Raw genomic sequence first — 54404 nt, forward strand, 5'->3', positions numbered from 1 at the left:
CGATCTGCTGCGCCGGCCGTTTGATTTTCCTGACAGCAAAGAGGGACAGATCAACGCGCGTCTGACCTTCAGCAACGATGAGCTCTCCGGTATTAAAAATCTCGATACCGGGCGCGACTTCGGTTTCTTCCGTCTCGATCCGCGCCTGATCACCATGCTGCAGTCGCCTAACGGCGAACAGCGTCTGTTTGTGCCGCGTGCCGGCTTCCCGGATCTGCTGGTCGATACGCTGATCGCGACCGAAGATCGTCACTTCTATGAGCATGACGGGATCAGCCCTTACTCGATCGGCCGTGCATTTCTGGCCAACATCACCGCCGGAAAAGCGGTACAGGGCGGCAGTACGCTGACGCAGCAGCTGGTTAAAAACCTGTTCCTGACCAATGAGCGCTCACTATGGCGTAAAGCGCGTGAAGCCTATATGGCGGTGATCATGGATGCGCGTTACAGCAAAGATCGCATCCTTGAGCTCTACCTCAATGAGGTCTATCTCGGTCAGGCCGGTAACGATCAGATCCGCGGCTTCCCGCTGGCCAGCCTCTACTATTTCGGGCGTCCGGTTGATGAGCTCAGCCTCGATCAGCAGGCGATGCTGGTCGGAATGGTAAAAGGCGCCTCGCTCTACAACCCGTGGCGGAATCCAAAGCTGGCGCTGGAGCGACGTAATCTGGTGCTGCGTCTGCTGCAGCAGCAGCAGGTGATTGACCAGGAGCTGTATGACATGCTCTCGGCGCGTCCGCTGGGCGTACAGCCTAAAGGCGGCGTGATCACCCCGCAGCCCGCCTTTATGCAGATGGTGCGTAATGAGCTGCAGGCGAAGCTGGGCGACAAGGTAAAAGATCTCTCGGGCGTGAAAATTTTCACCACGCTCGATCCGGTTTCACAGGACGCGGCTGAAAAGGCGGTAGAAGAGGGGATCCCCACGCTGAAAAAACAGCGCGGGCTGAAAGATCTGGAAACCGCCATGGTGGTGGTAGACCGCTTCAGCGGTGAAGTGCGTGCTATGGTGGGCGGTTCCGATCCGCAGTTTGCCGGCTATAACCGCGCGCTGCAGGCGCGCCGCTCTATCGGCTCGCTGGCGAAACCGGCTACCTATCTGACCGCGCTGAGCCAGCCCAACAGCTACCGGCTGAACAGCTGGATCGCGGATGAACCGATTGCGCTGAAGCAGCCCAACGGCAGCGTCTGGAAGCCAATGAACGACGATCGTCGCTTCAGCGGCAAGGTGATGCTGGTGGATGCGCTGACTAACTCCATGAACGTGCCAACGGTTAATCTGGGCATGACGCTGGGGCTGGATGCGGTAGTGGATACCTGGAATAAACTGGGCGTGTCGAAAGATCAGCTACATCCGGTGCCGGCGATGCTGCTGGGCGCGCTGAACCTGACGCCGGTGGAAGTGGCGCAGGCGTTCCAGTCGATCGCCAGCGGCGGCAACCGTGCTGACCTGTCGGCGGTGCGTTCGGTCATCGCTGAAGATGGCTCGGTTCTGTTCCAGAGCTTTCCGCAGGCGCAGCGCGTGGAGCCTGCTCAGGCGGCCTATCTGACGCTCTATACCATGCAGCAGGTGGCGGAACGCGGTACCGCCCATGCTCTGGGCGCACGCTATCCGAAAGCGCACCTGGCGGGCAAAACCGGGACCACCAACGATCTGATCGACAGCTGGTTTGCCGGTGTTGACGGTAAAGAAGTGGCGATTACCTGGGTCGGACGTGATAACAACCAGACGTCGAAACTCTATGGCTCCAGCGGTGCGATGCAGATTTACCGTCGCTATCTCGATAATCAGGCGCCGATGCCGCTGGTCCTGACGCCGCCGGAGGATATCACGCAGATGAACGTTGATTCTGCGGGTAATTTCGTCTGCGGATCTGGCAGCAGTACCTGGCGTTCACTGCCGGTCTGGACGCTGGATCCGGCCGCACTCTGCCAGCAGCAGATGGAGCAGCAGCAGGTGTTCCAGCAGCAACAGCAGCAGCAGCCTGAGCAGCAACAGCAACAGCAACAGCAACAGCAGCAACAGTCGCAGAATGAGCAAAAGGATTCTGACGGCGTGGCGGGCTGGATCAAAGATATGTTCGGCAGTAAATAAGTCATCCCTTCATACAGGGCGCTCCGGCGCCCTTTTTTTTGCCTCCGGTTTTTTATCCGCGATCAATCGATGCTGCAATCGGGCAGTAATTGCGGCAATCGCGCAGATTACATCTTGCAGATCGCGCGCAGCTTCGCCTAGAATCTTTGCGTCTGATAATCATTATCGTTTTCATTCGCCCGCATTGTTCATCTGTTGAGAGACTCCTTCATGAGTGCGCGAACTACTTTTTTCCGGCCGGAGCTGACGCCTCGTCGCCCGCTGGCTTTATTCATTGCGTTAACACTGGGTACGCTGAGCGCGCAGGCGCTGGCAGAAGAGACTGTTGTTGTCACCGCTGCCGATACCGGCACGGTGGCACAGGAGAGCGCCTGGGGCCCGGCCCCGACCATTGCGGCGAAGCAGAGCGCCACCGGCACCAAAACCGATACGCCGATTGAAAAAAACCCGCAGTCGGTTTCGGTGGTGACGCAGGAAGAGATGGCGATGCATGCCGTCACCAGCGTTAAAGGGGCATTCAACTATACCCCTGGCGTACTGACCGGTAACCGCGGCAGTTCGGACGTGATTGATGCACTCTCGATTCGCGGCTTCAGCGAAACCAACACCAATCAGTATCTGGATGGCCTGAAACTGCAGGGCGACAACTACTCAGAATTCGCCCTCGATCCCTGGTTCCTGGAGCGTGCGGAGCTGCTGCGCGGCCCGGTATCGGTGCTCTATGGAAAAAGTAATCCGGGCGGCGTAGTGGCGCTGGTCAGCAAGCGCCCCACGCAGGAGACGCTGCGTGAAGTGCAGTTCCAGATGGGCAATGACAATCTGTTCTCAACCGGTTTCGATTTCGGCGGCGCGCTCGATGACGCAGGCGTCTACAGCTATCGTCTGACCGGCCTCGCGCGCAGCGCTGATGCGCAGCAGGCGATGAACAAAGAGAAGCGCTACACCATTGCGCCTTCATTCAGCTGGCGTCCGGACGAAAATACGCGTTTTGACCTGCTGACTTACTTCCAGAATGAACCGGAAACCGGCTATTACGGCTGGCTGCCGCGCGAAGGCACGGTGGTGGGCATCACCCGCCCGGACGGCAGCAGTTACAAACTGCCGACCCATTTTGATGAAGGCGAAGAGAGCAACAAGATTTCGCGCAACACCAAAATGGTCGGGTACAGCGTTGAGCATAGCTTCAGCGATACCTGGACGGTGCGGCAGAACCTGCGCTATGCCGAACTGCGTACGGATTACCGCAGCATTTATGGCTTCGGTTATAACCCTGATAATCAACGTATTACCCGTAATGCGGCATTCTCGAAAGAGAAACTCAACCAGTTCGCGGTTGATACGCAGGCCCAGGCTAACTTTGCTACCGGTGATTTAGCTCATACCTTGCTGCTGGGCGTTGATTTCCAGCGCACCCGTAACGACATTGATGGTCAGTTTGGTGTCGCCAGTGGTCTTAGCCCATTCAATCCGCAATATGGTGATGACAGCTATACCCCTTATACCAATCCTTATCAGCATTTAAATCAGCAGCGCCAGACTGGCCTGTATGCGCAGGATCAAATGGAATGGAACCGCTGGGTGTTAACACTCGGTGGCCGCTACGATTACGCGATGAACTCCGTTACCGATCGGGTGGAAAATTCCGTAGACCGTCAGAATGATCAGGCATTTACCTGGCGCGGCGGGGTTAACTACGTATTCGATAATGGTATTGCACCTTACTTCAGCTATAGCGAAGCGTTCATCCCGAATGCTGGTGCGACAGGGAACGGTCAGGCGTTCGATCCTTCACGCGCTAAGCAGTATGAGGCAGGCGTAAAATATGTGCCGAAAGATCGTCCGATTGTTATGACGGCCGCTGTGTATCAGCTCACCAAAACCAAAAACCTGACGGCCGATCCTGATAATCCGCAGTTTAGCGTGCAGAGCGGCGAAATCCGTTCACGCGGCGTGGAGCTGGAAGCGAAAGCCGCGGTGAACGCCAGCATCAACCTGACGGCGGCTTACTCTTATACCGATGCGGAATACACCGAAGATAACTTGCTGAAAGGCCGCACGCCGGTGCAGGTGCCGAAGCACATGGCATCGCTGTGGGGCGACTACACCTTCCATGACACGGCGCTATCGGGCGTAACTATCGGTGCCGGTGTGCGTTACGTCGGTGAAAGCAAAGGATTGTATGCCAGCGGTAGCAACGTGAACCAGAACTTCGATGTCGCCGCTTACACCACGGTAGACGCCGCGCTGAAGTACGACCTGGGTCGCTTCGGCCTGCCGGGTTCGACTGTGGGCGTCAACGTCAACAATCTGTTCAATCGTGACTACGTCGCCAGCTGCTACCGCGACTACGCCTGCTACTGGGGCGCTGAGCGCCGTATCGTGGGTACCGCTACCTTCCGTTTCTGAGACTGATATCCGGGCGCGCTGCGCCCGTTAGCCAGGGAGTACCATGCTGCATTCGCACTACGCCGAAACCACTTTTGCGCTGGATAGTGCCAGCTTTCACGTGCCGGGGCGCACGCTGCTGCATCCGCTGTCGCTTACGTTTACACCGGGAAAAGTGACCGCACTGATTGGCCATAACGGCTCGGGAAAATCGACCCTGCTGAAAATGCTGGGGCGCCATCATGCTGCGACGGCAGGAGAAGTGCTACTGAACGGCGAACCGGTGGCGCACTGGAACAGCAAAGCGTTTGCACGTCAGGTGGCCTATCTGCCTCAGCAGCTGCCTGCGGCAGAAGGCATGACGGTGCGCGAACTGACGGCGATGGGGCGCTATCCGTGGCACGGTGCGCTGGGACGTTACGGCGCGGAAGATCGCAACCGGGTTGAGGAGGCGATTGCGCTGGTGGGACTGAAACCCTTTGCCGGCCGTCTGGTGGATAGCCTCTCCGGCGGCGAGCGTCAGCGCGCCTGGCTGGCGATGCTGGTGGCGCAAAATAGCCGCTGCCTGCTGCTGGATGAGCCAACGTCGGCGCTGGATATTGCGCATCAGGTTGAGGTGCTGGCGCTGATCCAGCGGCTGAGCCGCGAGCGCGGACTCACCGTGATTGCCGTGCTGCACGATATCAACATGGCGGCGCGCTACTGCGACAGGCTGGTGGCGCTGCGTCAGGGCGAGGTTATCGCCGAAGGGGAACCGGCGGCGATCATGCAGGCTGACGTGCTGGGCACGATCTACGGTATTCCGATGGGCATACTGCCGCACCCGCAGGGCGGCGCGCCCGTCAGTTTTGTTCGCTGAGGAGCAGGGATGATCTCACTGACCCGTCGTCGTCTGCTGACGGCGCTGGCGCTCTCGCCGCTTATGCAGTGCGCGCCGCTGCGTGCTGCCGTGCCGGACAATTCACGCATTCTGGCGCTGGAGTGGCTCTCAGCTGAACTGCTGATGGCGCTGGGCGTGGCACCGCTCGGCGTGGCGGATGTACACAACTACAATATCTGGGTTGGCGAGCCGCCGCTGCCCGCCAGTACCGTCGATCTTGGCCTGCGTGGTGAACCTAATCTGGAGCTGATGACGCAGCTGGATCCCTCACTGATCCTGTATTACAGCGGCTTTGGTCCGTCAGCAGAAACGCTGCAGCATATCGCCCCGACGCTGGGTTTTTCGCTTCACAGCGGCGACGGCAAGCCGTTCAGCGCCGCGCAACACTCGCTGCGGCAGCTGGGCGCGCACATTGGACGCGAGGCGCAGGCGGAGCAGCATCTGCAGGAGACCGGACAGCAGCTGGCGGCGGCACGGGTGCGCCTGCAGGGATGGGCCGGACGACCAATCCTGCTGATGTCGCTGCTCGACAGCCGGCACGCCATTGTTTTCGGGCAGAACAGCCTGTTTCTGGATGTCATGCAGCGGCTCGGTCTTACCAGTGCCTGGCAGGGTGAAACCAGCTACTGGGGCAGCGCGGTCATCGGCCTGGAGCGGCTGGCTGAAGTGGGTAACGTTGAGGTGCTCTGTTTTGACCACGATAATCAGCGCGATATGCAGCAGGTGACCCGCACCGCGCTGTGGCAGGCATTGCCGTTTGTGCGTGCTGGCCGCTTCCGGCGCGTGCCGGCCGTATGGTATTACGGTGCCACGCTGGCAGCCCTGCGATTTGTACGCGTGCTGGAAAGCGCGCTGGAGCCCCGTTAATGCGTATCTCTCTTTTTCCCGCCGCGCTGCTGAGCGCAATATTTGCTATCGCTCTGCTGCTGACCTTTATCAACCTGCAGCACGCGCTGCCGCTGGCACAGTGGCCGCAGGCGTTTTTCACGCCCGATATCGATGCGATTCGCCAGATGGTCTTTCACTACAGTCTGCTGCCGCGTCTGGCACTGGCGCTGCTGCTCGGCGCCGGACTGGGACTGGCGGGCCTGCTGTTTCAGCAGGTGCTGCGTAATCCGCTGGCAGAGCCTGCCACGCTGGGTATCTCCTCCGGCGCTCAGCTGGGCATTACCGTTGCCACGCTGTGGCAGCTGCCGGGTGGTGAGCTTACGCAGCAGTTTGCGGCGACAGGCGGTGCGCTGCTGGTCGGCGTGCTGGTGTTTGGCGTGGCGTGGGGCAGACGGCTTTCACCGGTGACGCTGATCCTCGCCGGACTGGTTCTGAGCCTGTATGCCGGCGCGGTCAATCAGGTCTTTGCCATCTTTAATCACGATCAGCTGCAGAATATGTTCCTCTGGAGCACCGGGGCGCTTAATCAGCTCGACGGGCACAACGTGGCGCTGCTCTGGCCCCGGCTGCTGCTGGCGTTTGTGCTGACGCTGGCGCTGCTGCGTCCGCTGACGCTGATGGGACTGGATGATGGCGTGGCAAAAAATCTTGGCCTGTCGCTTTCCATCGCACGCGTTGCCGCGCTGGCGCTGGCAATTCTGCTCAGCGCGCAGCTGGTGAACATTGCCGGCATTATCGGTTTTATTGGGCTATTTGCGCCGCTGCTGGCAAAAATGCTGGGTGCGCGGCGGCTGCTCAGCCGCATTCTGCTGGCTCCGCTGATTGGTGCACTGCTGCTGTGGCTGGCCGATCAGTCGGTGCAGTTGCTCACGGTGTACTGGCGTGAGATTTCGACCGGCACGGCGACGGCGCTGACCGGGGTGCTGCTGCTGCTGTGGCTGCTGCCGCGGCTGCGTGCCGGCTCTCAGCCGCCGGAGATGAACGCCGGGGATCGGGTGCCGGCCGAGCGTCAGCGTGTGCTGCGCTGGGTGCTGACGGGGCTGGCGGTGCTGCTGCTGCTGACCGTTGCGGGTATCAGTTTTGGCCGTAACGCTACGGGCTGGGCATGGGTAAGCGGTGACATGCTGCAGCAGCTGCTGCCGTGGCGCGCACCGCGCGTGCTGGCGGCGCTGGCGGTGGGAATGATGCTGGGCGTGGCGGGTACGCTGATCCAGCGTCTGACCGGCAACCCGATGGCCAGCCCGGAAGTGCTGGGTATCAGTTCCGGGGCGGCGTGCGGCGTGGTGCTGATGCTGTTTTTTGTGCCGGGCGATGCGCTGGCGTGGCTGCTGCCGGCAGGGATAGCCGGAGGAGCGTTAACGCTCGGCGTCATTATGCTGGTTGCCAGCCGGGGGGGCTTTTCACCGCAGCGTATGCTGCTGGCAGGAATGGCGCTGAACAGCGCGTTTGCCACGCTGCTGATGCTACTGCTGGCGAGCGGCGATCCGCGCATGGAGGGGCTGCTGAGCTGGATCTCCGGCTCCACCTATAGCATCTCGCTGCCGCAGGCGCTGCAGAGTGCGGTCATCGCGCTGATACTGGTCGCCCTGGCACCGCTGGCAAGCCGCTGGCTGACGCTGCTGCCGCTTGGCAGCGCCACCGCCCGCTCCGCGGGGATGTCACTGACTGCCTCACGATTGCTGCTGCTGCTGCTGGCCGCCGCGCTGACCGCCGCCGCGACGCTGACGGTCGGACCGCTGAGCTTTATCGGGCTGATGGCACCGCATATTGTGCGTATGCTCGGCTTCCGGCGCGCGCTGCCGCAGATGATGATGGCTGGCGTAACCGGCGCCGGGCTGATGCTGGTGGCTGACTGGTGCGGCCGGATGCTGGCGTTTCCGGATCAGATCCCGGCAGGGCTGATGGCAACCTTCTTTGGCGCCCCCTATTTCATCTGGCTGCTGCGCCGCGCGTAACAGAAAAAAGGTGCGCCGTGGCGCACCTTTTTGTTATGGCCTGCCAGGGCAGGGCGGGTCGCTCCTCAGAGCAGTCCGGCGTTACAGCTGGGCAAAGCAGCGACGCGCTGCGGCAACGGTACGCTCAATATCTTCCGGCGTGTGCGCCAGCGACATAAAGCCCGCCTCGTAGGCGGAGGGGGCCAGGTAGATCCCCTCGCTCAGCATCAGATGGAAGAAGCGCTTAAAACGCTCTGTGTCACAGCGGGTGACATCTGCATAGCAGGTCACGCTTTCAGCATCGGTGAAGAACAGACCAAACATGCCGCCCACGTGGTTTACCACCAGCGGGATATTTTCCGCCTGCGCGGCAGCCAGCAGGCCCTCAGCCAGCTGCGTGGTTAGCGCGGTCAGCGTGGCGTGCGTGCCTGGCTGAGCAATCTGCGTCAGGCAGGCAAAACCGGCTGCCATCGCAATCGGGTTACCCGACAGCGTGCCCGCCTGGTAGACCGGACCTGTAGGTGCCAGCGCTTCCATCACGTCGTGACGGCCACCAAATGCGCCGACCGGCATGCCGCCGCCGATGATTTTACCGAGGCAGGTAAGGTCAGGCATCACGTTGTAGTAGGTCTGCGCGCCGCCCAGCGCCACGCGGAAACCGGTCATCACCTCATCGATAATCAGCAGGGCACCAAACTCGTCGCACAGCGCGCGCAGGCCTGGCAGGAAGTCAGGCTGCGGCGGGATACAGTTCATGTTGCCGGCAACCGGTTCCACGATGATACAGGCGATATCGTCCGGATACTCTTCAAACGCCGTGCGGACAGAGGCGAGATCGTTATAGGTGCAGGTCAGCGTATGGCGGGCAAAGTCAGCCGGCACGCCAGGGGAGTTCGGCTGACCCAGCGTCAGTGCACCGGAACCCGCTTTGACCAGCAGGCAGTCGGCATGACCATGGTAGCAGCCCTCAAACTTGATAATTTTATCTCGATGGGTAAAGCCGCGCGCCAGGCGGATGGCGCTCATGGTCGCTTCCGTACCGGAGTTCACCATACGCACCATATCCATACCCGGCATCAGCTCGCACACCAGCTCCGCCATTTTCACTTCCATCTCAGTCGGCGCACCAAAGCTCAGGCCGCGCGCGGCAGCCTCAATGACCGCGTTGCGGATGGTCGCGTTATTGTGGCCCAGTACCATCGGGCCCCAGGAGCCGACATAGTCGATATAGACTTTACCATCTGCGTCATACAAAAAGGCGCCATCGGCGCGTTCAATAAACAGCGGTACGCCGCCGACACCGGTAAACGCGCGCACCGGGGAGTTCACGCCGCCCGGGATCAGACGTTGTGCTTCGGTGTATAGATTTTCTGACTTACTCATGGTTTGGCTCCGGCTGTCTGGAAAAATTCATCCCGTCATTCTACGGGAAGATGCCGCGACGGTGAACCGCCGCGCGGCGCGCAGCAGGGGCCTCGCGCACGCAGGGTTTAAACTGTAGTTCATTTCAGGGGCACACAGTGTCAAGGGTGCTACTTGATTGCACCGGGCGGCTGGCAGATAATAGCGTGATTAAGGTTGTTTTCTGACCTGGACGTTTACGCGGAGTAAAACATGAGTGATGACGTAGCAGCGCTGCCTTTGCAGTTTACCGATGCAGCAGCCAATAAAGTAAAAAATCTGATTGCGGATGAAGAGAATCCGGCGCTGAAACTGCGCGTCTATATCACCGGCGGCGGTTGCAGCGGCTTCCAGTATGGTTTTACCTTTGATGACCAGATGAACGATGGCGATATGACCATCGAAAAGCAGGGCGTATCGCTGGTAGTGGATCCAATGAGCCTGCAGTATCTGGTGGGCGGATCGGTGGACTACACCGAAGGTCTGGAAGGTTCGCGCTTTATTGTTACCAACCCCAATGCTAAAACCACCTGCGGCTGTGGTTCCTCTTTCAGTATCTGATGCCAGTCTGGCTGCCGTTCCGGCAGCCAGTTCTACCACTCAATAGTGACTAATTGTGTTGTGTCGTGCCGGCGCGCATCGCCCGTGAGCGTCTGCCGGGAAATACGTGGCTGAGCGCCGCTACCGCCCGCGCAGTCAGCGGCGGGCAGCCCCGGTGCACTGGCGGATGAGACAGTGCAGCGTGACACGATAGTCAGCGACACCGCAATCGAGCCGCTGGTGCCAGCCGCCATGGCGGACGCCGCGCCCGCCAGCATAATGGCCAGCAGTACAGCTCGGGTCATGATTAATTCCTGGTGTAGTCAAAAGCGCGTTGCGCTAAAAGGGCACGGAGCTTACGTGGCTGCCGTGCCTGCTCTCTTCATTGTCGACATATGCGGGCTAAACTTTATGCGCGGGCGCTTATTTTTTTAGCGGATGCAGCGCAGCGCAGAGCTGCTGCGCGGCCAGCAGCAGGCGCGGACCGGGGCGGCTCAGCCAGTCGGGGTTAATGGCAATCACCGGTACGCTGAGCTGTGAGCGCCAGAACCGGGTGATGCTGGCGGCCTGTGCGGTATCGCCGCTGATGACAATCGCTTGCGGCTGCCGTATCAGCACCTGCTCCCGGCTGACCTGCGGCCAGCTAACCCGGCTGTCGGCAAAAATATTCTGCCCGCCGCACAGCGTGACGATCTCATTTTGCAGCGTGTTACGCGAAGCGGTAAACAGCGGCTGCTGTCCGAACTGCAGAAACAGCGCCACCGGAGCAGCGTGCCGGTAGCGCTGGCGCAATGCAGCTTCCTGCGCCCGCAGCGCCTGCGCAGCTGAAACAGCCTGTTCAGGCCGCGGGCTCCAGCGCGCCAGCGACTGCACGGTATCTATCATCTCATCCAGGCTTTGCGGATCGATCCAGACCACCCTGACGCCAGCGTGCTGCAGCTGTTCAATCTGACGCGCCGGGTTACCGCCACGCCACGCCAGTACCACGTCTGGTTTCAGTTGCAGCACCTGCTCAACGCCGATGCCCTGCCAGTTCGCTACCTGCGGCAGCGTCCGGGCAGCGGGTGGATAGTCGGACCAGGCGCTGACCGCCACCGGTGTGATACCGGCGGCAAAGGCCATCTCTGTAAGATGCGGGGCGAGGGTAATGACGCGCGGAGCCGCTAACACCAGGCCGCTGCAGAGCAGCAGCAGCCCGGCGAGCAGCCACTTAGCCATGCGTCAGACGGGCAAGCAGGCGCTCTGTCATCAGAGAGGATTGTCTGGCCGCCACGCTGAGAAACTCATCAAAACTCAGGTGGGAGGTTTTATCGGCGACGTCAGAGATGGCGCGTACCACGACAAACGGCACGTTAAACTGGTGACAAACATGACCAATGGCGGTGGCTTCCATTTCTACGGCAATCGCCTGCGGAAACTGTGAGCGGATGCGTGCCAGCGGCTCTGCACCGTTGATAAACGCGTCGCCGCTGACCACCAGGCCGCGCACGGCGTTCAGCTGCAGCTCGCTAATTGTCTGCTCAGCGGCCGTCACCAGCTGGCTGTCGGCCACAAACGCTTCCGGGCAACCTGCCATCTGACCCGGCACATAGCCAAAAGCGGTGACGTCGGCGTCGTGATAGCGTACTTCATCAGATACCACGATATCCCCGACCTGCAGCGTCGGCGCAAGGCCACCCGCAGAGCCGGTGTTGATCACCAGATCGGGTTTGCAGAGCTGCAGCAGCAGGGTGGTGCCCAGCGCGGCGGCCGTTTTCCCGATTCCTGATTTCAGCAGGGCAACCTCAACGCCATTCAGGGTACCGGTATAGATTTCACATCCGGCCAGCTTCAGCGTCTGACGGTTTTCAATTTTGTCACGCAGCAGGGTAACTTCCTGCTCCATCGCGCCAATAATGCCTGCTTTCATAAAGAATCTCGCTGTGTTTATAGATGTTTAAGAGGAAACTGAGGCATAGTCTATCATGGCTTCAGAGCGATGAATTCACCAAAAAGAGGGCCCGCTATGGTGGCGATTAATTTCAGGAAGAAGATCGGTTTCACGCGCCCTTATACCAGCCGTAAAGCGCCGGAAGGCGAATACGCGATCACCCGCCATTTTGAGAGCGATCGGGGCCGGATCATTAACTCCGCCGCTATCCGCCGGCTGCAGCAAAAAACCCAGGTATTCCCGCTGGAGCGCAACGCAGCCGTACGCTCGCGGCTGACTCATTCGCTGGAGGTCCAGCAGACCGGCCGCTACATTACCAAGGAGATTCTCCATACCCTGAAAACCCAGGGCGGCGGGCTGGAGCAGTATGGCCTGGACGGTTTTGAAGGGGCTACAGAGACGCTGGTCGAGATGGCCTGTCTGCTGCATGACGTCGGCAACCCGCCGTTTGGACATTTTGGCGAAGCAGCGATTAATGACTGGTTCGAAGATAATCTGCCGGCAGAGCTGGTGGATCCGCTGGTCGCCGGCGTGGCCAGCGACGAACAGCAGGCTGACTTTAACGAACTGAATGCAATGATTCGTCAGGATCTGTGCAATTTTGAGGGGAATGCACAGGCGATTCGGCTGGTCCATACGCTGCTGCAGCTTAACCTTAGCTATGCCCAGGTCGCCTGCATTCTGAAATATACTGCCCCCGCCTGGTGGCAGGGTGAGAAGCCGGCTGAATTCAGCGTCCTGATGAAAAAACCCGGCTTTTATCTCTCTGAACGGGAATATATTGCGGAGCTGCGCGTCGCCACCGATCTGGCGGAACATCATCGCTATCCGCTGACCTGGATAATGGAGGCGGCGGATGATATTTCATACTGTATTGCCGACCTGGATGATGCCGTTGAAAAAGCGATATTTACCGTGGATACGCTCTATCACGCGCTGGTTAAAGCCTGGGGGCCGCTGATTCCCGGTGATGCATTTAGCCGCACCATTGGTGAGGCCTGGAAAGAGGCGAATCAGAAAAAACGGCGCAGCATCAGCGATCAGTTTTTTATGTCGCTGCGCGTAAACGTGCAGAATCTGCTGGTAGGCCATGCGGTGCGGCGCTTTGTCGATAACCTGCCGGCCATTTTCTCCGGCAATTTTAATCACGCCCTGCTGGAAGATGATGGTGATGAAGGGCGGCTGCTGAAGCTGTTTAAAACCGTGGCGCGTCAGCAGGTATTTAATCATCCTGAAGTAGAGCAGCTGGAGCTGCAGGGCTACCGGGTAATTAAAGGCCTGCTGGAGATCTATCAGTCGCTGATGCAGCTCAATTATGAGCAATTTACCACCTTAATGAATGATGATTATCTGGCGGGCCATCCTATTGAGACGCGCCTGTTCCATAAGCTCTCCGGTAAACATCGTAAGGCGTACCAGCAGCAGATGCGCGCGCGCGTCGTTGAGCATAAATATCAGCGGCTGTTATGGGAGCGCTATTATCGCTTCCGCCTTATTCAGGATTATATCAGCGGCATGACGGATAATTATGCGTGGGACGAATATCGCCGGATGATGGCGGTAGAATAGGGCCAGTTTTGTAAAGACGACGCATAAATATTTACCTTTAGGCAAAACTTTATCGCCTTTTTTGCGTATAAAATTTATCTCCGTTATGACGGCCACAGCAATGGTCAGGCTGCAACTTTCAGAGAGAAAAAACGAATGAAAAAAAACAGATTGATGCTGAGTGCGCTGGCACTGAGTCTGAGTATGGCGTGCGCGCCTGCTGCAGTATTTGCCGCTGAAACGGCGTCCTCCTCCAGCCAGCAGCTGCCCAGTCTGGCACCCATGCTGGAAAAAGTGATGCCTTCCGTGGTGAGCATCAACGTTGAAGGCAGCACTGCGGTAAAAACGCCGCGCATGCCGCAGCAGTTTCAGCAGTTCTTTGGCAATAATTCGCCTTTCTGTCAGGATGGATCGCCTTTTCAGGGATCGCCGCTCTGTCAGGGTGGCGGTGGCGCAGATGATGGCGCACCGGGCAATGCACAAAAACAGCCGTTCCGCGCACTCGGTTCCGGCGTCATTATTAACGCAGAGAAAGGCTATGTGGTTACCAACAACCACGTAGTGGACAACGCCACAAAAATTCAGGTTCAGCTCAGCGACGGCCGCCGCTATGAGGCCAAAATCATCGGTAAAGATCCGCAGTCTGATATTGCCCTGATCCAGCTGCAGGATGCGAAAAACCTCACGGCGATTAAAATGGCCGATTCCGATACGCTGCGGGTAGGTGACTATACCGTTGCGATCGGCAACCCTTACGGGCTGGGTGAAACCGTGACCTCCGGCATCGTCTCTGCGCTGGGCCGCAGCGGCCTGAATGTGGAGAATTACGAGAACTTTATCCAGACTGACGCCGCCATCAACCGCGGCAACTCGGGCGGTGCGCTGGTCAATCTGAACGGCGAGCTGATCGGGATTAACACGGCTATTCTGGCACCGGATGGCGGTAACATCGGCATCGGCTTTGCTATTCCCAGCTCGATGGTGAAAAACCTGACGGCGCAGATGGTGGAGTTTGGTCAGGTTAAACGCGGTGAGCTGGGGATCCTCGGCACCGAGCTGAACTCAGAGCTGGCGAAAGCGATGAAGGTTGATGCCCAGCGCGGCGCCTTTGTCAGCCAGGTTCTGCCTGGTTCTGCGGCGGCAAAAGCGGGCGTGAAAGCCGGCGACGTCGTGGTTTCACTGAATGGCAAGCCGCTGAGCAGCTTTGCTGCCCTGCGTGCTGAAGTGGGCTCGCTGCCGACGGGCACCAAACTTCAGCTGGGTCTGCTGCGCGAGGGTAAATCCCAGAGCGTGACGGTAGAGCTGCAGCAGAGCACCAAAGATAAAGTGCAGTCGGCGACCATTTACACCGGTATTGAAGGCGCCGATCTCAGCAACGTGGAGAGCAATGGCCACAAAGGGGTGCGCGTTGACAGCGTGAAAGCAGGCAGCGCGGCCGCGCGTATCGGCCTGAAGAAAGGTGACATCATCCTCGGGGTTAACCAGCAGGCGATCGATAACCTGGGTGAACTGCGTAAAATTCTCGACACGAAACCGCCGGTACTGGCGCTCAACATTCTGCGCGGTGATGCGTCGCTTTATCTGCTGATGCAGTAATTCTCCCTGCATAAACCGGGCGGGCTGCGGCTCGCCTTTTTTCTTTTGTGCACCCGGTAACATTTTCCGCAATCTCTCCGCCACTATGTGCAATTGCACAATGTCAGCCGTCAGCAGGATGCGTATTCTGTCGGTTTGCCCCTTGCTCAGGAAGTGAACCATGGCAACCTCTCATCTTGATGCGCGTCTGGCGCAGGATATCGTTGCGCGCACCATGAAAATTATCGACAGCAACGTCAACGTGATGGATGCGCGCGGGCGCATTATCGGCAGCGGCGATCGTGAACGTATCGGCGAGCTGCACGAGGGCGCGCTGCTGGTACTGTCGCAGGGCAGGGTGGTAGATATTGATGAAGCGGTAGCAAAGCATCTGCACGGCGTGCGGCCTGGCATCAATCTGCCGCTGCGCATTGAAGGCAGCATCGTGGGAGTCATCGGGCTGACCGGAGAACCTGCTGCCCTGCGGCATTACGGCGAACTGGTCTGTATGACGGCGGAGATGATGCTGGAACAGGCGCGGCTGCTGCATCTGCTGGCGCAGGATAGCCGCCTGCGCGAAGAGCTGGTGCTTAACCTGATCCGCAGCGACACACTCTCGCCGACGCTGAACGAATGGGCGCAGCGGCTGGGCATCGATCTTAACCAGCCGCGTGTGGTGGCGGTAGTGGAAGTGGATAGCGGCCAGCTGGGCGTAGACAGCGCAATGTCAGAGCTGCAGCAGCTGCAGACGCTGCTGACCACGCCGGATCGCGATAACCTCATTGCCATCGTATCGCTGACGGAGATGGTGGTGCTGAAACCCGCGCTGAACGCTCACGGCCGTTACGATCACGACGATCACCGCCGGCGCGTTGACCAGCTGCTGCAGCGTATGAAAGAGAGCGGTCAGGTGCGTATGCGGATTGCGCTGGGCAATTATTTCCCCGGACCGGGCGGCATTGCGCGCTCGTGGCGTACTGCCCGCACAACTATGTCAGTGGGCAAGCAGCGTATGCCGGAGCAGCGCAGTTTTTTTTATCAGGATCTGGTGCTGCCGGTACTGCTCGACAGCCTGCGTGGCGGCTGGCAGGCCAGCGAGCTGGCGCGTCCGCTGGAAAAACTCAGAAGCATCGATACCAACGGTTTATTACGGCGTACGCTGCTCGCCTGGTTCAGCCATAACGTGCAGCCTGGCGCCACGGCACGCGCGCTGTTTATTCATCGTAATACGCTGGAGTATCGTCTGAACCGGATTTCAGAACTGACCGGACTGGATCTCGGCAATTTCGACGACCGGCTGCTGCTGTATGTGGCGCTGCAGCTGGATGAACGGGCGTAAAAAAGGCCAGCAGCGCTGGCCTGAGTGCGATGTGTAAACGGATCAGCGGCTGTTACGGGTCAACTGATCGAGATCGGCTTCAATCTCAGCGATCTTATTAGAGACCACGCTCTCCAGATGGCGCAGATCGTCGAGGATCTTGCGCTTCAGATCCACCTCAACCCGATCGCGCTGGCAAATCTGATCCAGCTCATCGATAACGTAACGCAGGTTGGGGCTGATCTCCTGAATTTCACGGAAGCCCTGACCGTTATGTTCGGCCACCACGGTTTTGCGCTGGCGCGGATATTTGAATTTCACGCTCTTGGCAAAAAATTCGCCTTTATCTTTGCGGAAATAGATTTTCAGGATGTCGTTGTTCGCTTCCTGACGCAGACTGTAACGATCGATGTCTTCAGGATTGCTGATACCTAAGCTTTTCAGGTTGTCATACATGGCGTTTAAATTCCCTCTGAGAGTGAGTGAGCGCGCAGACATGTCATCAATCGTTCCAGGTCGGATCCGGAACGCTTACGGCATACTTATAAACTTTAGACGAAAAACCGGGTCAGACAGTGCGCGTCCGGAGTTAACTGGCGCGGATTATGAACTGTTTGAAAAGTAAACGCACCAGTTAATTTGCGGCGCAAAACAGGTTGTATCAGGCGGGGTGTAAAGAAAAAATGACGGCACCGTTGCCAGTGCCGTCATGCGTAAGAAAAGCGCTCAGAGAAGTTAATCGATAGTACGCAGCAGTTCGTTGATACCCGTTTTGCTCAGCGTCTTAGCGTCAACTTTTTTCACGATTACCGCGCAGTAGAGGCTGTAGCTGCCATCTTTCGACGGCAGATTACCTGAGACCACTACTGAACCAGCCGGGACGCGGCCGTAGTGAACTTCACCGGTTTCGCGATCGTAAATTTTGGTGCTCTGGCCGATATAAACGCCCATTGAGATCACCGAACCCTCCTCGACAATCACGCCCTCAACGATTTCGGAACGTGCGCCGATAAAGCAGTTATCTTCGATGATGGTTGGATTAGCCTGCAGCGGCTCCAGTACGCCGCCAATGCCCACGCCGCCGGAGAGATGCACGTTTTTGCCAATCTGCGCACAGGAGCCCACGGTGGCCCAGGTATCAACCATGGTACCTTCATCGACAAAAGCCCCGATGTTGACGTAAGAAGGCATCAGCACGGTGTTACGCGCAATAAAAGCGCCCTGGCGTACGGCCGCTGGTGGCACCACGCGGAAACCTGCCGCTTTAAAGCGCGCGTCGTCCCAGCCGGCAAACTTCATCGGCACCTTGTCATAAAAGCGGGTTTCAGCCCCTTCCATAACCTGATTGTCATTGATGCGAAACGACAGCAGCACCGCTTTTTTCAGCCACTGATGCGTTACCCATTCGCCATCGATTTTTTCAGAGACGCGCAGTTCGCCGCTGTCCAGCAGACCAATCACCTGATTGATCGCTTCACGGGTGGCACTGTCGACGCTGGCGGGCGTGATGTCAGCACGGCGCTCAAAGGCGGATTCAATAACGCTCTGTAACTGTTGCATAGCTATTTCCTGAGTCTGTCATACGGATGCCCGGACGTGTCCGGACAGGATTCAATTTATCTGTGCAGTGTGATTCAGGACACTTTATCGTTTGGATTAAGGGCCTCTGTCAACCGTTGTTGTAACACATCGCGCATTTCTGCATTCAGCGCGCGCCGTTCGCTGTTGGCGAGGATAAAGAGATCCTCAACCCGTTCGCCGATGGTGCTGATGCGCGCACCGTGCAGCGACACGCCGAGATCGGCAAAGACTTCACCTACCCGGGCAAGCAATCCTGGCTGATCGAGCGCGATCAGCTCCAGATAGCTGCGCCGGTCGGTGTGGGTCGGCAAAAATTTCACGTCAGTGTCCACGCTGAAATGTTTCAGGCGCGCGGACTGGCGACGGGTACGCGGCGGCACCCACTCCTGCTGCGTAATGGCCTGCTGTAATGCCTGAATAATCAGCGGGTGGCGATCGGGTGAAAGCGGACTGCCATCGGGTTCGAGGACGATAAAGGTATCCATTGCCATGCCGTCACGGCTGGTAAAGATTTGCGCGTCGTGCACGCTGAGATTACGGCGGTCGAGTTCACCCGCTACGGCGGCAAACAGATAGGGGCGATCCGGGCTCCAGATAAAAATCTCCGTGCCGCCGCGCGTCGCCTGCGGGCTGACCAGCACCAGCGGCTGGCTGAGGTCGTGGTCAATCAGATGACGGGCGTGCCACGCCAGCTGATTAGGCGTATGGCGCAGAAAATAGTCGGCGCGGCAGCGGCTCCAGATATGGTGCAGCCGCTCTTCATTGAGGTTCTCCATGCGCAGCAGCGCCAGCGCCTGCAGACGATGGTGGCGCACCCGCTCGCGCAGATCCGGGCTATTTTCCATGCCGCGTCGCAGCTGCTTCTCGGTAGCAAAAAACAGCTCGCGCAGCAGGCTCTGCTTCCAGCTGTTCCACAGGCTCTCATTGGTGGCGCAGATATCGGAGACGGTGAGGCAGACCAGATAGCGCAGGCGATTCTCATTCTGCATTACCTCGGCGAACTGCTGGATCACCGTAGGGTCCTGAATATCGCGACGCTGGGCGGTGACCGACATCAGCAGATGATGACGCACCAGCCAGGCCACCAGCTGGGTCTCCCGGGAGTTGAGGTTGTGCAGCTCAGCAAACTCCAGCGCATCCTGCGCGCCCAGTATTGAGTGATCGCCGTTGCGGCCTTTGGCAATATCATGGAGCAGCGCTGCCATCAGCAGCAGCTCCGGCTGGGGCAGGCGCGGCCAGAGTTCCACACACAGCGGATGCTTTGGCCGCGTGCTCTCATCGGCGAAGCTCTCCAGCTTCTGCAACACGCGAATGGTGTGCTCATCCACCGTGTAGGCGTGAAACAGATCAAACTGCATCTGGCCGACCACGTTGCCCCAGAGCGGCGTATAGGCGGAGAGTACGCTATGGCGATGCATCGGCAGCAGCGCGCGTTTTACCGCGCCGGGATGACGCAGAATCGCCATAAAAGTGCGGCGCGCCTCAGCAATCTGGCACAGCGGCTGCCGCAGATGGCGGCGCGCATGACGCAGCTGGCGCAGGGTAGTGGAGTAGATCCCGGTAATTGAGGCGTTGCGTACCATGACATAAAACATGCGCAGAATGGCCTGCGGCTCGCGCTGAAACAGATCCGGGTCGCGCAGGTCAATCAGGTCGCCGCGTAGCTGAAAATCATCATCCAGCGCACGCGGCTTTTCGGTCGCTGGCAGGGCGAGGATCGCTTCATCAAACAGCTGCAGCAGCATCTGGTTCAGCTCGCTAATGCGGCGCGTTACGCGGTAGAAATCTTTCATCATGCGCTCAACCGGCTCGTTGCCTTCGCCGGAGTAGCTGAGGCGATGCGCGACGGTCAGTTGCCGATCAAAAAGCAGGCGGTTGTCGTAGCGTGGCAGCGTCAGATGCAGGGCGAAGCGGATGCGCCAGAGAAACTCCTGACACTCGTTGATCTCATTGCGCTCCGCTTCGGTCAGGAACCCAAAGCCCATCATCTCATCCATGGTGGTGGCACCAAAATGGCGACGCGCTACCCACTGCAGGGTATGGATATCGCGCAGGCCGCCCGGACTGCTTTTGATATCGGGTTCGAGATTGTAACTGGTGCCGTGGTAACGCTGATGGCGCTCCTGCTGCTCTTCAATTTTGGCAGCAAAAAAGCGCGATGAGGGCCAGAAGCCTTCGCTGAAGATATTCTTCTGCAGCTCAAGAAACAGCGCAACGTCGCCGGTCAGCATGCGCGATTCAATCAGGTTGGTTGCCACGGTGAGATCGGATAAGCCCTCCAGCAGGCACTCCTCAAGCGTGCGCACGCTGTGTCCCACCTCAAGCCGCAGATCCCACATAAGCGTGATCAGTTCAGAGGTGCGCTGCGCGGCGGCCTCATCAAGGGGCTGACGGCTGAGGATCAGAATGTCGATGTCCGACAGCGGATGCAGCTCGCCACGGCCATAGCCGCCCACCGCGACCAGCGCCATATCACTTAGCGTATCAAAACCGAAGAAACGCCACAGCCGTCGCAGCAGACGATCGATAAACAGCGTGCGCGTGTCGATCAGCGACTCCACGTCGCTGCCGGCATCAAAGGCGAGGCTCAGCGCGTGCTGAAACTGCTCCAGCGCGGCTTTCAGCTGTTCACGCGTTAGCGCGTCGTCAGCCCAGCCGGCGGGTGAATCGGTGAGAATTTTGTGTACTGCCTCGGTCACGTTACCGCTCATCAACATGCCCCTTCGCGCATTAAAAAGCCGGCATTAAGCCGGCTCAGTGGGTAGCAGAGAGAGGATCAGACGTTTTCCAGCCGCGCCGGAATAGTGTCATCCTCACGCAGCGTCAGAATCTCACAGCCAGTTTCTGTCACCACAATAGTATGCTCATACTGCGCGGACAAGCTGCGATCTTTGGTTTTCACCGTCCAGCCATCCTTCATGGTGCGGATGCGGTAATCGCCTGCGTTAACCATCGGCTCCACGGTAAACGTCATGCCGGCCTGCAGCACCACACCGCTGTCGTCGGCGTCATAGTGCAGCACCTGCGGCTCTTCATGGAAGCCTTTGCCAATACCGTGACCGCAATACTCACGCACCACGGAGAAATCCTGCGCCTCAACGTATTGCTGGATCGCGCGTCCCAGCTCACGCAGGCGGATGCCTGGCTTAACGAGACGCAGAGCGATATAGAGGCTCTCCTGCGTCACGCGGCAGAGGCGCTCGCCGAGGATAGTGGGTTTGCCGACGATAAACATTTTTGAGGTATCACCGTGATACTCATCTTTAATGACGGTGACATCAACGTTCACGATATCACCCTCTTTCAGGACGCGATCGTCGCTGGGAATACCGTGGCACACCACCTCGTTTACCGAGATGCAGACCGATTTAGGGAAGCCGTGATAGCCAAGGCAGGCAGAAACCGCCTGCTGCTGCTGTGTGATGTGCTCGTGGCAGAGGCGATCAAGCTCACCGGTGGTCACACCCGGCACAACGTGAGGGGCGATCATTTCCAGCACTTCAGCGGCCAGGCGGCCCGCCACGCGCATTTTTTCGATTTCGTCAGGAGTTTTAATTGAGATAGCCATGAATTTTTCCGCAATCGCCGAAATTTTCGACAATAATGAGTTCTGTGGCAGTCATGTTAGCAGGCAGCAAATGGGCTGCCAAATCGGGATTGCCGCACACGTTTTGCGCTAACAACCGCTGGCGTATTTATACCTGTTATGGTATAAAGCGCGCCGACGATTCTCTGCTGTCTTACGAAAGCGAGACGGCAGGAAGCGCATAAATCTCATTATGTGTACTAAAACACACATGTATCGACACATACGCCGGGGTGCCTTGAAAGAGGTCGGTCGTATGGGATACATGGAGGCCCAACCCCAAACATACTTTAGAGGTAATCATGGCAACTGTTTCCATGCGCGACATGCTCAAGGCTGGTGTTCACTTCGGTCACCAGACCCGTTACTGGAACCCAAAAATGAAGCCATTCATTTTTGGTGCACGTAACAAGGTTCACATCATCAACCTTGAGAAAACTGTACCAATGTTCAACGACGCTCTGGCTGAGCTGCAGAAGATCTCTTCTCGCAAAGGTAAAATCCTGATCGTTGGTACCAAGCGCGCTGCTGCTGAAGCGGTAAAAGAGTCAGCTCTGAGCTGCGACCAGTTCTTCGTTAACCACCGCTGGTTAGGTGGTATGCTGACTAACTGGAAAACCGTTCGTCAGTCAATCAAACGTCTGAAAGATCTGGAAACTCAGTCTCAGGACGGCACGTTCGACAAACTGACCAAGAAAGAAGCACTGATGCGTGCTCGTGAGCTGGCCAAGCTGGAAAACAGCCTGGGTGGTATCAAAGACATGGGCGGTCTGCCAGATGCGCTGTTTGTTGTTGATGCTGACCACGAACACATCGCAATCAAAGAAGCAAACAACCTGGGTATCCCGGTATTTGCTATCGTTGATACCAACTCTGATCCAGATGGCGTTGATTTCGTTATCCCTGGTAACGACGATGCGATCCGTGCTGTAAGCCTGTACCTGACTGCTGTTGCCACTACCGTGCGCGAAGGCCGTTCACAGGACCTGGCTGAGCAGGCTGAAGACGCGTCTTTAGAAAACGCTTAATAAGGATTGCTCTTTCTGAGAGCCCTTAGACATCAGATGTTATCTGTATAAGGGGCCGCACAGGCCCCTTTTATTTATCTCCGTCTGTCGCGCTCCCTGTTACGGGCTGGCGGGGCAGAGTAAATTTTCCGCAACAGGTTTCTGCGCGTGCGCACGCACCCGGAAACGAACCGAGGATTCTGGAATGGCTGAAATTACCGCTGCATTGGTAAAAGAACTGCGTGAGCGTACTGGCGCAGGCATGATGGACTGCAAAAAAGCGCTGACCGAAGCGAACGGCGACATCGAGCTGGCAATTGAAAACATGCGTAAGTCTGGCGCAATCAAAGCTGCGAAAAAAGCAGGTAACGTTGCAGCTGACGGCGTGATCAAAACCAAAATCGTTGATGGTTACGGTGTGATTCTGGAAGTTAACTGCCAGACTGACTTCGTTGCTAAAGATGGCGGTTTCCAGGCGTTTGCTGACAAAGTTCTGGATGCAGCTACTGCCGGCAAAATCACCGACGTTGAAGCGCTGAAAGCACAGTTCGAAGAAGAGCGTGTTGCACTGGTTGCTAAAATCGGTGAGAACATCAACATCCGTCGCGTAGCAGTACTGGAAGGCGCTCAGCTGAACAGCTACCAGCACGGCGCGCGTATCGGCGTTCTGGTTTCTACCACCGCTGCTGATGAAGAGCTGAGCAAGCAGATCGCAATGCACGTTGCGGCAAGCAAGCCAGAGTTCGTTAAGCCAGAAGATGTTTCTGCTGACGTGGTTGAGAAAGAGTACCAGGTACAGCTGGATATCGCGATGCAGTCTGGCAAGCCAAAAGAGATCGCAGAGAAGATGGTTGAAGGCCGTATGAAGAAATTCACCGGCGAAGTCTCTCTGACTGGTCAGGCTTTCGTTATCGACCCAAGCAAAACTGTGGGTCAGGCGCTGAAAGAGAAAGGCGCAGATGTCATCAACTTCATCCGCTTTGAAGTGGGCGAAGGCATTGAGAAAGTTGAAACCGACTTTGCAGCTGAAGTGGCTGCGATGTCCAAACAGTCTTAATGAGTGACCGGAACCGCCGCGAGGCGGTTCTTTTTTGTCTGCGTTTTGGCGCAGTGATTTTCAGTCTCATCCCAATAGCTTTTTTGACGCGCTAAGCGGATGATCCACCAGATTTAACTTCTCATTCATCTTATCCTCCAGGAAGAATTGACCATGGCGACCAACGCAAAACCTGTATACCAACGTATCCTACTGAAACTGAGCGGCGAGGCCCTGCAGGGTGCCGAAGGTTTTGGTATCGACGCGAGCGTGCTTGACCGCATGGCGCAAGAGGTGAAAGAGCTGGTTGAGCTGGGCATCCAGGTAGGTGTGGTGATTGGTGGCGGTAACCTGTTCCGTGGTGCAGGCCTCGCTCAGGCGGGTATGAACCGCGTAGTAGGCGACCACATGGGTATGCTGGCGACCGTCATGAACGGCCTTGCAATGCGTGATGCGCTGCACCGCGCCTATGTGAACGCACGCCTGATGTCTGCCATCCCGCTTAACGGCGTCTGTGACAACTACAGCTGGGCTGAAGCGATCAGCCTGCTGCGTAATAACCGCGTGGTGATCTTCTCTGCCGGTACCGGCAACCCGTTCTTTACTACCGATTCTGCTGCCTGCCTGCGCGGCATTGAGATTGAAGCGGACGTCGTGTTGAAGGCGACCAAAGTAGATGGCGTCTACTCAGCCGATCCGGTGAAAAATCCGGACGCGACGCTGTACGATCAGCTCAGCTACGCTGAAGTGCTGGAAAAAGAGCTGAAAGTTATGGATCTGGCCGCCTTTACGCTGGCGCGTGACCACGCACTGCCGATTCGCGTCTTCAACATGAATAAGCCTGGCGCACTGCGTCGCGTGGTAATGGGTGAAAAAGAAGGCACCCTGATTACGCATTAATATCCGACGCAAGGTAAAATAAGGTATATTCTGATAGCGCAGTGCCTGACGCTGCGCCACTACCTGACATAATCGATGTTGCAGGCGGCTTGTACGTCAGCAGCAGGTAGCAGGATGATCGATGTTTATCGATACCAGTTCCGACGCGTGCGGAAATGGCCAGGTCAAACCGAATCCAAGGGTTTTAACGTGATTAACGATATTAAAAAAGATGCCGAAACACGCATGGACAAGTGCGTGGAAGCATTCAAAAGCACCATCAGCAAAGTGCGTACCGGTCGTGCTTCACCTTCACTGCTCGACGGCATTGTGGTGGAATACTACGGTACACCTACGCCACTGCGTCAGCTCGCCAGCGTAACGGTAGAAGATTCCCGTACGCTGAAAATCAACGTGTTCGATCGCTCTCTGGGTCCGGCCGTTGAGAAAGCGATCATGACGTCCGACCTCGGCCTGAATCCAAGTTCAGCCGGCACCGACATCCGTGTTCCGCTGCCAGCGCTGACAGAAGAGCGCCGTAAAGATCTGATCAAAATCGTTCGTGGCGAAGCAGAGCAGGGGCGTGTTTCCGTGCGTAACGTTCGCCGTGATGCCAACGATAAGATCAAAGCGCTGCTGAAAGATAAAGAGATCAGCGAAGATGACGAACGTCGTTCACAGGATGATATCCAGAAAATGACCGACCTTCACATCAAGCATGTTGATGCTGCGCTGGCAGAAAAAGAGAAGGAGCTGATGGACTTCTGAGTCTGTCAGCCCGATCTGTATCTGCTGGAGGCAGGTAAGCACCTGCCTGTAACAGATATAAAACGCCGTTCAGAGCCGTATTCGTACCGAATGCACTCTGGCGGCGTTTTACATTGTGCCTGGCGCCGTTGCGGGCACCTATGATGACTTCACAGGGATAGCATGATGAAGCAATTAACTCTTCTGGGATCCACCGGCTCAATTGGCACCAGTACGCTGGCGGTTGTCGCCGCGAATCCCGATCTCTATCAGGTTACGGCGCTGGTCGCAGGGCAGAATGCTGCGCTGATGGCTGAGCAGTGCCAGCAGTTCCGGCCGCGCTATGCGGCGATGTCTGATGAGACCGCCGCTGCCGACCTGCGTGAGCGACTGAGAGCACTCAACGTCGATACCGAAGTGCTCTCCGGCGTTCAGGCAGCCTGCGATCTGGCGGCGCTGGATGAGGTTGATCAGGTGATGGCGGCGATTGTCGGCGCCTCGGGCCTGCAGCCAACGCTGGCAGCGATTCGTGCCGGAAAAACCGTGCTGCTGGCTAACAAGGAGTCACTTGTCACGTGCGGCCGCTTGTTTATGGAGGCAGTGCGTCAGCATCAGGCGCAGCTGCTGCCGGTCGATAGCGAGCATAATGCCATTTTTCAGAGTTTGCCCGCTTCCATACAGCATCAGTTGGGGTACGCTGATCTGCGGGAGAACGGGATCGACTCGATTCTCCTCACGGGATCGGGTGGTCCTTTTCGTGACACGCCACTGGCAGATCTGGCTGCTATGTCGCCGGATCAGGCCTGTGCGCATCCGAACTGGTCAATGGGGCGCAAAATCTCCGTTGATTCGGCCACTATGATGAATAAAGGTCTTGAATACATTGAAGCCCGCTGGTTGTTCAACGCCACTGACGCGCAAATGGAGGTCATCCTGCACCCGCAGTCGGTGATCCACTCTATGGTGCGTTATTGTGACGGCAGCGTGCTGGCGCAGCTGGGATCGCCTGATATGCGCACACCGATTGCTCACAGCATGGCATGGCCTGCACGTATCGCCGCTGGCGTCACGCCGCTTGATTTCACCCGAATGAAAGCGCTGACGTTTGCTGAACCCGATTACGTACGCTATCCCTGCCTGAAGCTGGCAATCGATGCGTGTACTGCAGGGCAGGCGGCCACGACGACGCTGAATGCAGCAAATGAAATCGCGGTAGCAGCGTTTTTGCAGCATCAGATTCGCTTTACCGATATTGCCGCCCTCAACAGCGAAGTACTGGCTACGCTCAGCTCGCCGGAGCCAGCCAGTATTGATGAGGTGCTGGAAATCGATCGACTGGCGCGGCAGCATGCAAAGGCACTGCTGTCACGCGTCACTCTGGCTGGCTGATAGCCCCGCTATTTGTTCGCTCTGGCTGAAAATGGTATAGTCGCTCGCGTTTTACGGCACGACATTGTTTCGATGTCATCCGGCTTACGGGCCGGCCTTTGCCGCAGGCGCAATGTATTCAGAAAACACAGCATTTCTGATGAAAGGAATTATTACGCGTTATGTCGTCCAACAATCACAATACAATCGATGACGGGTCGTACTGCACACCACGTCACGTGGCCATCATTATGGATGGTAATGGTCGCTGGGCAAAAAATCAGGGCAAACTGCGTATTTCAGGCCACAAAGCCGGGGTAAAATCGGTTCGCCGTGCCGTCAGCTTTGCGGTCAGCCACAAGCTGGAAGCGTTAACGCTCTATGCGTTCAGCAGTGAAAACTGGAGCCGACCGCCGCAGGAAGTGACGGCGTTAATGGAATTATTTATCTGGGCTCTCGACAGTGAAGTAAAGAGCCTGCATAAGCATAATGTACGTCTGTGCATTATTGGTGATATCAGCCGTTTTTCTGGTCGTATTCAGGAACGCATTCGCCGCGCCGAGGAACTGACTCAACAAAATAATGGACTGACCCTCAACATTGCTGCCAACTATGGCGGCCGTTGGGATATTATCCAGGGTGCCAGGAAACTGGCCGAACAGGTTCAGGAAGGGCTACTGCGTCCTGACCAGATAACCGAAGAAAGCCTTGCTCCCTACCTCTGTATGCAGGAGCTGGCGCCGGTGGATTTAGTGATAAGGACCGGGGGAGAGCATCGAATCAGCAACTTCCTGCTGTGGCAGATAGCCTATGCTGAGTTCTGGTTTACCGATGTTCTTTGGCCTGATTTTGATGAACATGTTTTTGAAGGTGCACTGAATGCATTCTCTCTGCGGGAGCGACGCTATGGCGGCGCTGCACCAGGCGGCGCCTGAGCTACCTGGGGGTAACCTTTGCTGAAGTCTCGTCTGATCACTGCGTTTATTTTGATTCCGCTGGTGATCGCTGCGCTATTCTGGTTACCGCTGTCTGGTTTCGCGATTACCACGATTGCTATCTGCATGCTCGCCGCCTGGGAGTGGGGGCAGCTGGCCGGTATGGCTACCCGTCAGCAGCGCGTCTGGCTGGCGCTGCTCTGTGGCCTGCTGCTGGCAGCGATGCTGTTTACCTTACCGTCCTATTCTCACGATGCGCATCAGCCTCAGCTGGAAAGCTCGCTCTGGGCCGCACTTGGCTGGTGGGTCGTTGCTCTCTTTCTGGTGCTGTTCTATCCCGCCTCTGCCGCACTCTGGCGCGGCTCGCGTCCGCTTCGTCTGCTGTTTGGCGTGCTGACTATCGTCCCGTTTTTCTGTGGCATGATCGCGCTGCGCCAGTATCACTACGACATTGATCACTTCGCCGGCGCCTGGTGGCTCCTGTTCGTTATGCTGCTGGTATGGGGCGCGGACTCGGGTGCCTATATGTTTGGTCGGCTGTTCGGCAAACACAAGCTGGCGCCTAAAGTCTCGCCGGGTAAAACCTGGGAAGGCTTTTTTGGCGGGCTGCTCTCCTCCGCTATCATCGCCTGGCTGTTTGCGCTGCTGGCTCCGCTGACGGTGGCGCCGGGCACGCTGATTGCGTGTGCCGTTGTTGCCACGCTCGCCTCAGTACTGGGCGATCTCACTGAAAGTATGTTTAAGCGTGAAGCGGGCATTAAAGACAGCGGAAATCTTATCCCCGGCCACGGTGGTATCCTCGATCGTATCGATAGCCTCACAGCGGCCGTGCCGGTATTTGCCTGCCTGCTGCTGCTGGTGTTTCATACCCTCTAGGAGCAGCAACTATGTTAAGCATTCTCTGGAGTTTTGCTGCTTTCATCGTCGCGCTGGGCGTGCTGATCACCGTGCATGAGTTTGGCCACTTCTGGGTGGCACGCCGGTGCGGCATCTATGTCGAACGCTTTTCTATCGGTTTCGGTAAGGCGCTCTGGCGACGGACTGACCGGCAGGGGACAGAGTATGTTATTGCGCTGATCCCGCTCGGCGGCTATGTCAAAATGCTGGATGAGCGCGTAGAGAGCGTTTCCGCTGAGCGCCGTCACGAGGCGTTTAACAACAAAACCGTGCTGCAGCGTGCTGCCGTCATCGCCGCGGGGCCGGTTGCCAATTTCCTCTTCGCTATCTTCGCTTACTGGCTGGTCTTTATGCATGGCGTGCCCGGCGTACGGCCGGTGGTTGGCGAAATTGTGAGCGGCTCCGTCGCAGCGGAAGCGCAAATTCAGTCAGGCATGGAACTTAACGCAGTTGACGGTATCGAAACGCCTGACTGGGATGCTGTGCGCATGGCCCTGATTGGGAAAATCGGCGATGAGAGTACCACGCTGACCGTTTCTCAGTTTGGCGAAAGCGCAACCCAGCAGAAGCGGGTCGACCTGCGTGACTGGCAGTTTGAGCCAGACAAGCAGGATCCGGTGGTAGCGCTCGGCATTCGTCCACGCGGGCCACAGATTGAAACCACGCTGGCAGAAATACAGGCGGATTCACCCGCCAGCGCTGCCGGTTTGCAAGCGGGCGACAGGATCGTTAAAGTCGATGGTCAGCCGTTAACGCAGTGGCAGGCATTTGCCGGGCAGGTACGGGATAATCCGGGTAAACCGATGGCGCTTGAGGTTGAGCGAAATGGCGCCCGGCACTCTCTGACGCTGACGCCAGCCGCGAAGCCGGGCAAGCCTGAAGAGGGATTCGCCGGCGTTATTCCGCGCGTGCAGCCGCTGCCTGACGCATATAAAACGGTGAAACAGTATGGGCCGGTGGCCGCTATCGGTGAGGCAGGCGTCAAAACCTGGCAGCTGATGAAGCTTACGGTGTCGATGCTGGGTAAGCTGATTACAGGTGATGTAAAGCTGAATAACCTGAGCGGCCCGATTTCGATTGCGCAGGGTGCCGGTTTATCAGCGGAGTACGGGGTGATTTATTATCTGATGTTCCTGGCGCTGATAAGCGTCAATCTGGGCATCATCAACCTGTTTCCGTTACCGGTTTTAGATGGTGGGCATCTGCTTTTTCTGGCGATCGAAAAGATCAAAGGAGGACCGGTGTCCGAGCGAGTTCAGGACTTCAGTTATCGCATCGGCTCAATTCTGCTGGTGCTGTTAATGGGGCTTGCACTTTTCAATGATTTCTCTCGCCTGTAACGTCTGGAACGCAGACAGGTGCGGGATGTGTTAGGAAAACGCATAACAACGATGGCGATGAAAAAGTTGCTCATAGCGTCGCTGCTGTTTAGCAGCGCCACCGTTTACGGTGCAGACGATTTCGTGGTGAACGACATTCATTTCGAAGGTCTCCAGCGAGTCGCCGTCGGCGCGGCTCTGCTCAGCATGCCGGTACGCGTCGGTGATACGGTGAATGATGATGATATCAGAAACACCATTCGCTCACTGTTTGCCACCGGCAATTTTGAAGATGTGCAGGTTTTACGTGACGGAACGACCCTGATTGTTCAGGTTAAAGAGCGTCCGACTATTGCCAGCATCACATTCTCCGGTAACAAGGCGGTGAAAGAGGATCAGCTGAAGCAGAACCTCGAAGCGTCAGGCGTTCGCGTCGGCGAAGCGCTGGATCGCACCACGCTCTCTTCAATCGAGAAGGGACTGGAAGATTTCTACTACAGCGTCGGCAAATACACCGCCAGCGTAAAAGCGATTGCCACACCGCTGCCGCGTAACCGCGTGGATTTGAAATTTGTTTTCCAGGAAGGTGTCTCTGCCAAAATTCAGCAGATCAACATCGTGGGTAACAAAGCGTTCAGCTCTGATGAACTGATCTCCCGCTTCCAGCTGCGTGATGAAGTGCCGTGGTGGAACGTGGTTGGCGATCGCAAATATCAGAAGCAGAAGCTGGCCGGCGACCTTGAGACGCTGCGCAGTTTCTATCTGGATCGCGGTTATGCGCGCTTTAATATCGACTCGACTCAGGTCAGCCTGACGCCGGATAAAAAAGGCATCTACATCACCGTCAACATTAACGAAGGCGACCAGTATAAAATCGCCGGCGTGATTGTGAACGGCAGCATGGCGGGCCACTCAGCAGAAATTGAACATCTGACCAAAATCCCGAATGGTGAGCTTTACAACGGCACCAAAGTGACGCAGATGGAAGATGATATCAAAAAGCTGCTGGGTCGCTATGGCTATGCCTATCCGCGCGTCGTGACGCAGCCAGAAATCAGCGACGCTGACAAAACCGTTAAGCTGCATATTAACGTTGATGCCGGTAATCGCTATTACGTGCGTAAAGTCCGTTTTGAAGGGAACGACACCTCAAAAGATGCTGTACTGCGCCGTGAGATGCGTCAGATGGAAGGCGCATGGCTGGGCAGCGATCTGGTTGATCAGGGTAAAGAGCGTCTGAACCGCACCGGTTACTTTGAAACGGTTGATGTGGATACGCAGCGCGTACCAGGCGTGCCGGATCAGGTGGATGTGGTCTACAAAGTTAAAGAGCGCAACACCGGTACCTTTAACTTTGGCGTGGGCTACGGAACAGAAAGCGGCGTCAGCTTCCAGGTGGGTGTTACCCAGGATAACTGGCTCGGTACCGGTAATACCGTTAGTATCAGCGGTACCAAAAATGATTATCAGACCTATGCTGAATTCTCACTGACCGATCCCTACTTTACGGTTGACGGCGTGAGTCTGGGCGGTCGCCTGTTCTATAACGACTTTAAAGCGGACGATGCCGATCTGTCAGACTACACCAACAAGAGTTACGGTGTTGATGGCACGCTCGGCTTCCCGGTTAATGAGAACAACACCCTGCGCGTTGGCTTAGGCTATGTGCATAACGATCTGTCGAACATGCGGCCGCAGGTGGCAATGTGGCGTTACCTCGACTCGGTCGGGCGTCCACAGGGACTCAATAATAAAGGCGATTTCTCTGCGGATGATTTTACCTTTAACTATGGCTGGACCTACAATACGCTGGATCGCGGCTTCTTCCCGACGCGCGGTAACCGCACCAACCTGAACGGTAAGGTGACGATTCCAGGTTCAGACAACGCGTTCTATAAAGCGACGCTGGATACGCAGCAGTATGTGCCGCTGAACCGTGACGGCACCTGGGTAGTCCTGGGGCGTGGTCGTGTGGGCTATGGAGACGGCATCGGGGATAAAGAGATGCCGTTCTATGAGAACTTCTACGCCGGCGGCTCCAGCACGGTACGTGGTTTCCGTTCCAATACTATTGGTCCGAAAGCCGCTTACCTTAACGATCGCTCCTCATCGTGTAATCTGACCGATCCAAACGGGATCTGTAAGTCAGATGATGCAGTAGGCGGTAACGCAATGGCGATTGCCAGCCTCGAGCTGATCACGCCAACGCCGTTCCTGAGCGAGAAGTACGCTAACTCCGTGCGCACTTCACTGTTTGTGGACGCCGGTACCGTCTGGGATACTAACTGGCAGAATACGGCAGCCACCCGCGCTGCGGATATTCCGGACTATAGCGATCCTAACAACATTCGCGTCTCTGCAGGCCTGGCGCTGCAGTGGATGTCGCCACTGGGCCCGCTGGTATTCTCCTATGCCCAGCCGGTGAAGAAAGTCGAGGGAGACAAAGCAGAGCAGTTCCAGTTTAACATCGGTAAAACCTGGTAATGTTCTGAGCAGGGAAGCGGAAGCGAAGTACGGCATAGCTTAGCGCAGCAAAGCGCTAAGCGAGCCAAACACTGTGTCGCAGACACAAACGTTGATGGTAAGGAGTTTATAGTGAAAAAGTTGTTGTGTGCCGCAGGTCTGGGTCTTGCTTTAGCGGTTTCCGCTGGCGTTCAGGCTGCTGACAAAATTGCAGTGGTAAACGTGTCCAGCATTTTCCAGCAGTTACCGCAACGTGCGACCGTTGCTAAACAGCTCGAGAATGAGTTCAAAGGCCGCGCAACTGAGCTGCAGGGCCAGGAACGCGATCTGCAGACCAAAATGCAGAGACTGCAGCGTGATGCTTCTACCATGAAGGCGAGCGAGCGCAGCCGCATGGAAAAAGACATCATGTCCCAGCGCGAAGCCTTCTCCAGCAAAGCCCAGGCTTTCGAACAGGATAACCGTCGTCGCCAGATGGAAGAGCGTAACAAACTGCTGAGTCGTATCCAGGATGCCGTGAAGAAAGTGGCAGACAGCGATGGTTATGATGTCGTGATTGATGCTAACGCCGTAGCCTATGCTGCTAATGCGAAAGACATTACTGCTGACGTGCTGAAACAGGTTAAATAATCGATGTCATCAATTCGACTGGCTGATTTAGCCCAGCAGTTGGATGCAGAATTGCACGGAGATGGCGATATCGTCATCTCCGGCATTGCTTCTATGCAATCCGCCACCCCTGGTCAAATCACTTTTCTTGCCAACAGTCGCTACCGCGAGCAGCTCGCCAGCGTTCAGGCGTCAGCCGTGGTGCTGACGGAAGCGGATCTGGAATGGTGCAATACTGCCGCCCTGGTAGTGAAAAATCCCTATCTTACCTATGCCCGCATGGCACAACTGCTGGACACCACGCCGCAGCCCGCGCAGAATATCGCGCCCAGCGCGGTGATCGATCCTTCCGCCTCGCTGGGACAAAATGTGTCGGTAGGGGCGAACGCGGTGATTGAGTCTGGCGTTGAGCTGGGTGACAACGTCGTGATTGGTGCAGGCTGCTTTGTCGGCAAAAAGAGCCGGATTGGCAGCGGCACGCGCCTCTGGGCCAACGTGACGATTTATCATGAGATTCAGATTGGTCAGGATTGTCTGATTCAGTCAGGCACTGTCATCGGTGCAGATGGTTTCGGGTATGCTAACGATCGCGGCAACTGGGTGAAAATCCCTCAGCTCGGCACGGTCATCATCGGTGACCGGACAGAGATTGGTGCCTGCACCACTATCGATCGCGGTGCGCTGGATAACACTCTGATCGGCAATGGTGTTATCATAGACAACCAGTGTCAGATTGCCCACAACGTTGTAATTGGTGACAATACAGCCGTTGCGGGAGGTGTGATCATGGCCGGTAGCCTGAAGATTGGACGTTACTGTATGATTGGCGGCGCCAGCGTCATTAACGGCCATATGGAGATCTGCGATAAAGTAACCGTAACCGGTATGGGCATGGTGATGCGTCCCATTACAGAGCCGGGGGTTTACTCCTCAGGGATCCCACTGCAACCGAACAAAGCCTGGCGTAAAACGGCAGCGCTGGTGATGAATATCGATGACATAAGCAAACGTCTGAAAGCCATCGAACGCAAAGTTGATAAAAACAGCTAAGCACATCCGCGCGACCCGCTTTCATAATAATGCCGCCTGCCTGCTTTTGCCCTTCAGTGTGGTAAAGGACGGCAGGTAGCGCAGAGAAGCGAACGCCACCGAACTGATTTGCGGCCTGCGAAAGATCATTTTGATCGGTGCAGGCCGTGTTATTGTTGCCATCAGATTTTTTAGGACAGGAAGAGTATTTTGACTACTGAAACGCATACTCTGAAAATCGAAGAGATTTTAGAACTGCTGCCGCACCGCTATCCGTTTTTGCTGGTGGATCGCGTGCTGGATTTTGAAGAGCACAAATATCTGCGTGCGGTAAAGAACGTTTCTGTTAATGAACCGTTTTTCCAGGGGCACTTCCCTGGTAAACCGATTTTCCCAGGCGTTCTGATTTTAGAAGCGATGGCGCAGGCGACCGGTATTCTGGCGTTTAAAAGCGTTGGCAAACTGGAACCTGGCGAGCTCTATTATTTTGCCGGTATCGATGAAGCCCGCTTCAAGCGCCCGGTAGTACCAGGTGACCAGATGATCATGGAAGTCACCTTCGAAAAAACCCGTCGTGGTCTGACACGTTTTAAAGGCGTTGCTACAGTGGATGGTAAAATTGTCTGTGAAGCGACCATGATGTGTGCCCGTAGCCGGGAGGCATAATTAGTGATTGATTCAACCGCCACCATCCATCCGACCGCCATCGTTGAAGAGGGTGCTGTACTGGGTGCAAATGTTCATATCGGTCCCTTCTGTATTGTGGGCGCTGACGTGGAAATTGGCGCAGGTACGGTATTGAAATCACACGTTGTGGTTAATGGCCATACGCGCATCGGCGAAGAAAACCAGATCTATCAGTTTGTCTCTATTGGTGAGGTAAACCAGGATCTGAAATATGCGGGTGAGCCTACCCGCACCGAAATCGGCGATCGCAACCGGATCCGCGAAAGCGTGACCATTCATCGCGGCACCACGCAGGGTGGCGGACTGACTAAAGTTGGCAGCGACAACCTGCTGATGGTGAATGCGCACATTGCACACGACTGCGTGATTGGCAGCCGCTGCATTCTGGCAAATAACGTGACGCTGGGCGGCCACGTTACCGTGGATGATTTTGCGATCATCGGCGGCGTGACGGCCGTGCACCAGTGGTGCACTATCGGCGCTCACGTTATGGTTGGCGGTTGTTCCGGCGTGGCGCAGGATATTCCGCCATACATTATTGCGCAGGGTAACCACGCCACGCCGTTTGGCGTCAATATTGAAGGTCTCAAGCGTCGCGGCTTCAGCAAAGAGGCGCTGCATGCTATTCGCAACGCTTACAAGCTGCTCTACCGCAGTGGTAAAACGCTGGATGAGGTAAAGCCTGAAATCGAGGCGCTGGCGCAGCAGCACAGCGAAGTCCAGCCGTTCTTTGATTTCTTCGCCCGTTCAACCCGTGGATTGATCCGTTAATTCATGTCAGTGCGTCCCTTAACGATTGCCCTGGTCGCCGGAGAAACCTCCGGCGATATTCTTGGTGCCGGTCTGATCCGCGCGCTGAAAGCGCGTCATCCTGATGCACGCTTTGTTGGCGTAGCGGGTCCGCTGATGCAGGCAGAAGGCTGCGAAGTCTGGTACGAAATGGAAGAGCTGGCGGTCATGGGCATTGTCGAAGTGCTGGGCCGCCTGCGACGCCTGCTGACCATCCGCAAAGACCTGACGCAGCGCTTCACCGCGCTCCGCCCTGACGTATTTGTGGGTATCGATGCGCCAGATTTTAATATCACCCTGGAAGGCAACCTGAAGCGCGCCGGTATTCGTACCGTGCACTACGTCAGCCCTTCCGTCTGGGCATGGCGTCAGAAGCGCGTCTTTAAGATTGGCCGCAATACCGATATGGTGCTGGCGTTTCTGCCGTTCGAGAAAGCGTTTTACGATCGCTTTAACGTGCCGTGTCGTTTTATCGGTCACACCATGGCTGATGCGATGCCGCTGCAGCCTGATAAGCAGGCCGCGCGTCGCGAGCTGGGTATTGCAGACGACGCGATCTGTCTGGGTTTACTGCCAGGCAGTCGTGGCGCAGAAGTTGAAATGCTGAGCGCCGATTTTCTGCGCGCGGCGCAGCTGCTGCGTCAGCGCTACCCGGCGCTGGAAATCGTGGTTCCGCTGGTTAACGCAAAGCGGCGGGCGCAGTTTGAACAGATTAAAGCGGAGATTGCGCCTGAGCTGCCTATGCACCTGCTGGATGGCAAAGGGCGTCAGGCGATGATCGCCAGCGATGCGGCTATTCTGGCATCCGGCACCGCGGCGCTGGAGTGTATGCTGGCAAAGTGTCCGATGGTCGTGGGGTATCGTATGAAACCCGTTACCTTCTGGCTGGCGAAGCGCCTGGTCAAAACGCCTTACGTCTCGCTGCCTAATCTGCTGGCGGGACGGGAGCTGGTTAAAGAGCTGCTGCAGGATGAGTGCCAGCCGCAGACGCTGGCCGCCGCGCTGGAGCCGCTGCTGCATGCGGGTGCCGAACGCGACGCGCTGCTGGAAACCTTTACTCAACTGCATCAGCAGATCCGCTGGAATGCCGATGAGCAGGCGGCGGATGCGGTACTGGAGATTGCTCATGGCTGAATTTATCTATCCTGATGCGCAACGTATTGCGGGCGTGGACGAAGTCGGACGCGGCCCGCTGGTAGGGGCCGTAGTAACGGCGGCGGTGATCCTCGATCCTGCTAACCCGATTGCTGGTCTGGCAGACTCAAAAAAGCTGTCGGAAAAGCGCCGTCTGGCGCTGTATGATGAAATTACCGAAAAGGCGCTGGCGTGGAGCCTCGGCAGGGCTGAGCCAGAAGAGATCGACCAGCTCAATATTCTGCATGCCACGCTGCTGGCGATGCAGCGCGCGGTGGCAGGGCTGCACCTTACGCCCGATTTTGTGCTGATCGATGGCAATCGCTGTCCGGCGCTGGCGATGCCTGCGCAGGCGGTGATCAAAGGCGACAGTCTGGTGCAGGAAATCAGCGCTGCATCCATTATTGCCAAAGTGACGCGCGATCGCGAAATGGCTGAACTCGATCGTCTCTTTCCGCAGTATGGCTTTGCGCAGCATAAAGGTTACCCCACCGCGCTTCATATGGCGAAGCTCAAACAGTTTGGTGCCACGCCGCATCATCGTCGCAGTTTTGCGCCGGTGCGCAACGCGCTGCTGGATGCCGAACTGCACGCCTCAGTACAACCCGCGCCGCTTTATTAAGCCTGACGCTGTTTTAACCGGAAACCGATATGGCTGAACCTCGTTTTATACATCTGCGCGTGCACAGCGACTACTCCATGGTCGATGGCCTGGCGAAGACCGGTCCGCTGGTGAAAAAAGCCGCGGCGCTGGGGATGCCGGCAATAGCGATTACGGATTACACTAACCTCTGCGGCCTGGTGCGCTTCTATGGCAGCGCCCACGGTGCCGGCGTTAAGCCGATTATCGGTGCTGATTTCCAGGTCGCCAGCGAGCTGATGGGCGATGAGCTTACGCAGCTTACGCTGCTCGCGGCGAATAACACCGGCTATCAGAATCTGACACTGCTGATTTCGCGCGCCTATCAGCGCGGCTACGGCATTGCCGGGCCTATCCTCGATCGCGACTGGCTGATTGAGCTGGGCGAAGGGCTGATTGTCCTGTCGGGCGGACGACGCGGCGATGTCGGACGCAGCCTGCTGCGCGGCAATAACGCGCTGGTGGCGCAGTGTCTGAGCTTTTATCAGCAGCACTTTCCCGACCGTTACTACCTTGAGCTGCTCCGCACCGGACGCGCCGATGAGGAGAGTTATCTGCATGCCGCCGTTGAGCTGGCGATAGCGGAAGGGATACCGGTAGTGGCAACCAATGAAGTCTGCTTCATCAATGAAGAGGACTTCGATGCGCATGAGATCCGCGTGGCGATCCACGACGGTTATACGCTGGACGATCCGAAACGTCCGCGCCACTACAGTCCTCAGCAATATATGCGCAGCGAAGAGGAGATGTGCGAGCTGTTTTCGGACATCCCGGAAGCGCTGGAAAACAGCGTAGAGATTGCTAAGCGCTGTAACGTCACCGTCCGCCTCGGCGAATATTTTCTGCCGCAGTTCCCGACCGGCGAGATGACCACCGAAGAGTTTCTGGTGGTGAAATCACGCGAGGGGCTTGAAGAGCGCCTGGCGTTTCTCTTTCCGGATGAAGAGCTGCGTGCGCAGAAGCGCCCGGCCTACGATGAGCGTCTGGAGATTGAGCTCAACGTTATCAACCAGATGGGGTTCCCGGGCTACTTCCTGATCGTGATGGAGTTTATCCAGTGGTCAAAAGATAACGGGATCCCGGTCGGACCCGGACGCGGTTCCGGTGCCGGTTCACTGGTGGCCTATGCGCTGAAGATTACCGACCTCGATCCGCTGGAATTTGACCTGCTGTTTGAACGCTTCCTGAATCCGGAACGTGTCTCCATGCCCGACTTTGACGTCGACTTCTGCATGGAGAAGCGCGATCAGGTGATCGATCACGTTGCCGAGATGTATGGCCGTGAAGCGGTTTCGCAGATTATCACCTTCGGCACCATGGCGGCGAAAGCGGTGATCCGCGATGTAGGGCGCGTGCTGGGCCATCCTTATGGCTTTGTCGATCGCATCTCCAAGCTGGTGCCGCCCGATCCGGGCATGACGCTGGAAAAAGCGTTTCAGGCTGAACCGCAGCTGCCTGAGATCTATGACGCCGATGAAGAGGTCAGGGCGCTGATCGACATGGCGCGCAAGCTGGAAGGCGTCACGCGAAACGCCGGCAAGCACGCTGGCGGCGTGGTCATTGCGCCGACCAAAATCACCGATTTTGCCCCGCTTTACTGCGATGAAAACGGCCAGTTCCCCGTCACCCAGTTTGATAAAAATGATGTGGAGTATGCCGGACTGGTGAAGTTTGACTTCCTCGGCCTGCGTACGCTGACCATCATCGACTGGGCGCTGAAGATGATCAACCCGCGCCGTGAAAAGCAGGGGCTGCCGCCGATCGACATTGCGGCTATTCCGCTTGATGATAAAAAAAGCTTCGATATGCTGCAGCGCTCAGAGACCACCGCGGTGTTCCAGCTTGAATCGCGCGGCATGAAAGATCTGATCAAGCGACTGAAGCCTGACTGCTTTGAAGATATGATCGCCCTGGTGGCGCTGTTTCGTCCCGGCCCGCTGCAGTCCGGCATGGTGGATAACTTTATCGACCGTAAGCATGGCCGCGAAGAACTCTCCTATCCTGACATCCAGTGGCAGCATGAGAGTCTGAAGCCGGTACTGGAGCCTACCTACGGCATCATTCTCTATCAGGAGCAGGTGATGCAGATCGCACAGGTGCTGGCGGGTTATACGCTGGGCGGCGCTGATATGCTGCGTCGTGCGATGGGTAAAAAGAAACCGGAAGAGATGGCGAAGCAGCGTTCAGTGTTCAAAGAGGGCGCTGAAAGCATGGGTATCAACGGCGAACTGTCGATGAAAATCTTCGACCTGGTAGAGAAGTTCGCCGGCTATGGTTTTAACAAATCGCACTCTGCAGCCTATGCGCTGGTCTCCTATCAGACGCTGTGGCTGAAAGCACACTATCCGGCTGAGTTTATGGCTGCGGTCATGACCGCCGATATGGATAACACCGAGAAAGTGGTCGGGCTGGTGGATGAGTGCTGGCGCATGGGCCTGAAAGTGCTGCCGCCGGATATCAATGCCGGCCTCTATCCGTTCCACGTTAACGACGACGGTGAAATTGTCTACGGCATCGGCGCGATCAAAGGCGTCGGTGAAGGCCCGATTGAAGCGATTCTCGAAGCGCGTAATCAGGGCGGCTATTTTAAAGAGCTGTTCGATCTCTGCGCGCGTACCGATACGCGCAAAATTAACCGCCGGGTGATGGAGAAGCTGATCATGTCCGGCGCGTTTGACCGGCTCGGACCCCATCGTGCGGCGCTGATGAGCGCCCTGAGCGATGCCCTGAAAGCCGCTGACCAGCATGCTAAAGCAGAGGCGACGGGGCAGGCAGATATGTTTGGCGTGCTGGCTGAAGAGCCGGAGCAGGTCGAAAAATCGTATGCGTCAATTACGCCGTGGCCAGAGCAGGTGCAGCTGGATGGCGAGCGTGAAACGCTGGGGCTCTATCTTACCGGGCATCCGATCAATCAGTATCTGAAAGAGATTGAGCGCTACGTCGGCGGGATGCGGCTGAAAGATATGCATCCTACTGAACGTGGCAAGGTCACCATCGCTGCGGGGCTGGTGATTGCCGCCCGCGTGATGGTGACCAAGCGCGGCAACCGAATTGGTATTTGTACTCTGGACGATCGCTCCGGTCGTCTGGAAGTCATGCTATTTACCGATGCGTTAGATAAGTACCAGCAGCTGCTGGAGAAAGACCGTATCCTGATCGTCAGCGGACAGGTCAGCTTTGATGACTTCAGCGGCGGGCTTAAAATGACCGCCAGGGAAGTGATGGATATCGATGAAGCGCGGGAAAAATATGCGCGCGGACTTGCTATCTCGCTGACGGACAGGCAAATTGATGACCAGCTTTTAAACCGTCTCCGCCAGTCTCTGGAACCTCATCGTTCCGGGACCATTCCGGTACATCTCTATTATCAGAGAGCAGATGCGCGGGCGAAGCTGCGCTTTGGTGCAGCGTGGCGTATTTCGCCCAGCGATCGTTTACTTAACGACCTGCGGTCGTTAGTAGGATCGGAGCAGGTGGAACTGGAGTTTGACTAAAACAGGAACATTATGAGTCTTAATTACCTGGATTTTGAACAGCCGATCGCCGAACTCGAAGCGAAGATCGATTCGCTTAAATCGATTGGCCGTTCAGATGAGAAACACGATATTAATCTGGATGAAGAGATTCAGCGCCTTCGCGAGAAAAGCGTTGAACTGACCCGTAAAATCTTCTCCGATTTAGGTGCATGGCAGGTCGCGCAGCTGGCGCGTCATCCGCTGCGTCCCTATACGCTGGACTACGTGCGCAACGCATTTGACGACTTTGACGAGCTGGCAGGCGATCGCGCCTATGCTGACGACAAAGCGATTGTGGGTGGTATCGCACGCCTGGATGGCCGTCCGGTGATGATCATTGGTCATCAGAAAGGGCGTGAAACCAAAGAGAAAATTCGCCGTAACTTCGGTATGCCTGCACCAGAAGGCTATCGTAAAGCGCTGCGTCTGATGGAGATGGCAGAGCGTTTTAAGATGCCACTTATCACCTTTATCGACACGCCGGGTGCTTATCCGGGCGTGGGCGCCGAAGAGCGCGGTCAGTCTGAAGCGATTGCCCGTAACCTGCGTGAGATGTCTGGTCTGAAAATTCCGGTGATCTGCACCGTGATTGGCGAGGGCGGCTCTGGTGGCGCGCTGGCGATTGGCGTGGGCGACAAAGTGAACATGCTGCAGTACAGCACCTACTCGGTGATTTCACCGGAAGGCTGTGCGTCAATTCTGTGGAAAAGCGCAGATAAAGCGCCGCTGGCGGCAGAAGCGATGGGCATCACCGCCGGGCGTCTGCAGGAGCTGAAGCTGATCGACTCAATCATTCCTGAGCCGCTGGGTGGCGCGCATCGTCGTCCGGTTGATATGGCCGCTTCTCTGAAACAGCAGCTGCTGGCCGATCTGGCCGATCTCGACGGGCTGAGCACGGAAGAGCTGCTCGATCGCCGCTATCAGCGCCTGATGAACTACGGTTACGCGTAAGGTAAGCCCTGCAGCAAAAAAGCGGACTCCGGTCCGCTTTTTTTATGCCTGTTTTCCACGATCGGGCCTGAGTTCCCTGCAGGACCGCCATTTATGGCGGCAGCGATCCCCCAAGGGCGCCATTTATGGCGACCGAAATGCTTCGCTGAAAACATCAGGCCTGCAACGGCGCTATTCCGGAACATTCTCCGGCCACTTTTCGCTATCCTTACTCTGTGCCACAAGACCACAGGAGGTGAGCATTGAATATTATTGCGATCATGGGACCGCACGGCGCGTTCTACAAAGATGAACCAATTCGCGAACTGGATGCCGCGCTGAAACTGCAGGGCTTTCACACCGTTTATCCCAGCAATGCCAGCGACCTGCTGAAGCTGATTGAGCACAACCCGCGCGTATGCGGCGTCGTATTTGACTGGGATGAGTACAGCATGGCGCTCTGCAGCGACATCAACCAGCTCAATGAGTCGCTGCCGCTCTACGCCTTTATCAACACGCATTCGCAGATGGACGTCAGCGTTAATGAAATGCGCATGGCGCTGCAGTTTTTTGAATATGCGCTCAGCACCGCAGACGATATCGCGCTGCATATCCGCCAGTATACCGATGAGTACATCGATAAAATTTTACCCCCGCTGACCAAAGCGCTGTTTACCTATGTTAAAGAGGGTAAATACACCTTCTGTACGCCAGGCCATATGGGCGGTACCGCCTTTCAGAAAAGCCCGGTCGGCAGCCTGTTTTATGACTTTTTCGGCGCTAACACGCTTAAAGCCGATGTCTCTATCTCCGTCACTGAACTGGGGTCGCTGCTCGACCATACCGGCCCGCATCTCGACGCCGAAGAGTATATTGCCCGTACCTTTGGGGCAGAGCAGAGCTATATGGTGACCAACGGCACCTCAACCTCAAACAAAATTGTCGGTATGTATGCCGCTCCGGCAGGCAGTACGGTACTGATTGACCGCAACTGTCACAAATCGCTGACCCATCTGCTGATGATGAGCGACATCGTGCCCGTCTGGCTCAAGCCAACGCGTAATGCGCTGGGCATTCTGGGCGGTATTCCGCAGCGTGAATTTACCCGGGAGGCTATTCAGAGCAAAGTGGATAGCACGCCGCGCGCCAGCTGGCCGGTCCATGCGGTGATCACCAATTCAACGTACGACGGATTGCTCTACAACACGGAATATATCAAGCAGACGCTGGATGTGCCGTCGATCCACTTCGATTCCGCCTGGGTGCCTTATACCAATTTTCATCCCATCTACAGCGGAAAAAGCGGCATGAGCGGTGAACGGATCCCGGGCAAGGTGATCTATGAAACGCAATCCACCCATAAGCTGCTGGCCGCGTTTTCCCAGGCTTCACTGATTCATATCAAAGGCGACTACGACCACGATACGTTTAACGAAGCCTATATGATGCACACCACTACCTCGCCGAGCTACGGCATTGTGTCATCGATTGAAACCGCTGCGGCGATGCTGCGCGGCAATCCGGGTAAGCGGCTAATTAACCGTTCGGTTGAGCGCGCGCTGCACTTCCGGCGCGAGATCCAGCGGCTGCGTGAAGAGTCTGATGGCTGGTTTTTTGATATCTGGCAGCCAGAGCAGGTGGATGAGGCAGAGTGCTGGCCGATCCAGCCGGGAGAAGAGGCGTGGCACGGCTTTCAGCAGGCCGATCGCGATCATATGTATCTCGATCCCATTAAAGTTACGATCCTGACGCCCGGCATGAGCGAACTGGGCGCGATGGCGGAAGAGGGGATCCCGGCGGCGCTGGTGGCGAAATTTCTCGATCAGCGCGGCGTGGTGGTAGAGAAAACCGGGCCTTATAACCTGCTGTTTCTGTTCAGTATCGGGATCGATAAAACCCGCGCCATGAGCCTGCTGCGCGGTCTGACTGAATTTAAACGCGCCTACGATCTTAATCTGCGCGTGAAAAATATGCTGCCGGATCTCTATGCGGAGGATCCCGATTTCTATCGCAATATGCGGATCCAGACGCTGGCGCAGGGGATCCACCAGCTGATCCTGCAGCACGATCTGCCGCGGCTGATGCTGAAAGCCTTTGATGTCCTGCCTGAAATGAAAATGACGCCGCATCAGGCGTTCCAGCATCAGGTCAAAGGTGAGGTTGAAACCGTGGATATCCGCGAGCTGGTAGGGCGTACCTCCGCCAATATGATCTTGCCCTATCCGCCAGGCGTGCCGCTGGTAATGCCCGGTGAGATGATCACAGAACAGAGCCGGACCGTGCTCGACTTTCTGCTGATGCTCTGCACCATCGGGCGCCACTACCCTGGCTTTGAAACCGATATTCACGGCACCACGCTGACAGAGGATGGGCGCTATCTGGTTCGGGTACTGCGCGACGCGCCGCAGCCCTGACTTCGGATAAATGCCTCTGGTCACGCTGACGTCCGGCACGTAGGCTTGGCGGCTCAGATTTTTTTTCGGAGCCGCTATGCTACAGATCAAACAGATTCACCACATTGCGATTATTGCCACTGACTATCCGCGCAGCAAAGCGTTCTACTGCGATGTGCTGGGCTTCTCCCTGCTGGGTGAGTACTACCGCGCTGAGCGGGATTCATGGAAAGGCGACCTCGGCCTGCACGGCGTCTATACCATTGAGCTGTTCTCATTTCCCTCCCCGCCGCCGCGCGTAACCGCACCTGAAGCCTGCGGCCTGCGCCATCTGGCATTTTGCGTAGAGGATGTGGCGCAGTCGGTTGCGGCGCTGGCAGAAAAAGGCGTGATCTGCGAACCGGTGCGTATCGATGCGCTGACCGGTAAAGCCTGCACCTTTTTTACCGATCCGGATGGTTTGCCGCTGGAGCTTTATCAGGCGTAAAATAGCCGCCGCAGAATGCCGCAATCAGGCGGCATCATTAGATGGAACGGCACTATGTCTTTTTCCCACCTTGCTGCGCTGCTGGATCCCGCCGGTCGCTACGTGGTGGCATTCAGCGGCGGGCTCGACTCCACCGTGCTGCTGCATCAGCTGGTCTGCTGGCAGCAGCAGCATTCGCAGCTGAGCGTGCGGGCGCTGCACGTGCATCACGGCCTGAGTCCGCACGCCGACCGGTGGGCCGCACACTGCCGGCAGCAGTGCCAGCGCTGGCATATCGCCTGCGACGTATTGCCGGTAACGGTTGATGCCAGGGCAGGAGGCGTGGAGGCGTCGGCGCGCAGAGAGCGCTATCAGGCGCTGTTCGCCCGGCTGCAGCCGGATGAACAGCTGCTCACCGCGCAGCATCTGGACGATCAGTGCGAAACGCTGCTGCTGGCGCTAAAGCGCGGCAGCGGCCCGGCGGGGCTGGCGGCAATGCCGCCGCGGCGCACAGTGCAGGGGCATGAACATCTGCGTCCGCTGCTCAGCCTTAGCCGTGAGCAGCTGGAGCAGTGGGCGGCTGAGCACCAGCTCAGCTGGATTGAGGATGAGAGCAATGACGACAGCCGCTACGACCGCAACTTTTTGCGTCAGCAGATTATGCCGCTGCTGCATCAGCGCTGGCCGCACTTCAGCGCTGCCAGCGCCCGCAGCGCCGCGCTCTGCGCAGAGCAGGAGCAGCTGCTGGATGAGCTGCTGCAGCAGGAGCTGAGCCAGCTGCTTACGCCACAGGGCGCACTGCATTTTCCGCCGTTGCAGAGCATGAGCGAAGCGCGGCGTAACGCGCTGCTGCGGCGCTGGATCGCCGGGCAGGGCGGGGCGATGCCGTCACGTGCGGCGCTGCAGCGCATCAGTACCGACGTTATCGCAAGCCGGACTGATGCACAGCCGGCGCTGCAGCTGGGAAATTTTACGCTGCGCCGCTATCGCGATGCCCTCTACTGGTTGCCGCCGCAGCCGTCGCTGCGTGACCAGGCATGCTGCTGGCCGCAGCTTACCCGATCGCTGGTGCTGCCCGGCGGAGTGGGTCAGCTGCTGGCTGACTTCTCACGCGCGGAGCTGCGTCTGCCTGCGGCGGATGAAACGGTCCACGTTCGCTTTCAGGCGCGCGGCTACTATCATCTGCTGGGACGGGCGGGCGGACGCGAAATGAAAAAACTGTGGCAGGAGCTGGCGATCCCGCCCTGGCAGCGGGAGCGTATCCCACTGATCTACTATAACCATACGCTGATTTGCGCGCCGGGCCTGTTTGTTACCCATGAAGGCGCTGCCTGCAGCGATCGGGGCTGGCAGGCGATCTGGCATCAGCCTGACAGGGAGAAGGTATCATGAGGCACTGGCTGACGGCTGTGCTATGTTTTGTATCGCTGCCGCTATGGGCAGAAGGCGATGCGGCCGCGGGCGCAGAAAAAGCAGCCCGCTGTATGGCGTGTCACGGTGCAGAGGGCAAAAGCGCGATACCCCTCTATCCTCATCTGGCCGGGCAGCAGGCGCCTTATCTGGCGCATGCGTTGCACGCCTATCAGAAAGGTGAGCGCAGCGGCGGTCAGGCAGAGGTGATGAAAGCGTTTGTGGCGGGACTAAGCGATACCGATATTGAGGATTTAGCGGCTTACTATAGCGGACTTAAGCCCTAGGAAACGCGGGCGGAGAGGGTCCGCCCGCCGCGAGACTACTCGTCTTCGCTGACCACCACGGTGCCGAGTTCAGGATGGCTGAAGCTGGCAATGTGATCGAGGCGCAGCTCGCGGGTTTCCCCGGAGAGGTCAACCGCAAGATATTCGACGTTTTTGCGCGAAACCATATCCCGCGCTTTCGCCTTCAGCTGGTCACCATTTTTCAGCTGCAGTGACAGCATCCAGTGTCGGGTGCAGGCGAGTTCCAGGTTGTCGTAGTCATCGCAATTGATGGGTTTATAAGCTTCATTTGTCAACATAGTCGCTCACCAATAAGTTTGCAGCAGCCGAGGCTGCCTGATCCCTGACAGAAGAGTTTAGCGCGGAATGAGCGGCGATATCATTGAGTGCATTCAGCGCGCACATCAGCGCGTCGGGCACATATCCCGGCTCACCGCTGCCGATTTCAGCATATTTCTGGCGAACTAACTCACAATACGTTTGCACATGCACCTCCTCAGCAGAGCATAAATACCCTGGTTGCCTGGCGACTATAACACAGGGGTTTCCCGGAAATCAGCCAGGGCAAGCGGGGAAACAGAGAAAGAAAAGCAGCAGAACAGCGGCTGGCACGGCCTGCCGGACGCTGACTGGCGCACAAAAGGTTAAGTTGATGAACAGGAAAATTCAGTACAGAACGCCGTATGAACCGGCAGGTGACAGATGATTATGCTGTCGCGCACGGTTGAGATCCCGGAGAGTGAAATAGAGCTGACGGCTATCCGCGCTCAGGGGGCAGGGGGGCAGCACGTGAATAAAACCTCGACGGCTATTCATCTGCGGTTTGATGTCCGCGCATCTTCGCTGCCGGAGTTTTATAAAACGCGGCTGCTCGCTGCCAGTCATCACCTGATTACGGCAGAAGGCGTGGTCATTATTAAAGCGCAGGAGTATCGCAGTCAGGAGATGAATCGTGAGGCCGCGCTGCAGCGCCTGATCAATCTGATCCGCGAGTTAACCACGGTGGAGAAAGCGCGTCGCGCGACGCGGCCCACGCGCGCGTCAAAAGAACGGCGGCTGGAGGGGAAATCGCGGCGCAGCAGCGTAAAAGCGATGCGCGGCAAAGTGCGATAAAAAACGCCTCCCGCAGGAGGCGTTTGCCATTACTTATTCAGCGCGCTGGCCAGGAAGCTGACGATCTCATGCTGGCTGATCATCTGCTTCTCGCTTGCGGAGCGGGATTTGTACTCAATCTCTTCGTTATCGAGATTGCGATCGCCAATCACGATGGTGTGCGGCACGCCAATCAGCTCCATATCAGCAAACATCACGCCCGGACGCTCTTTACGATCGTCGAGGATAACGTCGATGCCTCTGGCGCGCAGTTCGCTGTAGAGCGATTCTGCCAGCTGCTGAACCCGGAAAGATTTATGCATATTCATTGGCAGAATTGCGACTTCAAACGGTGCCAGCGCCGCAGGCCAGATAATGCCGCGCTCGTCATGGTTCTGCTCAATTGCGGCAGCCACCACGCGGGTAATACCGATACCGTAGCAGCCCATGGTCATGATCTGGTTGCGGCCATCTTCGCCCTGTACGGCTGCTTTCATCGCATCGGAGTATTTGGTGCCGAGCTGGAAAATGTGACCCACCTCGATACCGCGCTTGATCTGCAGTACGCCTTTACCATCCGGGCTTGGATCGCCCTCGACCACATTGCGGATATCTTCAACCCGCGCTTCCGGCAGATCGCGGCCCCAGTTGATGCCGGCAAAGTGCTGACCGTCGATGTTGGCACCGGCGGAGAAGTCACTCATTTTTGCCACGGTACGGTCCGCAATCACCGGGATGGTCAGACCGACCGGACCGATAGAGCCAAAGCCTGCACCCGTTACGGCACGGATCGCCTCTTCATTGCCCATTTCCAGCGGCGAAGCAACGATATCAAGATGTTCAGCTTTGATCTCGTTCAGCTCATGATCGCCACGCACCAGCAGAGCAACCAGCTGATGGCCGCTCTCTTCACTCGCCTTCACAATCAGCGTCTTAACCGTTTTTTCAACCGGGATCTGATGCTGCTCAACCAGCTCCGCGATGGTTTTGGCATGTGGCGTAGCAAACTGTGTCATTGGCTGTGTTGCCGCCGGACGCTCGCCAGCCGGAGCCAGCGCTTCAGCTTTCTCAATGTTTGCGGCGTAGTCTGACTCGCTGGAGAAGATCACATCATCTTCACCGCTCTGCGCCAGCACCTGGAATTCATGTGAACCGCTGCCGCCGATAGAGCCGGTGTCAGCCTGCACCGCGCGGAAATCGAGACCCATGCGGGTAAAGCTCTGACTGTAGGCGCGATACATCGCATCGTAGGTTTCCTGCAGCGACGCCTGCGAGGTATGGAAGGAGTAAGCGTCTTTCATGATGAACTCACGCGAACGCATCACGCCAAACCGTGGGCGCACTTCATCACGGAACTTGGTCTGAATCTGATACAGATTAAGCGGCAGCTGCTTATAAGAGCTCAGCTCGTTGCGGATCAGATCGGTAATGACCTCTTCATGCGTCGGACCGAGCACAAACGGACGTTCGTGACGATCTTTAATGCGCAGCAGCTCCGGGCCATACTGCTCCCAGCGCCCGCTCTCTTCCCACAGGTCGGCCGGCTGAACCACCGGCATAGAGATTTCAATTGCGCCGGCGTTGTTCATCTCTTCGCGCACGATGTTTTCAACTTTTCGCAGCACGCGAACCCCGGTCGGCAGCCAGGTATAGAGTCCGGAAGCCAGTTTGCGGATCATCCCGGCACGCAGCATCAGCTGATGGCTGATCACTTCTGCATCGGAAGGCGTCTCCTTAAGCGTGGAGAGCAGATATTGAGTAGTACGCATTAATTATGATTCCAGTTATATGGAAGAAGAAGAGCAGACCGTTACTGGCCGTTAGTGTACCAGCGAGAAACAGCGCTCAAAAGCCTGTTTTAGCGTGGATCCACGGCAATGACCTCAGTACCCGCTTCATCAATGCGCCAGCGCACGTTGAAATCGAGCAGCCAGGCGGCATATTCGCGATCCAGCGATTCACCTTTGCGATAGGCGGGACGCGGATCCTGGGCCAGAACGTCGGTAATAAAACGCTGCAGCTGAGGAATATGCGCCTGCTGCTGAATCTGCTGCTGAGCGGCGGCTGAAAAACGCACCGGCATGGTCGCTTCAGGTGCAGCCTGAGCATACCCGGCGCGCGCGTCGGGCAGCGCTTCGGCAAACGGCAGGTAGGGCTTGATATCAATCACCGGTGTGCCATCAACCAGATCAAGGCTGCCGAGCTGCAGAATAACCTGCGATTTTTCACAGCGGATCCCTTTCAGCTCAACCAGCGACATGCCTACCGGATTAGGACGAAACGTTGATCGCGTCGCAAACACGCCCATACGCGCGTTACCGCCGAGGCGTGGCGGACGGACAGTAGGGCGCCAGCCGCCGGCCATGGTCTGATGAAACATAAACAGGATCCAGATGTGGCTGAACGCCTCCAGACCGCGTACGGCTTCCGGCTGATTATACGGGGCCTGCAGATGCAGTTCACCGCCGCCATCCTGAACCAGGCCCGGCTGGCGCGGCACGGCAAATTTCTCTTTCCACGGGGAGCGGATCACGCCAATCTGCGCAACGGCAAACTCACTCATTGACCGGAAACTTTCAGCGCTGAGCCCTGGCAGATTGCCTGGCGGTAGCAGCCTGGCGTACTGGTCACAATTTCACATTTGTGCAGCAGCACGGCGTTGGCTTTCATACCCGCTGCTTTGATCTGCAGACGTTTACGCGCGGTATTGATATTGGGAGGCGAATCCTGCGTGCTGCTCTGGCAATCTTCGCCAGACACTTCACCCAGATCGCGGAAAGGATTGCTGACCAGATCGGTTGCGTCGGTATAGATTTTCACCGGAGCCGGGCGCGGGGCCGGCTTGCGCTGCGGCTGAGCGGATGACTGCTGCGGACGAGCCGGAGCGCTGCTTATCGGGTGATATTCACGAACGCACCCGGTCAGCATCAACGCCAACAGGCAGAGCGGTAAAAAACGCATGGCAACATCCTCCTGTAATAAAAGTGGCGTTATTGAAACAAGGACGCCCGCAAATAACAAGTCAGCAGCCACATGCAGAAATAGAAAGGGCGGCAAGCGCCGCCCTCGGGAGAGAAAAGAAGTGAACTTACCAGCCTTTAACCGCGCCACCGTTAAAGATTTTGTTCGCAGACTCAGCCACTTCGTCTGACTGATACGCTTCAACAAACTTCTTCACGTTCTCAGCGTCTTTATTATCTTCACGGCTCACCAGCAGGTTAACGTATGGGGAATCTTTATCTTCCACAAAGATGCCATCTTTTGCCGGGGTCAGACCAATCTGGCTGGCATACGTTGTGTTGATAACCGCGAGTGCAATCTGCTGATCGTCAAGCGAGCGCGGCAGCTGTGGCGCTTCCAGTTCAACAATCTTCAGGTTCTTTGGATTTTCCACAATATCCAGCGACGTTGGCAGCAGGCCAACACCCTCTTTCAGCTTAATCAGTCCCGCTTTCTGCAGCAGCAGCAGGGAGCGGCCCAGGTTAGTTGGATCGTTAGGGATGGCGATCTGCGCGCCATCCTGCAGTTCGGTCAGCGACTTAATCTTTTTGGAGTAGCCGGCAATCGGGTAAACAAAGGTGTTGCCAACCGGTACCAGCTTGTAGCCACGATCTTTGATCTGCTGATCCAAATAGGGCTTATGCTGGAAAGCGTTAACGTCAATATCCCCTTTGCTCAGCGCTTCATTAGGTAACACGTAATCGTTAAATGTCACCAGCTCGACGTCGAGATTATATTTATCTTTAGCCACTTTAACGGCAGTTTCAGCAACCTGCTGTTCAGCACCGACAATCACGCCCACTTTGATATGGTTGGGATCTTTTGCCTGCTGATCGCATCCGGCCAGAGCAATAGCACCAATCAGAGCACCTGCTGCGGCAATCTTTTTAAATGTGAAAGACATATCCTTTCCTTAATAGAGAAGTATTGATGTTATTGGCTTATTTATGCGACACCGCGCGAACAATGCGATCGCCGCAGAACTGAATCAGATATACCAGCACGACCAGCAGCACCAGTACAGTATTCATTACGGTAGCGTTATACCCGATATAGCCATACTGATAGCCAATCTGGCCCAGACCACCCGCGCCCACGGCACCGCCCATAGCAGAATAGCCAACCAGCGTAATGAGCGTAATGGTGGCCGCGTTAACCAGGCCCGGCATCGCTTCCGGCAGCAACACCTTGCGGACAATCTGCAGCGGCGTGGCACCCATCGCGCGGGAGGCTTCGATCAGGCCGGTCGGCAGCTCCAGCAGGGCGTTTTCAACCATACGGGCAATAAACGGCGCGGCGCCAACGGTCAGCGGGACAATCGCCGCCTGCAGGCCGATAGAGGTGCCGACAATTGCGCGGGTAAACGGGATCATCCATACCAGCAGTATAATGAACGGGATTGATCGGAAGATATTGACGATAGCAGAGAGCACGCGGTAAAGCGCGCTGTTCGCCAGAATCTGACCAGGGCGTGTAACATACAGCAGTACGCCGACCGGCAGGCCAATAACAAACCCGAAAAAGCCAGAGACAAAGGTCATCATCAGCGTTTCCCAGACGCCGCGCGTCAGTAACCACAGCATCGCTTCAGACATAACCTAATACCTCTACTTTCACATGATGTTCTTTCAGCCAGCTTATCGCGGCCTGCGTATCTGTTTCACTGCCATCCATTTCTGCCAGCATGATGCCGAACTTGACTCCGCCTGCATAATCCATCTGCGCACTGATAATGTTGTTGTTCACATTAAAGCGGCGGGCAGCTTCTGACAGCAGCGGTGCATCAACAGATTTCCCGGTAAACTCCAGGCGCAGCAGGGGCACAGCCTGTGCGGCAGGCTGCGCGCGCATGCGCTCCTGATAATCTTCCGGAATATCCAGATGCAGCGTCGACTGAATAAACTGCTGCGCCAGCGGCGTTTTTGGATGAGAAAAAACTTCGCTGACGCTATCTTTTTCAATCAGCTCGCCGTTACTGATCACAGCAACCTGATCGCAGATGCGCTTAACCACATCCATCTCATGGGTGATAAGCAGAATAGTAATACCGAGGCGGCGGTTAATGTCTTTCAGCAACTCCAGTATCGAACGGGTGGTCGCCGGGTCGAGCGCGCTGGTGGCTTCGTCGCACAGCAGTACTTTGGGATTGCTGGCCAGCGCACGCGCAATAGCCACACGCTGTTTTTGCCCGCCAGAGAGATTAGCTGGCCAGCTGTCATGCTTGTCATTCAGGCCAACCAGCTCCAGCAGCTCGCTAACGCGCGCTTTGATCTGATCGCGTGACAGATTGCCCAGCTCCAGCGGCAGCGCCACATTGCCGGCCACCGTACGCGAGTTCATCAGGTTGAAGTGCTGAAAAATCATGCCGATCTGGCGACGTGCCAGCGTCAGCTGCCCGGAAGAGAGTGCAGTGAGATCCTGCCCGTCGACCAGCACACGACCGGATGTAGGGCGCTCAAGCAGGTTGACGCAGCGGATCAGCGTACTCTTGCCCGCGCCTGACGAACCGATGACGCCATAAATCTGTCCCGCCGGCACATGCAGGCTGACGCCGGAGAGCGCCTGTATTGTGCGTGAACCCTGCTGGAACACTTTGGTGATATTTTCGAGTTTAATCATTAGTTAATTATTATCGTCTGACGTTATCCGTGGTGTATCAATATTCGATCAGCGAAGCTGGACGAAAGCTGAATGGATGGTAAGGCATCCAGACGTCTAAATCAATCGACGTAATGCAATCTGCCATTCTCTCGCTATGCCCAATCATGCAATACTTAGCACTATTAATTGCAGCAGGAGTATTTACGTGGCGAACCCAGTCCCGGCTATTTTTCTCGATCGTGATGGCACATTAAATGTTGATCACGGTTATGTTCATGAGATCGACAATTTTCAGTTTATAGAAGGCACCATTGAAGCGCTGCAGGCGCTGAAAAAGATGGGCTACGCGCTGGTGCTGGTCACTAACCAGTCGGGTATTGCCCGCGGGATGTTTACGGAAGATACCTTTATGCAGCTGACGGAGTGGATGGACTGGTCACTGGCCGATCGCGATATCGACCTGGACGGCATCTACTATTGTCCTCACCTGCCGGATGCCACCGTGCCTGCTTACCGTCAAAACTGCGACTGCCGTAAACCTCAGCCTGGAATGCTGCTGTCTGCGCAGCAAGAGCTGAACATCGATATGGCCGCTTCATATATGGTAGGGGATAAGCTGGAAGATATGCTGGCAGGGCAGGCCGCTGGCGTCGGCACCCGTGTGCTGGTGCGCAGCGGTAAAACGGTTACCGCTGAAGGTGAAGCAGCAGCAGATTGGGTGTTAAATAGCCTGGCAGAGCTGCCGGCGCGCATTAAACAGGCATAAATAACCGGTTTTGCGCAAACATTAACCGGGTGATAAAAAAGTTGAAATTAGTGCTTGTCACCCGGCGAGAACTCCCTATAATGCGCCACCACTGAGACGGCAAAGCGGCAACGCAGACGGGCTCAGCAGGGCGTGAAGCGATTCACCCCGCCGGAGAAAAACGCTGAAAAAAGTGGTTGACTCCGGAGGAGGAAAGCGTAATATACGCCACCTCGCAGCAGACGCCTGAGGCGCTGGCTGCACCGCTCTTTAACAATTTATCAGACAATCTGTGTGGGCACTCGCAGGATTGATATCACAAGCCTACGGGCTTTAAAAAATATCAAGTCTTTGCTGAGTGAACACGTAATTCATTACGAAGTTTAATTCACAGAGCACCGCTTAACTTGTTTAAGCAAATCAAACTTAAATTGAAGAGTTTGATCATGGCTCAGATTGAACGCTGGCGGCAGGCCTAACACATGCAAGTCGGACGGTAGCACAGGGGAGCTTGCTCCCCGGGTGACGAGTGGCGGACGGGTGAGTAATGTCTGGGAAACTGCCCGGTGGAGGGGGATAACTACTGGAAACGGTAGCTAATACCGCATAACGTCTTCGGACCAAAGTGGGGGACCTTAGGGCCTCACGCCACCGGATGTGCCCAGATGGGATTAGCTAGTAGGTGGGGTAACGGCTCACCTAGGCGACGATCCCTAGCTGGTCTGAGAGGATGACCAGCCACACTGGAACTGAGACACGGTCCAGACT

Annotated in this window: 48 protein-coding genes and 1 rRNA gene (1 of these 49 cut by a window edge); 33 read left to right on the top strand and 16 right to left on the bottom strand. The window is 56.8% G+C overall.

All coding sequences use genetic code 11. From position 1 onward, the window contains the following. The 5 genes from mrcB to fhuB all read left to right on the top strand — a co-directional run. Window positions 1–2092 carry the 3' portion of a bifunctional glycosyl transferase/transpeptidase gene (gene mrcB, locus F3J39_RS15470; RefSeq protein ID WP_094112287.1) on the top strand. The gene continues 464 nt to the left of window position 1, outside the view, so 2092 of the gene's 2556 nt are visible here — the last part of the coding sequence; its start codon lies beyond the left edge, outside the window; it ends in the stop codon at window positions 2090–2092. 210 nt (window positions 2093–2302) lie between these two features. Continuing rightward, entirely contained in the window at window positions 2303–4498 is a 2196-nt protein-coding gene (fhuA, locus tag F3J39_RS15475; RefSeq protein ID WP_166714364.1) for a ferrichrome porin FhuA, read from the top strand. 43 nt (window positions 4499–4541) lie between these two features. Further along, complete coding sequence (gene fhuC, locus F3J39_RS15480) at window positions 4542–5336, top strand: Fe3+-hydroxamate ABC transporter ATP-binding protein FhuC (RefSeq protein WP_039382680.1); 795 nt, start codon at window positions 4542–4544, stop codon at window positions 5334–5336. A gap of 9 nt (window positions 5337–5345) precedes the next feature. Then, window positions 5346–6224, top strand: coding sequence for a Fe(3+)-hydroxamate ABC transporter substrate-binding protein FhuD (gene fhuD, locus F3J39_RS15485; protein ID WP_094112285.1), 879 nt, complete (start codon window positions 5346–5348; stop codon window positions 6222–6224). Beyond that, on the top strand, window positions 6224–8200 hold the full coding sequence (gene fhuB / locus F3J39_RS15490) for a Fe(3+)-hydroxamate ABC transporter permease FhuB (protein WP_108570003.1): 1977 nt from the start codon (window positions 6224–6226) through the stop codon (window positions 8198–8200). The genes fhuD and fhuB overlap by 1 nt, the downstream gene beginning before the upstream one ends. Before the next feature lie 81 nt (window positions 8201–8281). On the opposite strand, the gene hemL is transcribed toward fhuB, so the two are convergent. Then, window positions 8282–9562, bottom strand: coding sequence for a glutamate-1-semialdehyde 2,1-aminomutase (gene hemL, locus F3J39_RS15495; RefSeq protein WP_166714365.1), 1281 nt, complete (start codon window positions 9560–9562; stop codon window positions 8282–8284). Window positions 9563–9793: 231 nt separating this feature from the next. On the opposite strand from hemL, the gene erpA reads away from it, so the two are divergent. After that, window positions 9794–10141: an iron-sulfur cluster insertion protein ErpA gene (gene erpA / locus F3J39_RS15500; RefSeq protein ID WP_039382693.1), complete on the top strand. Its 348-nt coding sequence runs from the start codon at window positions 9794–9796 to the stop codon at window positions 10139–10141. A gap of 32 nt (window positions 10142–10173) precedes the next feature. On the opposite strand, the gene F3J39_RS15505 is transcribed toward erpA, so the two are convergent. From F3J39_RS15505 to mtnN, 3 genes are all read right to left on the bottom strand, one after another. Next, window positions 10174–10425, bottom strand: a complete 252-nt coding sequence (locus F3J39_RS15505; protein WP_039382696.1) for a hypothetical protein — start codon at window positions 10423–10425, stop codon at window positions 10174–10176. A gap of 118 nt (window positions 10426–10543) precedes the next feature. Next, window positions 10544–11338: a vitamin B12 ABC transporter substrate-binding protein BtuF gene (gene btuF / locus F3J39_RS15510; protein ID WP_094111885.1), complete on the bottom strand. Its 795-nt coding sequence runs from the start codon at window positions 11336–11338 to the stop codon at window positions 10544–10546. Next, on the bottom strand, window positions 11331–12029 hold the full coding sequence (gene mtnN / locus F3J39_RS15515; RefSeq protein ID WP_039382702.1) for a 5'-methylthioadenosine/S-adenosylhomocysteine nucleosidase: 699 nt from the start codon (window positions 12027–12029) through the stop codon (window positions 11331–11333). Before mtnN ends, btuF begins: the two co-directional genes overlap by 8 nt. Window positions 12030–12125: 96 nt before the next feature. Between mtnN and dgt the strand changes: the two genes are divergently transcribed. From dgt to F3J39_RS15530, 3 genes are all read left to right on the top strand, one after another. Then, entirely contained in the window at window positions 12126–13619 is a 1494-nt protein-coding gene (dgt, locus tag F3J39_RS15520; RefSeq protein ID WP_039382705.1) for a dGTPase, read from the top strand. Between the two features lie 135 nt (window positions 13620–13754). Beyond that, window positions 13755–15194, top strand: coding sequence for a serine endoprotease DegP (degP, locus tag F3J39_RS15525; protein WP_166714366.1), 1440 nt, complete (start codon window positions 13755–13757; stop codon window positions 15192–15194). Between the two features lie 160 nt (window positions 15195–15354). After that, window positions 15355–16512: a CdaR family transcriptional regulator gene (locus tag F3J39_RS15530; RefSeq protein ID WP_104085519.1), complete on the top strand. Its 1158-nt coding sequence runs from the start codon at window positions 15355–15357 to the stop codon at window positions 16510–16512. 42 nt (window positions 16513–16554) lie between these two features. Here F3J39_RS15530 and F3J39_RS15535 read toward each other — a convergent pair whose 3' ends face one another. The 4 genes from F3J39_RS15535 to map all read right to left on the bottom strand — a co-directional run bounded on the left by F3J39_RS15535 (window position 16555) and on the right by map (window position 21640). Next, window positions 16555–16947 carry a DUF3461 family protein gene (locus F3J39_RS15535; RefSeq protein WP_039382714.1) on the bottom strand — a complete coding sequence of 131 codons (393 nt, stop codon included), beginning with the start codon at window positions 16945–16947 and terminating at the stop codon, window positions 16555–16557. A 279-nt stretch (window positions 16948–17226) separates the two neighbouring features. Continuing rightward, complete coding sequence (gene dapD, locus F3J39_RS15540) at window positions 17227–18051, bottom strand: 2,3,4,5-tetrahydropyridine-2,6-dicarboxylate N-succinyltransferase (RefSeq protein ID WP_039382717.1); 825 nt, start codon at window positions 18049–18051, stop codon at window positions 17227–17229. Between the two features lie 74 nt (window positions 18052–18125). Continuing rightward, window positions 18126–20783: a bifunctional uridylyltransferase/uridylyl-removing protein GlnD gene (gene glnD / locus F3J39_RS15545; RefSeq protein WP_071669050.1), complete on the bottom strand. Its 2658-nt coding sequence runs from the start codon at window positions 20781–20783 to the stop codon at window positions 18126–18128. 65 nt (window positions 20784–20848) lie between these two features. Further along, window positions 20849–21640, bottom strand: a complete 792-nt coding sequence (map, locus tag F3J39_RS15550; protein WP_039382722.1) for a type I methionyl aminopeptidase — start codon at window positions 21638–21640, stop codon at window positions 20849–20851. 320 nt (window positions 21641–21960) lie between these two features. Here map and rpsB point away from each other — a divergent pair, with 320 nt between their 5' ends. The 21 genes from rpsB to F3J39_RS15655 all read left to right on the top strand — a co-directional run bounded on the left by rpsB (window position 21961) and on the right by F3J39_RS15655 (window position 46198). Beyond that, window positions 21961–22686, top strand: a complete 726-nt coding sequence (rpsB, locus tag F3J39_RS15555) for a 30S ribosomal protein S2 (protein WP_039382724.1) — start codon at window positions 21961–21963, stop codon at window positions 22684–22686. A gap of 184 nt (window positions 22687–22870) precedes the next feature. Continuing rightward, window positions 22871–23722 carry a translation elongation factor Ts gene (tsf, locus tag F3J39_RS15560; RefSeq protein ID WP_039382726.1) on the top strand — a complete coding sequence of 284 codons (852 nt, stop codon included), beginning with the start codon at window positions 22871–22873 and terminating at the stop codon, window positions 23720–23722. A gap of 153 nt (window positions 23723–23875) precedes the next feature. Continuing rightward, window positions 23876–24601 (top strand): UMP kinase, encoded by a 726-nt coding sequence (gene pyrH / locus F3J39_RS15565; protein ID WP_039382729.1) that lies wholly within the window; start codon window positions 23876–23878, stop codon window positions 24599–24601. 189 nt (window positions 24602–24790) lie between these two features. Then, entirely contained in the window at window positions 24791–25348 is a 558-nt protein-coding gene (gene frr, locus F3J39_RS15570) for a ribosome recycling factor (protein ID WP_039385717.1), read from the top strand. Between the two features lie 165 nt (window positions 25349–25513). Next, on the top strand, window positions 25514–26716 hold the full coding sequence (ispC, locus tag F3J39_RS15575; RefSeq protein ID WP_175540480.1) for a 1-deoxy-D-xylulose-5-phosphate reductoisomerase: 1203 nt from the start codon (window positions 25514–25516) through the stop codon (window positions 26714–26716). A 161-nt stretch (window positions 26717–26877) separates the two neighbouring features. Next, window positions 26878–27630, top strand: coding sequence for a (2E,6E)-farnesyl-diphosphate-specific ditrans,polycis-undecaprenyl-diphosphate synthase (gene ispU, locus F3J39_RS15580; RefSeq protein WP_039382733.1), 753 nt, complete (start codon window positions 26878–26880; stop codon window positions 27628–27630). 18 nt (window positions 27631–27648) lie between these two features. Then, window positions 27649–28506 carry a phosphatidate cytidylyltransferase gene (gene cdsA / locus F3J39_RS15585; protein ID WP_039382735.1) on the top strand — a complete coding sequence of 286 codons (858 nt, stop codon included), beginning with the start codon at window positions 27649–27651 and terminating at the stop codon, window positions 28504–28506. An 11-nt stretch (window positions 28507–28517) separates the two neighbouring features. After that, a complete protein-coding gene (rseP, locus tag F3J39_RS15590) occupies window positions 28518–29867 on the top strand; it encodes a sigma E protease regulator RseP (RefSeq protein ID WP_039382736.1) in 1350 nt (449 codons plus the stop codon). A 51-nt stretch (window positions 29868–29918) separates the two neighbouring features. Then, on the top strand, window positions 29919–32330 hold the full coding sequence (bamA, locus tag F3J39_RS15595; RefSeq protein WP_039382738.1) for an outer membrane protein assembly factor BamA: 2412 nt from the start codon (window positions 29919–29921) through the stop codon (window positions 32328–32330). Between the two features lie 111 nt (window positions 32331–32441). After that, window positions 32442–32939 carry a molecular chaperone Skp gene (gene skp / locus F3J39_RS15600; RefSeq protein ID WP_039382739.1) on the top strand — a complete coding sequence of 166 codons (498 nt, stop codon included), beginning with the start codon at window positions 32442–32444 and terminating at the stop codon, window positions 32937–32939. Between the two features lie 3 nt (window positions 32940–32942). Beyond that, a complete protein-coding gene (gene lpxD / locus F3J39_RS15605; protein ID WP_039382740.1) occupies window positions 32943–33968 on the top strand; it encodes a UDP-3-O-(3-hydroxymyristoyl)glucosamine N-acyltransferase in 1026 nt (341 codons plus the stop codon). Between the two features lie 189 nt (window positions 33969–34157). After that, entirely contained in the window at window positions 34158–34613 is a 456-nt protein-coding gene (fabZ, locus tag F3J39_RS15610; RefSeq protein WP_007893924.1) for a 3-hydroxyacyl-ACP dehydratase FabZ, read from the top strand. Window positions 34614–34616: 3 nt separating this feature from the next. Further along, complete coding sequence (gene lpxA / locus F3J39_RS15615; RefSeq protein WP_039382744.1) at window positions 34617–35405, top strand: acyl-ACP--UDP-N-acetylglucosamine O-acyltransferase; 789 nt, start codon at window positions 34617–34619, stop codon at window positions 35403–35405. A 3-nt stretch (window positions 35406–35408) separates the two neighbouring features. Then, window positions 35409–36557, top strand: a complete 1149-nt coding sequence (gene lpxB, locus F3J39_RS15620; RefSeq protein WP_039382748.1) for a lipid-A-disaccharide synthase — start codon at window positions 35409–35411, stop codon at window positions 36555–36557. Beyond that, window positions 36550–37179 (top strand): ribonuclease HII, encoded by a 630-nt coding sequence (gene rnhB, locus F3J39_RS15625; protein WP_104085517.1) that lies wholly within the window; start codon window positions 36550–36552, stop codon window positions 37177–37179. The genes lpxB and rnhB overlap by 8 nt, the downstream gene beginning before the upstream one ends. A 29-nt stretch (window positions 37180–37208) precedes the next feature. Further along, window positions 37209–40691, top strand: coding sequence for a DNA polymerase III subunit alpha (dnaE, locus tag F3J39_RS15630; RefSeq protein WP_071669047.1), 3483 nt, complete (start codon window positions 37209–37211; stop codon window positions 40689–40691). Between the two features lie 12 nt (window positions 40692–40703). Further along, entirely contained in the window at window positions 40704–41663 is a 960-nt protein-coding gene (accA, locus tag F3J39_RS15635; protein ID WP_039382756.1) for an acetyl-CoA carboxylase carboxyl transferase subunit alpha, read from the top strand. Window positions 41664–41905: 242 nt separating this feature from the next. Then, the gene (locus tag F3J39_RS15640; RefSeq protein ID WP_166714367.1) at window positions 41906–44056 is read left to right on the top strand and encodes a lysine decarboxylase LdcC; all 2151 of its coding nucleotides are present in this window, start codon (window positions 41906–41908) and stop codon (window positions 44054–44056) included. A 76-nt stretch (window positions 44057–44132) separates the two neighbouring features. Continuing rightward, window positions 44133–44522: a VOC family protein gene (locus F3J39_RS15645; protein WP_039382762.1), complete on the top strand. Its 390-nt coding sequence runs from the start codon at window positions 44133–44135 to the stop codon at window positions 44520–44522. Between the two features lie 54 nt (window positions 44523–44576). Then, window positions 44577–45893, top strand: a complete 1317-nt coding sequence (gene tilS / locus F3J39_RS15650) for a tRNA lysidine(34) synthetase TilS (RefSeq protein ID WP_166714368.1) — start codon at window positions 44577–44579, stop codon at window positions 45891–45893. Continuing rightward, on the top strand, window positions 45890–46198 hold the full coding sequence (locus F3J39_RS15655) for a cytochrome c (RefSeq protein WP_071669045.1): 309 nt from the start codon (window positions 45890–45892) through the stop codon (window positions 46196–46198). Before tilS ends, F3J39_RS15655 begins: the two co-directional genes overlap by 4 nt. 35 nt (window positions 46199–46233) lie before the next feature. Here the strand turns inward: F3J39_RS15655 and rof are convergent, their stop codons facing one another. Together rof and F3J39_RS15665 are read right to left on the bottom strand one after the other, a co-directional pair. Further along, window positions 46234–46497 (bottom strand): Rho-binding antiterminator, encoded by a 264-nt coding sequence (gene rof / locus F3J39_RS15660; RefSeq protein WP_039382769.1) that lies wholly within the window; start codon window positions 46495–46497, stop codon window positions 46234–46236. Beyond that, window positions 46484–46684: a YaeP family protein gene (locus F3J39_RS15665; protein ID WP_071669043.1), complete on the bottom strand. Its 201-nt coding sequence runs from the start codon at window positions 46682–46684 to the stop codon at window positions 46484–46486. Before F3J39_RS15665 ends, rof begins: the two co-directional genes overlap by 14 nt. Window positions 46685–46900: 216 nt before the next feature. On the opposite strand from F3J39_RS15665, the gene arfB reads away from it, so the two are divergent. Continuing rightward, window positions 46901–47311 carry an alternative ribosome rescue aminoacyl-tRNA hydrolase ArfB gene (arfB, locus tag F3J39_RS15670; RefSeq protein ID WP_039382771.1) on the top strand — a complete coding sequence of 137 codons (411 nt, stop codon included), beginning with the start codon at window positions 46901–46903 and terminating at the stop codon, window positions 47309–47311. A gap of 29 nt (window positions 47312–47340) precedes the next feature. Here the strand turns inward: arfB and proS are convergent, their stop codons facing one another. The 6 genes from proS to metN form a co-directional block, all read right to left on the bottom strand. Beyond that, on the bottom strand, window positions 47341–49059 hold the full coding sequence (gene proS / locus F3J39_RS15675) for a proline--tRNA ligase (protein ID WP_071669042.1): 1719 nt from the start codon (window positions 49057–49059) through the stop codon (window positions 47341–47343). Window positions 49060–49148: 89 nt separating this feature from the next. Continuing rightward, on the bottom strand, window positions 49149–49853 hold the full coding sequence (tsaA, locus tag F3J39_RS15680) for a tRNA (N6-threonylcarbamoyladenosine(37)-N6)-methyltransferase TrmO (RefSeq protein ID WP_166714369.1): 705 nt from the start codon (window positions 49851–49853) through the stop codon (window positions 49149–49151). Then, window positions 49850–50251, bottom strand: a complete 402-nt coding sequence (rcsF, locus tag F3J39_RS15685) for an Rcs stress response system protein RcsF (protein WP_039382781.1) — start codon at window positions 50249–50251, stop codon at window positions 49850–49852. Before rcsF ends, tsaA begins: the two co-directional genes overlap by 4 nt. Before the next feature lie 127 nt (window positions 50252–50378). Next, window positions 50379–51194, bottom strand: a complete 816-nt coding sequence (locus tag F3J39_RS15690) for a MetQ/NlpA family lipoprotein (protein ID WP_065650069.1) — start codon at window positions 51192–51194, stop codon at window positions 50379–50381. Between the two features lie 37 nt (window positions 51195–51231). Continuing rightward, window positions 51232–51885: a methionine ABC transporter permease MetI gene (locus tag F3J39_RS15695; RefSeq protein WP_039382787.1), complete on the bottom strand. Its 654-nt coding sequence runs from the start codon at window positions 51883–51885 to the stop codon at window positions 51232–51234. Beyond that, entirely contained in the window at window positions 51878–52909 is a 1032-nt protein-coding gene (gene metN, locus F3J39_RS15700; RefSeq protein ID WP_071669040.1) for a methionine ABC transporter ATP-binding protein MetN, read from the bottom strand. Before metN ends, F3J39_RS15695 begins: the two co-directional genes overlap by 8 nt. A gap of 187 nt (window positions 52910–53096) precedes the next feature. Here metN and gmhB point away from each other — a divergent pair, with 187 nt between their 5' ends. Next, complete coding sequence (gene gmhB, locus F3J39_RS15705; protein ID WP_071669039.1) at window positions 53097–53657, top strand: D-glycero-beta-D-manno-heptose 1,7-bisphosphate 7-phosphatase; 561 nt, start codon at window positions 53097–53099, stop codon at window positions 53655–53657. Window positions 53658–54064: 407 nt separating this feature from the next. Then, window positions 54065–54404, top strand: a 16S ribosomal RNA gene (locus F3J39_RS15710); the annotation flags it as partial.

This window comes from Pantoea sp. Acro-807 (genome assembly GCF_011752675.1).
Classification (GTDB): domain Bacteria; phylum Pseudomonadota; class Gammaproteobacteria; order Enterobacterales; family Enterobacteriaceae; genus Pantoea; species Pantoea eucrina.

What these genes read in the sequence shown, in the direction of transcription:
- fhuA (WP_166714364.1), top strand. Translation starts at nt 2,303, where the DNA reads ATGAGTGCGCGAACTACTTTTTTCCGGCCGGAGCTGACGCCTCGTCGC.
- fhuC (WP_039382680.1), top strand. Translation starts at nt 4,542, where the DNA reads ATGCTGCATTCGCACTACGCCGAAACCACTTTTGCGCTGGATAGTGCC.
- fhuD (WP_094112285.1), top strand. Translation starts at nt 5,346, where the DNA reads ATGATCTCACTGACCCGTCGTCGTCTGCTGACGGCGCTGGCGCTCTCG.
- fhuB (WP_108570003.1), top strand. Translation starts at nt 6,224, where the DNA reads ATGCGTATCTCTCTTTTTCCCGCCGCGCTGCTGAGCGCAATATTTGCT.
- hemL (WP_166714365.1), bottom strand. Translation starts at nt 9,562, where the DNA reads ATGAGTAAGTCAGAAAATCTATACACCGAAGCACAACGTCTGATCCCG.
- erpA (WP_039382693.1), top strand. Translation starts at nt 9,794, where the DNA reads ATGAGTGATGACGTAGCAGCGCTGCCTTTGCAGTTTACCGATGCAGCA.
- F3J39_RS15505 (WP_039382696.1), bottom strand. Translation starts at nt 10,425, where the DNA reads ATGACCCGAGCTGTACTGCTGGCCATTATGCTGGCGGGCGCGGCGTCC.
- btuF (WP_094111885.1), bottom strand. Translation starts at nt 11,338, where the DNA reads ATGGCTAAGTGGCTGCTCGCCGGGCTGCTGCTGCTCTGCAGCGGCCTG.
- mtnN (WP_039382702.1), bottom strand. Translation starts at nt 12,029, where the DNA reads ATGAAAGCAGGCATTATTGGCGCGATGGAGCAGGAAGTTACCCTGCTG.
- dgt (WP_039382705.1), top strand. Translation starts at nt 12,126, where the DNA reads ATGGTGGCGATTAATTTCAGGAAGAAGATCGGTTTCACGCGCCCTTAT.
- degP (WP_166714366.1), top strand. Translation starts at nt 13,755, where the DNA reads ATGAAAAAAAACAGATTGATGCTGAGTGCGCTGGCACTGAGTCTGAGT.
- F3J39_RS15530 (WP_104085519.1), top strand. Translation starts at nt 15,355, where the DNA reads ATGGCAACCTCTCATCTTGATGCGCGTCTGGCGCAGGATATCGTTGCG.
- F3J39_RS15535 (WP_039382714.1), bottom strand. Translation starts at nt 16,947, where the DNA reads ATGTATGACAACCTGAAAAGCTTAGGTATCAGCAATCCTGAAGACATC.
- dapD (WP_039382717.1), bottom strand. Translation starts at nt 18,051, where the DNA reads ATGCAACAGTTACAGAGCGTTATTGAATCCGCCTTTGAGCGCCGTGCT.
- glnD (WP_071669050.1), bottom strand. Translation starts at nt 20,783, where the DNA reads ATGAGCGGTAACGTGACCGAGGCAGTACACAAAATTCTCACCGATTCA.
- map (WP_039382722.1), bottom strand. Translation starts at nt 21,640, where the DNA reads ATGGCTATCTCAATTAAAACTCCTGACGAAATCGAAAAAATGCGCGTG.
- rpsB (WP_039382724.1), top strand. Translation starts at nt 21,961, where the DNA reads ATGGCAACTGTTTCCATGCGCGACATGCTCAAGGCTGGTGTTCACTTC.
- tsf (WP_039382726.1), top strand. Translation starts at nt 22,871, where the DNA reads ATGGCTGAAATTACCGCTGCATTGGTAAAAGAACTGCGTGAGCGTACT.
- pyrH (WP_039382729.1), top strand. Translation starts at nt 23,876, where the DNA reads ATGGCGACCAACGCAAAACCTGTATACCAACGTATCCTACTGAAACTG.
- ispC (WP_175540480.1), top strand. Translation starts at nt 25,514, where the DNA reads ATGAAGCAATTAACTCTTCTGGGATCCACCGGCTCAATTGGCACCAGT.
- ispU (WP_039382733.1), top strand. Translation starts at nt 26,878, where the DNA reads ATGTCGTCCAACAATCACAATACAATCGATGACGGGTCGTACTGCACA.
- rseP (WP_039382736.1), top strand. Translation starts at nt 28,518, where the DNA reads ATGTTAAGCATTCTCTGGAGTTTTGCTGCTTTCATCGTCGCGCTGGGC.
- bamA (WP_039382738.1), top strand. Translation starts at nt 29,919, where the DNA reads ATGGCGATGAAAAAGTTGCTCATAGCGTCGCTGCTGTTTAGCAGCGCC.
- lpxD (WP_039382740.1), top strand. Translation starts at nt 32,943, where the DNA reads ATGTCATCAATTCGACTGGCTGATTTAGCCCAGCAGTTGGATGCAGAA.
- lpxB (WP_039382748.1), top strand. Translation starts at nt 35,409, where the DNA reads ATGTCAGTGCGTCCCTTAACGATTGCCCTGGTCGCCGGAGAAACCTCC.
- rnhB (WP_104085517.1), top strand. Translation starts at nt 36,550, where the DNA reads ATGGCTGAATTTATCTATCCTGATGCGCAACGTATTGCGGGCGTGGAC.
- dnaE (WP_071669047.1), top strand. Translation starts at nt 37,209, where the DNA reads ATGGCTGAACCTCGTTTTATACATCTGCGCGTGCACAGCGACTACTCC.
- accA (WP_039382756.1), top strand. Translation starts at nt 40,704, where the DNA reads ATGAGTCTTAATTACCTGGATTTTGAACAGCCGATCGCCGAACTCGAA.
- F3J39_RS15645 (WP_039382762.1), top strand. Translation starts at nt 44,133, where the DNA reads ATGCTACAGATCAAACAGATTCACCACATTGCGATTATTGCCACTGAC.
- tilS (WP_166714368.1), top strand. Translation starts at nt 44,577, where the DNA reads ATGTCTTTTTCCCACCTTGCTGCGCTGCTGGATCCCGCCGGTCGCTAC.
- F3J39_RS15655 (WP_071669045.1), top strand. Translation starts at nt 45,890, where the DNA reads ATGAGGCACTGGCTGACGGCTGTGCTATGTTTTGTATCGCTGCCGCTA.
- rof (WP_039382769.1), bottom strand. Translation starts at nt 46,497, where the DNA reads ATGTTGACAAATGAAGCTTATAAACCCATCAATTGCGATGACTACGAC.
- arfB (WP_039382771.1), top strand. Translation starts at nt 46,901, where the DNA reads ATGATTATGCTGTCGCGCACGGTTGAGATCCCGGAGAGTGAAATAGAG.
- proS (WP_071669042.1), bottom strand. Translation starts at nt 49,059, where the DNA reads ATGCGTACTACTCAATATCTGCTCTCCACGCTTAAGGAGACGCCTTCC.
- tsaA (WP_166714369.1), bottom strand. Translation starts at nt 49,853, where the DNA reads ATGAGTGAGTTTGCCGTTGCGCAGATTGGCGTGATCCGCTCCCCGTGG.
- rcsF (WP_039382781.1), bottom strand. Translation starts at nt 50,251, where the DNA reads ATGCGTTTTTTACCGCTCTGCCTGTTGGCGTTGATGCTGACCGGGTGC.
- F3J39_RS15690 (WP_065650069.1), bottom strand. Translation starts at nt 51,194, where the DNA reads ATGTCTTTCACATTTAAAAAGATTGCCGCAGCAGGTGCTCTGATTGGT.
- F3J39_RS15695 (WP_039382787.1), bottom strand. Translation starts at nt 51,885, where the DNA reads ATGTCTGAAGCGATGCTGTGGTTACTGACGCGCGGCGTCTGGGAAACG.
- metN (WP_071669040.1), bottom strand. Translation starts at nt 52,909, where the DNA reads ATGATTAAACTCGAAAATATCACCAAAGTGTTCCAGCAGGGTTCACGC.